The sequence below is a fragment of the Hyphomicrobiaceae bacterium genome, from assembly GCA_041397645.1.
GTDB lineage: Bacteria > Pseudomonadota > Alphaproteobacteria > Rhizobiales > Hyphomicrobiaceae > Hyphomicrobium_B.
On record JAWKWE010000004.1, the window covers coordinates 864227 to 919942 of the forward strand.

The following is a 55716-nucleotide window of genomic DNA, read 5'->3' on the forward strand; positions in this document are numbered from 1 at the left end:
CCAAACCTGCTGCCGCAGCCGCTGGCCAAAGTGCTCCCGTAAACTTCAAACGTAGGCCTCTTTCCTCGATCCCGCGCCACTGGCGCGAACTTATCCCCGTGCTGCAGGGCCAGCCTTATCATAACGCGCATTCATGTCTGTTGGCCGTCGAGGATCATGCCTCTTTCCGAATACGCTCGCCACCTGCTGGCCATCGCTCAGACCTTTTATCGCTGGGCCGGACAGATATCCGCGCTCGACACCGCGCGGCGAGACAAAGTCGCCCTCTATGCCGAAGAAATCGCAGCTACCCTTGCCAGGGCTGCTCAGGCATTTATTGATATCGACCATCAACCAACTGAAAAGAAACACTTATTGTCGGCCCATCGCGAGCTGGGCCGCATTTCGGGCTACCTCGATACCATCGTCGCGGCACTCGCCCACCATCTTGACGGGCGAAAGCTGGCTGGCGTTAAAAGGCGGCTCGAATATCTGGAGCCTTTCGAGCCGCAAGCGATGATCGCGCAGCGCGGTGCCTTCGCCACAGCCAGCCGGTTGATGTCGGCGGAAGGTTTCTTCCGGGCATTGGCAGATGCGTTGCGAACTTGAGCGGGTGCGCGCGCGAATTTAAGTGGGCCCTAACGGCTCATCACACAAGGACGAGATAAATGGAAAAGTTTACGGTCTTGAACGGTGTCGCAGCGCCCCTGCCCTTGCGCAACATCGATACCGACATGATCATTCCCAAGCAGTTCTTGAAGACCATCAAGCGCACCGGCCTCGGCAAGTCGCTGTTCTTCGAAATGCGGTATGATCCGGCGAGTGGCAAGGAGGTCTCAGACTTCGTCCTCAACAAGCCCCAATATCGCAAGGCCCAGATCCTTGTGACCGGCGACAACTTCGGTTGTGGCTCCTCACGAGAGCACGCGCCGTGGGCGCTTCTCGACTTCGGCATTCGCTGTGTGATCGCACCCGACTTCGCCGACATCTTCTACAACAACTGCTTCCAGAACGGCATTCTGCCCATCAAGCTTCCGCAGTCCGATGTCGACAAGCTGATGGACGACGCCGAACGCGGCGCCAACGCAACGCTGACCGTCGATCTGGAAAAGCAGGAGATCCGCGGTCCCGACGGCGGCGTGATCAAGTTCGATATCGATCCGTTCCGCAAGCACTGCCTGCTTAATGGCCTCGACAACATCGGCCTGACGCTGGAGAAGGTTGCAGCCATCAAGGCATATGAAGAGAAGGCGGCAGCCACCCACCCCTGGCTCTGAAGCGCAGCGCATCCTCCTATCCCGACCAACAATACCTTACCCCGCTACTACCTTGATGACGCCGCGAGCGGTTATCCAGGCCTGTAGCTTTTAAAAAATTGCGCGCGAGCAACCCCAGCGCTCTGCGTCGCTTCAACGAACACAGGGAGTTTTGGCACGATGGCAAAGATGGTCCACTCGATGATCCGCGTGATGGATGAAGCCCGCTCGGTGGCATTTTATGAGAAATCGTTTGGCCTCAAGGTCGCTGACCGCTTGGACTTCCCCGACTTCACTCTGGTCTATCTGAGCAACCCGGAGACGGGCTTCGAACTCGAACTCACGGTCAACAAGGGCCGTGCGGACGCTTACGATCTCGGCAACGGCTACGGCCATCTCGCCGTAGTCGTCGATGATCTTCCCACCGAGCACAAACGGATCGCATCCGCCGGATACACGCCGGGCGACATCAAGCACATGTCCTTTGAGGGCAAGCCGCTCGCCAGCTTTTTCTTCATCCAGGATCCGGACGGCTACAAGATCGAGGTTCTGCAGAAGGGTGGCCGCTTCCACTAATCGGGTTTCCCATAGTCGGAAAGATCGAAACAACACAGGGCCGTGCATCCGCGCGGCCCTTCTTTCATGTCAGCTGCCGGCGCGATAAAGCCTCAGTCCTTGACCTGGGCCAGGATCGCCTTGAGCAACCCCGGGAAGCGTTTTTCAAATCCTGGGTGTATCTCGTTGAACTTGGTTCGGCCTTCCTGTCGTGTGCGGATCAATCCTGCTTCACGCAGTGCCTTGAAGTGGAATGACATCGTCGATTTAGGCAGCACCGCCCCTGTCGCATCAGCGCAGCTCAGTTCCTCACCTGCCGCCTTCAAACGGCGGACAATTTCCAGCCGTATCGGATCGCTCAGCGCATAGAGCACATACGGCAAGGTAATTTCACTCAGCGAAGGGTGGGCGATTGGGCGCATCGGCTACAGCGTCTCAAGGGGATCTGATGAGACGATCTAAACTGATAATCCGCCCTGTGTGTCAACAACCCGTTTGGTCAGATTTGCGAACCGCGCACGGATACAATCGCTGCATTGAGCGCGGGCGCCAGTTCCAGACGCTCATCATCGGTGAGAAATTTCGCAAAGGTCACTTCGCGGCCATGCAACGAAAGGCGTAGGGAATTGCGCCCATCTGCGGCATCCTGCGTGAGGCGCACGCGAACCCAAGATGCGTTGAAGTCGAACCTCTGGCGTCGACCGGCTGGATCAACACGGGTCAACGTCAAGGTTTGAGGCGTGATGTCGATAGTCTCGTACATTCGCCCAGAGCGGAAATTCAGCTTGAACGCGAAATAGACCAACGCAACGTCAAGCCCGAAGAACCCGGTGACCGGCCACGCCCCAATCATCACGAACATCACACCGGCCACGAAGCTGATGAGACCGATCCCGGCCATGAGGATAAGAAAGCCACGCGGGGTCAGCGACCTGTGAGGATGTAATACGAATTGTTGTTGGTTCGATTGCACTGCTGGTGTGTTTTCGTCCATCAGTCGTTTCCGATTGCGTACGTTGTGATCGCTCCAGCTGCTTGTCAGCATCGATTGAGGCCCCAAGAGCATGTCGCGCAAACTCTCAGAAAAGCTATCCGTCCGAAGCAGACAACACCCGTCCTCCAAAAACAAGGCTAAAGCCTCGCAGCCTAAACGCGGCCGCAGCGGTGCCCTGACGGCCAAGGACGTAGAAGCGATCTTTGCCGCGTTCGCCCGCAAAAACCCGGAGCCGAAGGGCGAATTGGAGCACTCGAACCCCTACACACTCTTGGTTGCCGTCGTCCTTTCCGCGCAGGCCACGGATGCTGGAGTCAACAAAGCCACCCGCGAATTGTTCCGTCTGGCCGACACACCGGCCAAGATGATCGCACTCGGCGAAGCCAAGGTACGTGACCTCATCAAGACCATAGGGCTTTATCGGAACAAGGCAAAAAACGTTATCGCACTGTCTGAGAAATTAAATCTGGAGCACGGCGGCAAAGTGCCCGCCGATCGCGACCTTCTGGAAACCCTTCCCGGCGTGGGGCGCAAGACCGCGAATGTGGTGATGAACGTTGCATTCGGCGAGCCGACAATGGCCGTCGATACGCACGTCTTTCGCGTGGCCAACCGCATCGGCCTGTCGAATGGCAAAACGCCGCTCGCCGTCGAGGAGGATCTTCTGCGGATCATTCCAGCCAAGTACGCGCTTCACGCACACCACTGGCTGATCCTGCACGGTCGCTATCTCTGCAAAGCACGCGCCCCAGAATGCTGGCGTTGCCCGATCATTTCGTACTGTCGTTTCGAGCCGAAATCAGAGTTCAGGGCCAAGCCGCGGCCTGCTGAGAAAGGCTAGCAATCCGCCTCATTATCGAGGCGCATGGGCAGCCCCGCTTCAGCCATGTGCGCCTTGGCTTCGCCGATCGAATAGGTTCCGAAGTGAAAGATTGAGGCGGCCAGCACCGCACTGGCATGGCCGTCGCGCACACCTTCGACGAGGTGCTCCAGAGTGCCGACGCCGCCCGATGCAATCACCGGAACCGCAACGGCGTCCGATATCGCACGGGTCAGACCGATATCGAATCCCGCCTTGGTGCCATCGCGATCCATCGACGTCAGTAAGATCTCGCCCGCGCCAAGCGCAACAACTTCCTTCGCATAGGCAACTGCGTCGATACCCGTTGGCTTGCGCCCGCCATGGGTAAAGATCTCCCAGCGCGGTGGATCACCTTCAGCGGAAACCCTCTTGGCATCGATGGCGACCACGATGCATTGCGCGCCGAACTTTTCCGACGCCTCCTTGACAAACTGCCGGTTGAACACGGCGGCGGTGTTGATCGAGACCTTATCCGCGCCCGCTTCCAGCAATTTGCGGATGTCGTCCACCGTACGCACGCCGCCGCCGACGGTGAGAGGCATGAAGCAGCGTTCCGCCGTTCGCTCCACGATATCGAAAATGTTGTCCCGGTCCTCGTGGCTGGCGGTGATATCGAGGAAGCACAGCTCGTCAGCCCCTGCCGCGTCGTAGGCGGCGGCCGCCTCTACCGGATCGCCCGCATCGATGAGATCAACGAAGTTGATGCCCTTGACGACACGGCCATCTTTCACGTCCAGGCAGGGGATGATGCGCACTTTCAGGGTCATGAATTTGGTCCGTCTCTCAAACTTCTGCGCCGTCCGACATCGCGGCGCGGAACCGGCCGTGCCAGCGCGGATAGCCGCAATTGCCTGCAAGGGCAAGGTGCGCATAACCGGCAAAGCAAAGCCGCCCCACACTTGAATGTGCGGGGCGGCCTATCAGACCTCAACAGCGCAGTGCTGCGGGACTTCGCCTCAGGTGTTTACCGGCGTCTGGAAGAAGCGGTAGGTATCGGGTCCGGTCTTGGCGAGATTGCCGAGTCCCGGCCAGGGGAAGTGGAAGGCGATGAACGGAATGCGGTCCGTCGCCAGCATATCCCACATCTTCAGACGGCTCTGAACGGCCTGCTTGCTATCCATGTCGTAAACGAACTCGATCTTGGGCGTTTCCACGAACAGCACATGGTGGTGGCCGGTATCGCAGGTCACAGCCAACGGCTTGTTAGCCGAATTCAGCATGAACGCAGTGTGCCCAATGGTGTGTCCAGGTGCGGGCAACGCGGTGACGCCGGTGATGATCTCTTCGCCACCCTTGATAAAGGTAATCTTGTCCTTGTGCGGCAGCAGGTTCGTGCGCGCCAGTTCGACGAAGGCCTTCAGGCCGTCGTTGGACAGATGCTTTTCATCCGTCCAGAAGTTGTAGTCGGCTTCGTTGACGTAGATCTGCGCGTTGGGGAACACCGAATTACCCGCCGCATCGACGAGACCGCCTGCGTGGTCGGGATGGCAGTGGCTCAGAATGACAGCGTCGACGTTTGCCGGATCGATGCCCGCCGCTTTCAAGTTGGCAGGAAGGCGGCCGGTATTGTCGCCGAACATCTTGGAAGCGCCCATGCCTGTGTCGAATACGGCAATCTTGGACCCGTTGTTGACGACAGTGATGTTCTCTTGAAGGACCATGTTGTCGACGGGTAGGAAATTGGCTTCCAGATGCTTTGCCATCTCCTCCATCGACATTTCCTTCATGGTCTTGCGGCCATCGCCGAAGGGAAGGAAACCGTCCGAAACCACGGAGACCTGCATATCGCCGTGCATGAAGTTGTAGAATCCGCCCGGCTTGGTTTGTGTGAAGGGCGCTTTCGCTTGCGCAGGCGTCGGACCGAGCACGCGTGTGGCAAACGCAGCCGACAACCCGACACCCGCGAGGGTGAGAGCGTCTCGGCGCGAAAATTCTTTCGTGATCATGATGGATGCACTCCCTGGTTTTCACGTCCCGCCATTGAAGTGAGGCGGGGTTATTCTCGTCGATCGCAGGCGGACTTAACGCGCCCGCGTCCAGGGCTCGATTGATCGTCTCAAGCCTGGACTTCCGCAAGCGCAGTCATGGTGAAATTCTATAGGCAAGCGCGCACGATTTTGTGAAATTGTGCTCCGATTAGACCAACGTCTTAGACGAAAGTTGCGCTCATTTCGAAAGCACAAAGGTGCGTGCCAAACGCGCCGCAGCACCAGCGCGCACGCGTCAGGCGCGCACACGCTTCAGGTAGTCCTGCGGCAGCCAGATCTTGTGCTTCTGCTTGGCGTCGCCAAAGGCCTCACCGACATGAAGCTCGACCAGATCACCGTCGAAGGCCGCAATCTGAAACTGCTTGCCAAGGCAGCCGTTGAAGAGCCGCAGCAGCGATTTGTTGTCCTCGGGTAGATCCTCGGGGATCTTAACCACCGTGACTGTATCACCGACTTGCATTTGTCCTCCGCGGCGCAAAAAGGGAGAGCTCGTTATGGCTCTCCCTAAACTCAATATGCCAAATTTTCCAATTCTTTTGAGCGGCAACTACCAAGATGTGGAGAGGCAGCGTTCAGCGTGTGAGGCGCACGACATTGTCGGAATCGCGCCGGTACCGTCGCCCGAAAGTATGATCGGCCCCGGTGGTGACATTGGCGATCTGTTCAAGCGGCACGCCCTTGATATCGCCCGGTCCACGCGAAAGCAGGAACTCAGCGTGGAGGAGCCCCTCATCCTCCTTATCCTCGGTTAGCACCCCCGCCTGGGCCAGCGCGCTCAGCACGGAACGACATTCGTCCATGGAGTGAAACCGGCGCTGTACGAACGTGACGCCCTGAAGTTTCTCCGTGATCAACCCGCGGTGGCGCAGAACGTCGTCAATGGAATCGAAGGGATACATGCGCAACACGAACGACGCCACCCACGGCGGCGTTTCGATAGCATCCAAGAGCTTGGCAAACGTAGTCGGTCCAACGTAACCGATGCAGCCGGTAGAAACGATCAGATCGACATCCTTGAGCATTGCTTTGTGCTCGGCAGTGAGATCGTCGGTCTCCAGATTGACGGCCAAACCGTCATCAATGGCCCCGATCCCCTTCGCGTACGCGATCGCCTCGCTGGCAGAATCGAGACCGATTACCCGCACGTCGCTTGTTGGCCAGCCCTTAAGGTAGTCGCGGTCAAGATCCATGAGTTTGGCAGGCGATAGATCGAAATGACTCAGATCCGAATAGCGTTGCGCCAGCCGGTGAAAATCGAGCGGCATGCGCAGCAAGATGCCGTTGTTGCCATAGCTGCAGCCTAGATCGAGCACCTTGACGGGCCGCCCCCGCGCCTGCTCGAGCGCACGTACCGTGTTTCGAAAAATTGCCTTCGCTAAGTCTGGAATGATGTAATCGAGCCCATAAAGTACTCTGTAGTATTCCCTAGGATCATCCCGAGTATAGATCCCGTCAAAGCACGCCTTCCCATCAGAATTACTCTGATTAGGCTCTCGCGCCGACCCAATTTTTAAAGTCGTAGACTGATCTATATTCATTGATATTCCTCAGGTTTTACTGAGGCGCACCATAAAAGTCGATGGGTTTGAGGTCAACCCGCACGGGATCATCTATTCGCTTCTTAGCGCTTGGCGAAAATAGTCTGTTCCAAGATCTCAACACGGCTTGCCGGTCAGGGTGACGGGCTTTAGCCCTTCAGAAGCGCCAGTGCCTCAGCCGGATCGATACGGCCATCATAGAGCGCGCGGCCGGTGATGGCGCCTTCGAGCATGGCGTACTGTGGTTCCAGAAGCGCCTTCACATCGGCAATGGAGGCGAGCCCGCCCGACGCAATGACGGGAATCGAGGTCGCACGGGCCAGCTCAGCGGTTGCCGGCAGGTTCAAGCCCTTCAAGACGCCGTCGCGCTCAATGTCCGTGTAGATGATGGCCGATACGCCCGCGTCTTCGAATTGCCTGGCCAGATCGATGGCCGTCAGCTCCGACGTCTCTGCCCAGCCTTCCACCGCCACCTTGCCACCCTTGGCATCGATGCCGACCGCAACACGCCCCGGAAATGCCTTGCAGGCCGCTTTCACCAGGGCAGGGTCGCGGACAGCGACGGTGCCGAGGATCACCCGCGCAATGCCCTTCGCCAGCCAGGCTTCGATGGTGGCCAGATCGCGGATACCGCCGCCCAGCTGGGCCGGCATACTGATGGCCTTTAGGATTGCCTCGACGGCAGCGCCATTTACCGGCTTGCCCGCGAAGGCGCCATTCAAGTCAACGATATGAAGGTACTGGAAGCCCTGCCGTTCAAAAGTTGCCGCCTGCGCCGCGGGATCGTCATTGAAGACTGTCGCCTGATCCATTTCGCCCAGTTTGAGGCGAACGCACTTGCCGTCCTTTAGGTCGATCGCGGGAAAGAGGATCACGAGACTGGAATTCCTTCTTGCCGAACAAGGTCGGTCTTGAGATTGCTTTGTTCCGGTGCGATCAATCGTTTCCCGTGCGTTCCGTCAAGTCCTCAGCGTCCGAGTCGCAAGCGTTCCCATGGCTACAGCGTTTCTAGAGTCCCTGCCCCCCGCGACGGCCCTCCGCCGTCCGCTCACCGAGGAAGACGCGGTGAACATCTGGATCGCGCGCTGGTTACGGGTCCGCCAGAAGGACCTGGTGAAGCGCTACGGGTGCGACCCGCGCAGACTCTACGAGATCTGGGAGGAGCTGCGGTTTGCGGGCTCGCGGAACAAGGCTCTTGCTCTGTTTCGTAAGCGTTATCCTGGACTTGAAGACCGCATAGATGCCGGTGCCCACCGCCGCGTTTCCAAGGCGGTCCACCCTGATCAACTCACGTTGTTCGGCTGATCCGGCAGGCAATCCGCCCGCCAAATTCCCTTAAGGCGCCCGCCTCTCCGCCCAAAAAACCGGGGAGAACAAGGACGAGACCTTAACGAGAACATTTTTCGAACAAGCGCTGGACAGCCCCGATGATTCGTGGCATGTTCTTCCTATGTTCACTGCTGTGAGAACAGCAAGCAAACGGGTCTCAGTCAGGCGTATTCGACCCTCCCCCCAAGACCGACTATGGAGCCCCCCAATGCGCACCTATCTGATCTCCTACGACCTCGCCAAGCCTGCCCGTAACCAGCATGTCCTGGCTCAGGCCATCATGAGCATGGGCGAGAAGTGGGCCCGTCCGCTTTCCACTACTTGGTACGTCAACTCCGACCGCGAAGAGATCGATCTGGAAGGTGATCTGAGGGGCCTGCTGGGCGAAGACGACGGACTGCTCATTCAGGCTGTGAAGCGCGAAGCGATCCTCACCAACACGTCTCTGCGCTGGTTCCGCCAGCGCCGCGCTGCCTTCGACATCGCGCCCGATAGCAACATCGTCGCATTCCCGGCACCTGCCGCCCCCGAGACGGCCGAACCGGAACTCCCCTTCGCGGAGGCCTGCTGATCTGGCCTCCTGAACCCGGTCCTGCGTTGGCCCTCGGCGGCCGGGCTTGCTTCCAGATCTGCTTCCACGAATGAAGCCGGGGTCCCAGACCCCGCGGACCCCGGCTTCCTTTTATTCTCCGCGTTTCGTCACCATCTGCTGCCTAGCCGTGTAAGCGTTGCGTTGCGTCGTCTCTCTTTGTCGTTCTGCATCCCCTTCGGACCGCCTCTCCCCGGCGGATCCGAAGGTGCCAACCTCAAAGCCCCGCAATCCCCGCGATGTCCCCCTCGCGATGCACGTCAGGATCCCCCCAATGAAGACCTATCTCATCCATCACAAGCCCCATGATCCCCAGCAAGACACCTGGGCCGTCTCATTCACGCTGCCCTACATCGCGGCGCGCTATGCGCGTGCCGGTGACGGTCTTTGGTACATCGAGACCTGGCTGACAGCTGAACAGATCAAGCGTCGTCTTGCGGTACTGTTTGCAGAACACGACGAACTCATCATCCATGACGTCGGCCGTGACGTCGCCACCATCAACGGGAAGATCCATTGGCTCGACGGACGGCTGGAAGATGAAGAGCCGATCGAGCTGGCGCCGGTCGTAGGACCGCGCGACGCGTGGGCTGCCTTTCAGGCGCTGGTGGAGGATCTGGCGCGGCCGATTACGAGTTCGCTCGCGGGCAGCTTCAAGGCTTCCAACTCAGGAAATTTGCGAGCAGCTTGAGCCCGAGCGTCTGGCTTTTCTCGGGGTGAAACTGCGTGCCGGCAATATTTCTGTCCGCAACCATCGCCGTGACGGGCCCACCGTAGTTCGTCTCAGCGACAACCACGCGCCGCTCCGCGGCCACCAAGTGGAACGAGTGGACGAAGTAGGCGTGCAGGCCCGCCGGGCCTGTGGGAATTCCTGAAAGCAGCGCATGGGGTGTGACCACGTCGAGCGTGTTCCAACCCATGTGCGGGATCTTGAGGGCGGGGTCTGCGGGCTCGATTGGACGCACCTCGCCCTTGATCCAACCCAACCCCTCACAAACTTCGAATTCGAGTCCGCGCTCGCTCAAGAGCTGCATTCCCACGCAGATACCAAGAAACGGCCGGCCTTTCGCGCGCACCACATTCTCAAGCGTCGCGCGCATTCCCGGCACCTGGTCGAGACCGCGCTTGCAGTCGGCAAAAGCGCCGACGCCAGGCAATACCACGCGGTCGGCTGTTGCAACGTCCTCAGCGCGCGTGCTGACGATAATCTCGCTTGCAACCTCTCCCTCGCGCGCGGCGCGCTCGAAAGCCTTTGCGGCCGAGTGGAGATTGCCCGACCCGTAGTCGATGATAACGACGCGCTGCATTGGATGTGCCCGGCGAGGTAAAGTGTCAGGCCTTGGCGCCGAACGGCAGTGAGCCGTCCGAGGCATCGGGATGATTGCGGGTAACCCTGATGACCGGCTGGTCCGGCAACCAAGTCTCGAAGAACCGGCGCTCGCACTCCCCGATGTTGCGGCCGGTAACGGAGCCGAGCATCCGCCACCCGGCGCGGTCGAGCATGAAACGCTCCAGCGAGGAAACCTCAAACCCCAGATACAGGCTTATCGCCATGATCGCGAGGGAGATCCATTGCGGCGCCGTTCCGATCGCGTGCAGCAGCAAACCGAGCAGCGTCATAGCGATGATGTATGCAAGAAGCGGAAGCCAAAGCCCCTTGGCGGCAAGGCCGAGCGGAGGAATGAATGCCGTCAGCCAGGAGAACCCGTCTTTTACGAACCGCAGCTCGTCTGCTCGATCGACGCGATCGGCGGACGGATTGGGAGCTTCGTGAACCGTATACGTTACCACGTCGACACTTCCTCGATTCTGAGAACCGCCAGCTTGCGCGCACGATCCAGGCACACACCCGATCCGTGCACGAGCTAAAGCGGCACTACCCTTGCAGCGTTCCCTTGGTTGAGGGAATACGACCGGCCTGACGCGGGTCGAGCGCAATCGCAGCCTTCAAGGCCCGAGCCAGACCTTTATAGCAAGTTTCGGCAATATGATGGTTGTTCTCGCCGTAAAGGTTCTCGACGTGCAAAGTTATCCCAGCATTCTGTGCAAAAGCCTGGAACCACTCCCGGAAAAGCTCGGTGTCCATCTCCCCGACCTTTGGCCGTGAGAACTCCGCTTTCCAGATCAGGAATGGCCGGCCGGACACGTCAACCGCCACCCGCGTCAGCGTTTCGTCCATCGGAAGATGGACGTCGGCGTAACGTACGATCCCAGCCTTGTCGCCAAGCGCCTTGGCAACGGCCTGGCCCAGCACGATGCCGGTATCCTCGGCCGTGTGGTGGAAATCAATGTGCAGATCCCCCTTGGCAACCAGCGTAATATCGATCAGAGCATGGCGCGCCAATTGCTCGAGCATGTGATCCAGAAAGCCGATGCCCGTTTTGATGTCATAGGCACCAGTGCCATCGAGATCGACCGTAGCAGAGATCTCGGTTTCCTTGGTCTTGCGCGTTATTGTGGCTTTTCGCTTCAAGATCGTCTCCGAATGCGTGCGCCCGTCTTCTGGCCTTAGCCAGCGGCTTGCCTCGATGCTATCCAGCGTCTATCGCTGGCGGGTCAATGGAAAAAACCAGGTTGCACAACCTACGAAAGGTCGCCGGGGCCTTGTCCAACGGCCCAGGCTTCTTATCTCACGCGCCAAGCACATGACAACACAACCGCAAAATGCCGCTGATTCGTCCTGGCACGCCACGACCATCTTGACCGTACGCAAGAACGGCAAGGTGGTTATCGCTGGCGACGGCCAAGTCAGCCTCGGACAGACCATCATCAAAGGCAATGCCCGCAAGGTGCGCCGTCTAGGCAAAGGCGATGTTATCGGCGGGTTCGCCGGCGCCACCGCCGACGCCTTCACATTGTTTGAGCGGCTCGAAGCCAAGCTCGAACAATACCCTGGCCAGCTGACCCGCGCCTGCGTGGAACTCGCCAAGGACTGGCGCACCGACCGCTACCTGCGCCGCCTGGAAGCAATGATGCTGGTCGCCGACAAAGACGCCTCCCTCGTTTTGACCGGCAACGGCGATGTGCTTGAGCCCGAAGCCCACGTCATGGGCATCGGCTCGGGCGGCAACTATGCGCTTGCGGCCGCCCGCGCGCTTCTCGACCAGCCGCTCGACGCCGAGGAGATCGCACGCAAGGCAATGGAGATCGCCGCGCAGATCTGCGTCTATACGAATTCCAACCTCGTTGTCGAAACGCTTCCCTCAAGCGTTTAGCAAGACGCAAAGCGCACCCGCCATCTCAACCGCGCCCTGAGTAACGCATATGACCAACTTCTCTCCCCGTGAAATCGTGTCCGAGCTTGATCGCTACATCGTCGGACAAGCCGATGCCAAGCGCGCGGTCGCCATTGCCTTGCGCAACCGCTGGCGGCGACAGCAGTTGACGGGTGAGCTGCGCGAAGAGGTGCTGCCCAAGAACATTCTGATGATCGGTCCGACGGGCGTCGGCAAAACGGAAATTTCGCGCCGCCTTGCAAAGCTGGCGGGTGCTCCGTTCCTCAAAGTCGAAGCGACGAAATTCACCGAGGTCGGTTACGTCGGCCGCGATGTGGAAAGCATTGTGCGCGATCTCGTCGAGGTCGGCATTGCGCTGGTGCGCGACGTCAAACGCAAAGAAGTACGCGCAAAAGCTGAGAAAAGCGCGGAGGAACGCGTCCTCGATGCGCTTGTCGGCGCAACGTCTTCGCCCGCCACGCGCGAGAGCTTTCGCAAGAAGCTGCGGGCGAATGAGCTCAACGACAAAGAGATAGAGATCGTCGTCGCTGACACCGCGCCCGCCTTCCCGATGTTCGAAGTGCCCGGCGCGAACGTGAGCACCATCAACATCTCCGACATTCTCGGCAAGGCCCTTGGCCAGCGACAGAAGTCGCGGCGCGTGACGGTGAAGGACAGCTACGAGATGCTGATCAGCGAAGAGAGCGACAAGCTCATCGACTCAGATCAGATCAACGCCGAGGCCGTCAAAGCCGTGGAGAACAACGGTATCGTCTTCCTCGACGAGATCGACAAAATCTGCTCGCGCTCCGATGGTACACGCGCAAGCGTCGATGTCTCTCGTGAAGGTGTGCAGCGTGATCTTCTCCCACTGATCGAAGGCACCACAGTTGCCACCAAGTACGGCCCGGTAAAGACCGACCACATTCTCTTCATCGCATCGGGCGCGTTCCACGTCTCCAAGCCGTCCGATCTGCTGCCGGAGCTGCAAGGCCGACTGCCGATCCGCGTCGAACTGCAGGCATTAACGCGCGAGGACTTCCGCCGCATCCTCACCGAGCCGCACGCCAGCCTCATCAAGCAGTACGTTGCATTGATGGAAACCGAAGGGCTGACCCTTTCATTCACCGAGGACGCCATTGATAGTCTGGCGGACACGGCAGTGGCTGTGAATGCGAGCGTTGAGAATATCGGTGCCCGCCGCTTGCAGACGGTGCTCGAGCGCGTCCTCGACGAGGTGTCGTTCGAAGCTTCCGACCGGGCCGGGCAAGTCGTCAGCATCGACGCTGCCTACGTGAACGAGCGCGTCGGCGCCCTCGCCAAGAACGCCGACCTGTCGCGGTTCATTCTCTGAGCGGGATGAGTTAGCCTCAAGGCCTTCCTGCCAGTGAGCGGCTTGGACGGACGGAAGGACCAGGTTAATCGTCGTTAACCATTGATTTAGTTAAAATGAGCTCACCGGCCTCTGTCGGTAGGATGCTTTGGTTAATACCGCGGCACGAAGCGCGAGCCCTCATCGCCGCACGGCGCTGTTCACGGCGGCCAAACAACGCTAAATGTCCTTGAAAATCCGGCTCACGAGCGAGACTTCACGGCTATGACCGACGTTAACCAAACAGCCCCTCCAACAGGGGCCCTTTCTACAGAGAACGCAAAGCGTTCGCTTGCCGGTCTGAGCCGTGAGGCTTTAAAGACGGCGCTGGCCGAAATCGGCGTTCCCGAAAAGCAGCTCAAAATGCGCGTCAATCAGCTTTGGAGCTGGATCTACGTGCGCGGCCTTACCTCGTTTGAGGCCATGAGCGACGTCTCCAAAGAGCTGCGCCAAACGCTCCAAAACGCCTATACGCTGGACCGCCCCGAGATCGTGGCCGAGCAAGTGTCCATCGACGGCACCCGCAAGTGGCTGATGCGCCTGCCCAAACGCGGACATGAAGCGCGCGCGCCGGAAATCGAGACAGTCTACATCCCAGAAAGCGATCGCGGGACGCTGTGCATTTCAAGTCAGGTCGGCTGCACGCTCAATTGCTCGTTCTGCCATACCGGCACCCAGCGCCTGGTGCGCAATCTGGAAGCCTCCGAGATCGTCGCTCAAATCCTGCTTGCGCGTGACCGCATCGGCGACTGGCCGGGAGCAACTGCGCCAGGCGATGGCCGTCTGCTGCCTTCCACCGAACGCAAGATTTCCAACGTCGTGCTGATGGGCATGGGCGAGCCGCTCTACAATTTCGACAATGTCAAAGAAGCCATTGAGGTCGCTGCCGATGGCGATGGCTTGTCGCTCTCCAAGCGCCGCATCACCTTATCGACGTCGGGCATCGTCCCCGAGATACCCCGCTGGGGCGAAGAAGCGGGCACCATGCTCGCGATCTCCTTGCACGCGACCAACGACGCGCTGCGCGACGAGCTGGTCCCGATCAACAAGAAGTACCCGATAGCGGAATTGCTGGAGGCCTGCCGCAATTACCCAGGGCTATCCAACGCCCGCCGGATCACCTTCGAGTACGTGATGCTCAAGGGCGTGAACGATAGCCTGGCAGAAGCTCGCGCCCTGGTTCGTCTACTGTCCGGCATCCCTGCCAAGATCAATCTGATCCCGTTCAACCCCTGGCCGGGCACGCGCTATGAATGCTCAGATTGGGAGACAATCGAGCGTTTTGCGGAGGTCGTGAACAGGGCAGGCTACGCCAGCCCTGTGCGCACGCCGCGCGGCCGGGACATTTTGGCGGCCTGCGGTCAACTCAAGTCCGAAACCATCAAGACCCGCGCTAAGGAGCGTGCGATGCAGACTTCGGGCTGAGCGTTTTGACCACGGCAGGTCTGGCCTCCGAGGAGCTGCGGCCACAGAAAAAGTGAAAAGCCCCAGCCGCTCTTGAGGCGCCGCTTCTACAACCTATAGTGCTCCGGCTAAAGAACATGCGGGGATGGGTCGATGGGCATCTTGCGTACGCTTTTCAAAGTCTTGATCGGCTTTGTCTTGGCCTGCCTCACGGCGGCGCTGGTCCAAGTGCTCTATGTGTCGCCCCCCACCCAGCTTGCTGCCGCCCCCTCAGATGAAATGGCTAGCCTGGCAGAGCACACGCTCACCCTTGTTCTCAGCGTGGCAACCCATTTTGCTCTCTTCTCACTGGCGTTCGCGCTCATCGCTGCTGGCATCGCTGAATGGCTCGGCGTGCGGTCCCTTGGCTATTGGCTCACCATCGGTGTCGGCATAGCCCTGCTCGGGTTTTTCGCCCAGTACTCCAGCGAAGTCGCTGGACAACCGACGATCTTGAACAATTACGCGCTGCAATCGTTCATGACCGCAGGCTTTTTTGGCGGGTTCGTCTACTGGCTGATCGCCGGCAAGCGTGCAGGTGCGCGCTATCCTCAGGATCACATCCCCACGACGCGCCCTCGCATCCTGGTGGAACAAGAAAAAGGACCCCAAGACTACAAGAAGGGTTCGCTGGCCGAGCGTATCGCGCTGAAACGCGAGCAAGACGCCAAGGCGAAATCAGATGCCAAGGCTGCCACAGCGCCGCCGCCCGAGCCGCGCGCGGGAGCCACCACGTCGGTCCCTGTCACAAAGCCGGCCGTCCCAACAAAACCGCAGCCGCCTTCCGCCGCGGAGACTTCCAAGTCGCGGACCGATGCCGCCTCACTCACCGGCAAGACCGCAGACGACGGTCCACAGACGGGCCTCAGCGAAGGCCCCACCGGCTCGGATCACACCGGCTCTGGTGAAACGCTTCCGGCCAAAGCCTGAAGCGCGCTTGCCCCGCTAGCACTCGAACGAACACGATATTGTTAGCGGACTCGACCAACGGCTCCTTGCTGCGCCGCAGCATAAGTGCTAACTTTTAGGCTCTTGGGCTTGGGAGCGGGCATTTTGTACGATTTTGACTTGCACATGCGCTTCATCAAGAGCGCAACTGAGGCTTGGTTCAACTACGCCACTGCTGGCTGGGCCGCGCTCGAAGTCTGGCAGAACCATGCTGTCAACACTTTGGCCAGCCAACCCGAACCCGCCAAGCCGCCGGTCCAGACTTATCCCGACAATCCCTTCACTTGGTGGATGAGCGTTTTGACGCCCGCGAGCCAGCCTCAAGCTACAACGCCTGCGCCGCAACCTCTGGCGGCTAATCCGTTCACTTGGTGGATGAATGCGCTCGCCCCAGCGAGCCAACCCGCAGCATCCACGAAGTCGGACTTCGGCGCTCCGTTTTTCCAATTTTCTCCCGCAGCCGCGGCCTTCAATCCCAATGCCTTCTTTGGCGGGGGAACGTCGAGCGGAGCCAATCCTTGGGCCATGATGCCGTGGATGTCTGCCTCCAGCAGCACGCCTTGGGGTAGCAACCCCTGGGCATCGGGGCTGCCGGAGATGATGCAGCAAGCCTGCTGCTGGACTTGGCCTCAGGCGTCTTTCAGCATGTTCCAGATGCCGATGACCGCTTGGCTGATGGCAGTCGGCATCCCCTATTCGGTTGCAGCGCCGACAGCGCGAGCCAATACCGCCAGCATGGATGCTGCCCAGGCGGCGCGTGAAGGCTTTGAGAAGGCGATGACAAGCTTCAAGACCGACGGCGGTCATGCGATGAGTCTGGCCTTCCAAAACCTTCCCAAGCTCACACCGCTGATTTTCTCTTTCTGGCTGCTACCGCACTTATTGCCTTCCGCCGCCTAACGAGGCCGGGCGCGCGGGCAAACGCGCAGGGGCTTGGACACTCAAGCCCGCCCCCCTACTCATTCCTGCCTGATGGCAAAGAAAAGGCCCTAGCCCCGCTTCTTACTGGCCCGGGATAAGACGGCCAGAAATCGGGATCTCAGCGGGAAGCACGACGAATAGCCCGGGCGCAGCTTGAACTGCATTCGTGTGGCCAGGCCTCACAGGTGCAGCTTCGGCCGTCTGCTTGGGCGCTTCAGATGGCGCTGAAGCTTCAGCCTTTGCCTCTGCCTGAGGCGCATTCTGAACCGCCGGATCAGCCATCGCTGCGGCGGGCGCGGCCGGTGCAGCGGCTTGCTGTTGCGCCGGTTCTGTCACCGAATCAGGAGCTTTCGCTGCCGGAGCCTCGGTGTTGATCGACGCGGTTGTTGCGGGCGGTCCTTTGCCATCATCTTTTGCCTGCGGCGCTTCGATCGCAGCAGCGGCAGCAGCGGCCGTCGCAGCCTCCGGCGCTCCCTTGACGGCCGCATCAGCGGCTTCAGCTGCTGCAGCAGGCGCTTGCTTTGCCGCAACGGGCGCCGGCTCTTTTACCGGTGCCGACTTGGCAGTAGTCATCGTTGACTTTGCTTTTGAAGTCTTTGTCTTGGTTTTTGTCTCCGCCGTCTTTGTCTTTGCCTCATTGGAGGGCTCGGACTTGCTCGCCGCCGTCGTTGACGGCGCGGCCTTCACCTCGTCTGGCTTAGCCTGTGCAGCTTTCGGGGAGGCCTTTTCCGGCGGCGCCGACTTGCTCGCTTCAACCTTCGGAGCGGCAGTGGCCTTGGTCTTCGCGGTGTTCTTCGCTGGAATTTCTTTCACTTCCCAGCTGTCGGCTGGCGCTACCGACTTGGCGGCGGGTGCCGCAGGAGCAGCAGGCGCGGGTTTTGGTTTGGGTTCGGAAGTTACCCAGCTTCCATTGTACTGGGCCAAAGCGCTATCGGCGCCACCGATGGCGCATAGCGATAGAATCGCGGCCGTCAGCGCTGAAAATTTAGTTGCGTTCGCGTATGAAGACATAGTCCCATCCCCCGGGCAAAATGTAATTTTCTCCGCCCGTCTGCGGAGCACCCCTGCTGTCGATTTCCCCCATTGCACGCGCATTGAACAAAACATCTGCCGAAAATTCCACCACTGAGGACAAAATCCCCAGGTTTCGACGGGAATATGCGACGTATTTGCCGCGCAACTCGGCAATTCCCCTGCCCTTGCGCTGCTCGCGTGGCCTGCTAAGAGTTCCGCGCCCTCCGCGAAACTCCCGCTACAGGATACCCCAATGACAAATAAGGGAAAAATCAAGAAGGTCGTGCTCGCCTACTCCGGCGGACTAGATACCTCGATCATTCTCAAGTGGCTTCAGGAGGAATATGGCGCGGAGGTTGTGACCTTCACCGCCGATCTTGGCCAAGGCGAAGAACTGGAGCCAGCGCGCCAAAAGGCGCTGATGCTCGGCATCAAAGAGCAGAACATCTTCATCGAGGATCTGCGCGAAGAGTTCGTGCGCGACTACGTCTTTCCGATGTTTCGCGCCAATGCCGTCTACGAGGGCGTCTACCTGCTCGGCACGTCGATCGCGCGGCCGCTGATCGCCAAGAAGCAGATCGAAATCGCGCGCCAAGTTGGTGCGGACGCGGTCTGTCATGGCGCCACCGGCAAGGGCAACGATCAGGTTCGCTTTGAGCTGGGCTATTACGCGCTGGAACCCGGGATCAAGATCATCGCTCCGTGGCGCGAATGGACCTTCAAAGGCCGCGAGGAACTCCTGAAGTTTGCGCGAGACCATCAGATTCCAGTCGCGAAGGACAAAGAAGGCGAAAGCCCATTCTCGGTCGATGCCAACCTGTTGCACTCTTCATCCGAAGGCAAAGTGCTGGAAAATCCGGCGATCAAGGCGCCCGAGATGGTCTATCAACGCACCATCTCGCCGATGGACGCGCCTGATAAGGCAACACCCATCACGATTGGCTTCGAAAAGGGTGACGCCGTCTCGATCAACGGCAAGAAAATGTCGCCTGCGACGCTGTTAAAGGCGTTGAATGACTTGGGCCGCGACAACGGCATCGGCCGTGTCGATCTGGTCGAAAACCGCTTCGTCGGCATGAAGTCGCGCGGCGTGTACGAGACGCCAGGCGGCACCATCCTTCTGGGCGCGCACCGCGCAATCGAAAGCATCACGCTCGATCGCGGCGCCGCGCATCTCAAGGACGAGCTGATGCCGCGTTACGCCGAGCTGGTCTATAATGGACTGTGGTTTGCGCCTGAACGCGAGATGCTGCAGGCAGCCATCGATAAGAGCCAGGAGCACGTCGAAGGTGAGGTTTCACTTGAACTGTACAAGGGCAACACGATCGTCACCGGACGCTCATCGCCCAAGTCGCTGTACTCACCGACGCTGGTGACCTTCGAGGACGATAAGGGCGCGTACGATCAAAAAGACGCGCAAGGCTTCATCAAGCTCAACGCACTGAGGCTGCGAACATTGGAAATGCGCAATCGCCAGAGCTAACGCGCAGCAAATTATCCTTCAGCTCTTAATCAAAAAAAACAGACGATCACCGATGGTGACCGCCTGTTCTTTTTCAGATGCTCTCGTTGAAGAGCAACCGCTTTTTGCTCTGGCAGCTTACTTCTGCTCTTCTGCCGGGGCGGCTGGTGTTTCGGCAGGCGCAGCCGGCTCTGTCGACGGTGCTGCCTCAGGCGTTGCCGGCGCCGGAGTTTCGGGCGTCGTCGTCGCTGCGGGAGCCTCCGGCGTTGCCGCCGGCGCTTCCGGAGCCTTCGTTTCAGCAGGCTCTTCCTTGGCAGGTGCCGCTGCTTCTGGGGCCGGTGCCGGCGCCGTCTCCTCCTGCGTTGCCGCGGGCGCGGCCTTTTCCTCGCTCTTTTCGTCCTTCTTTTCCGAGCAACCGCTCACCAGCACTGCTAATGCCGAAAATGCCAGGACGGTCGCCTTTTTCGCTATATTTTTCATAATTCTACTCCGCGTTGCTCCCATTATTCATGGCCGCCTTGGACGCGCCCACGCAGGCCTCTTTGGCCTGTCTGACCCTACAGGCTTGGAAAATCGGCAGCGTTTCGTCAATCCGGTCTGCGAAAAATTGCTTACGTCCAGGCAGAAGCGCCCCACCCCCCACCGCAAAGACGGCGTTCAATAAATCACGCCACCCGGCCGGTCCGCCCGCGTGCGGGCCAGCAACACATCACTTTTCTTTGTGGAGCCGCAAATGGCTGCCCACCTTGGATCGAAATTCAGGATAAGCATTTGTGTTCAGGGAATTGGCCCTGACAATGGAGAGCATCATCGATGCTTCTGGTGAAGACGCTTGTGCACACGAGCCCAATCGCGGGTCTCGGACTTTTCGCTTCTGAGCCAATACGAGCCGGACAAGTCTGGTGGCGATATGATGCTCGGATCGATCGAATCTTCTCGCAGATCGAATTCGAGCAGCTGCCTGATCAAACGAAGGATTGGCTGACCACTTATGCCTATCTCCACGACGGGACTTGGATCCTGTGTGGTGATCACGCGATGTTCGTCAATCACAGCGAACATCCAAACAGCGTGACCATCGGCGACGAGAGCATCGCATTGCGCGACATCGCCGTTGGGGAAGAGATCGTCGAAAACTATCGAGAGTTCTGCGATGACTGGCCGATGATGCCATTCGCGCTCGGAGCTTTGGAAGCTGGCGACGAAAACAGAGAGCGCCCCCTGGTCTGACGCATCCGCGTTTGCCCAGCGGCATAGAGCGAAGGTACCGTTCGTTCCTCATCTGGAGGACGCGATAGCGTATTATGCGCGTCGCGTCCTGCTTGATTTCTCTCAAACTCGACCTGGATGGCTTTCGCACCGCGAACGATGCCAAAAGGCAATACGCGGCGGCGCTATTTCCGCCCGTGCAACCCGCCGGTCTTTACAGAATGCTAGTAAGCTGATTAATCCGAACTAAGCAGGAAGCGTACTGCCAAAAGGGTGGGGGATGCGAACAGCAACAGCAAGAGTGTGGATCGCGAAGATCCTCATAATTGCGTTCGCGTGCCGGGCGCTTATTCCCGTCGGCTATATGCCCGACTTCGATGCGCTATCGAAAGGCGTCGTCAAGGTCGTTATTTGTACGAGTAGCGGCGACCAAGTAATTGCGCTCGATGCTAACGGCAAGCCGCATCCGGCCCAAAACGGCGCACATGTTCATCATCCGTGCGCCTTCTCCGGCCTTGCCAGTGTCGACCTTCCCGACCTTGGCTTGAATTCACCGAAACCTGCATTCGTTGAAGACAATCTGCCGAATGCATCCCAAGCGGCTATGTTGCCGCCAGCCCGTGCCGGACCCGGCCTGGGTTCAAGAGGCCCACCTGATTTCTCCTGACAACTGCACTCGGTGCGAGCGCGTGTCGTCGCGCTTGCTGTCTCTACAAAGTTCAGGGGAATTAGCTCATCATGTCATCGCAAGCACTGCGCTTCGTACAGGCGCGTGCGCGCACGATTGCCAATTGCACATCGTTTGCCGCACTTTTTCTATCCGCTCCAGGCGCTATCGCTCAAACCACGTCCGACTCGCAGGATCTGGCACCCGTCGTCATCGAGCAAACAAAGTCAGCTCCCAAGCCGAAACCCAAGCCCCAAAAGACGGTCAAATCGACGCCATCGAGCGCGAAATCCAGCGCATCGACAAGCACCCAGTCCAAGCCAACGAACCAGTCAACACAATCGTACCCGCAGTCGGCAGCCTCAGAACCGGCCCTTGCCCAGCAGGACCAGGAGACTGTCCCGCAAAGCGTGGGCAGCACGGGGCTTGCCGTTCCAGCCAATACCGCGACTGTAACACGGCAATCGATTGCACCCGATATTCCCGCAACCAGCGACACCGTGAAGATCCTGACCAGAGTACCGGGTGTCAGCGCCTATCAAGCCGGTGGGCTTTCGTCTTTGCCTGTCCTCAACGGACTTGCCGACGATCGCGTTAAGGTGGTCGTTGGCGGGGTCGAGGTCACATCGGCGTGCGCCAATCACATGAACCCGCCACTGTCTTACGTGCCTCCGAGCTCGATCGGCTCCGTCGAAGTGACAAGCGGCGTGACGTCGGTGTCCAAAGGCGGCGACAGCCTGGGTGGGACCGTGCTGGTTGAACGTCCCGACGCAACATTTGCCGATATCGGCGAGGGTGTACAAGCGTGGGGCAGCGTTTCGAGCTTCTATCGCTCAAACGGCGACGGCTTCGGCGGCAGCGTGATCGCAGCGGCGGCGACCAGCAATTTTAGCCTTCGCTACGACGGATCGTTTGTGCAGTCGGGAGACTATGACCGCGGCGACGGCGGCGATATCGTGCGATCGACGGACTACAAGGCTTGGAACCATGGGGTGACGCTCACCGCACGCTCCGAAGACGACGTTCTCACTATACATGGTGGGCTGCAGCGCATCCCGTATCAAGGGTTTCCCAATCAACGCATGGATATGGGCGATCCGACCGGCGACATTCTCGGCAACGAGGCTTACGAGATCGACGCGCGCTACAAGCGGCGGTTGGACTTTGGCCTTTTGGAAGCCAACGCCTTCTACAATCACGTCAAGCACTACATGAACTTCCTCGACGACAAGGGCGGCAGCACCCCCACGACCGGAATGCCGATGTTCACCAACAGCGTCGAATATGGCTACGGCATCAAACTCGAGATGCCGGTTTCGCCCACCGGCGTGGTCCGTGTCGGCAACGAGCTTCACATGCAGGACTACGATGAATGGTGGAACGCCACCTGCACCGACAGCATGGGCGGTATGGGTATGGGCGGTATGGGTATGGGCGGCATGGGTGGAATGGGCGGTATGGGCTGCATGATGGGCCCGCAGACGTTCTGGAACATCAATGGTGGCTCACGCGATCGTCTTGGCACATTTGTCGAGTGGGAGAACCGCTGGTCGCGGGCTTGGTCTACGCTGATCGGCGCGCGCAACGACGTCGTGTGGATGGATACTGGTGACGTGCAGCCCTACAATCCGATGCCGAGCATGATGAACCCGGATGCCCAGGCGGCACTCGACTTCAACGCCCAGGATCATAGCAAGACCGACGTGAACTTCGACGCGACGGCCATGGCGCGCTACCAACCCGATGCCGCCTCCACGTTCGAGCTGGCCTATGGCCGCAAGACGCGCTCACCCAATCTGTATGAGCGTTATGCTTGGGCCCGCGGCAACATGGCGATGAACATGGTCGGCTGGTTCGGCGACGTAAACGGATACACGGGCAATCTCGATCTCAAGCCCGAGATCGCCAACACGGTGTCGTTCACGGCCGGCTGGCAAGATCCGGTGAGGCGCGCTTGGGCGTTCAAAGTCACGCCGTACTACACCTACGTTCAAGACTTCATCGACGTCGATACGATTGGCACGGTGGTCAGCGGCACCAGCTTGTTCGCCAAGCTTCAGTTTGCCAACCACGATGCACAGCTCGCAGGTGTGAACGTTTCCGGCGAAATGCAGCTCTGGAACGACCACGACTTCGGCGCGTTCGCGCTCGCCGGAACGCTTGGGTACGTCTATGGCGAGCGAACCGACGGCGGCGCGCTCTATCACATGATGCCGATCAACGCCCGCTTGACGCTTATGCATCAGCTCGGAAGCTGGTCGAATGCGGTTGAATTCCAGCTTGTCGGCGACAAGGATCGCGTCGATGAACGCCGCTATGAACCGACCACGCCGAGCTACGCGCTCGTCAACATGCGAACCAGCTATGAATGGGAAAACGTGCGCTTAGATCTCGGCGTCGTGAACCTGTTCGACAAGCTCTACTACGATCCACTCGGCGGACGTGACTTTGCCGATTGGAAAGTGGAAGGCGGCACCATAGGTCCCGTGCCGGGCATGGGCCGCTCGTTCAACGCAGGGCTGACGGTCAAATTCTGATCACCCGCAGACCTGAAATCGAAAGGGCCGGTGCGACATCAATCGCATCGGCCCTGTTTCGTTTGTTCCAGCTTGCGATCCGCGCTTGCCTAAGCTACCGCAACTGGCCTCGACGTCCGCTCCGGCGAACGTTCGCGTTGCGGGCCGCGCTCGATGTAAGCCAGATCGCACAACCCGCCACCGAAATTGATGTGATGCCAAAGCTGGGTAGAAAGCACGCCACCCAGCCCCATGCTCATAAAGACGCGCCATGACGGCACCTTACCCGCGACATAACGCTGATAATCGCGGCGCACGGCATTGACGTCGAAATAGCCGGCTCGCGCCAAAGATTCCGCGCTCATGAGTTGCTCGACGTACTCTGGCGGACTTTCAAAGAAGCTCTCCGCAAACGGTGCGCGGAACATGCCCTTCGGGCGCCATGCCACCTCTTGCGGCAGCAAACGCTCCGCTGCTTTGCGCAACAGGAATTTGTCCTGCTTGCGACCTCTCAGCTTCAGATCGGGGTGGATGCGCGCGGCGGCATCGATAACGCCGTTGTCGAGGAAGGGATAGCGCGTCTCCACACTGTTCGCCATCGCAATACGGTCGCCCTTGTGATTGAGCAGAAGCCCGGGCAGATGCACCTTGTATCCAAGATACAAAGAGCGGTTCAGCGGATGCCAGCGGCGCATACGCTCCAAATCGAGCGGGATATCTTCGTAGGCCGAATAGCCCTCAAGCGCGACCTTGGTCTCCCGGCTGTAGTACATATGACGCGAGCGTGCGACGAGACTGTAGAGCAACGTCTGCGCATGCGGACCGCCCGACAGCTGATCCTCGCGCACGATATCACTCCAGCGCGAAGCAGGTGACGTCAACTTGCGCAGCACACGACTGCCAAGGTGGCTGGGTCGAAACCGACCGACATCAAACATCCGCTCGAATTCGTTGGTCTTGAACCATACGTATCCGGCGAACGCTTCGTCAGCGCCTTCTCCAGTAAGTGCTACCTTGAAATTCTGGTGATGAACTTCCGCGGCAAGCGAATAGAGCGCGGCACACGAAGTGTCGATGACAGGACTATCGGTGGCGCGGATCAACGACGGATAGACGTCGCGAATCTCTTGCGGCCCGCATGTCACTATGGTCGGCGTGCTGCCAATGTGACGCGCCGAAACCATGGCATCGGACACTTCATCCAGTTTGCCGGACGGAACACGGATGGTGAAGCTGGGCGGTGGCGTGCCGCGGATCTTCGCGGCTGTCGCCAACACATAGGCAGAGTCGACGCCGCCGCTGAGATAACCGACGACCGGCACGTCCGCCCGCAAGCGTAGATCGACCGCATTATGGAATGCGGCTTCGAACTGATCGACCAGAGGCGTAATATCTTCCGGGTTTTCTTCCTCCCCAGCATCGGGGAAGTCGAAGTCCCAATAGCGCCGTTCGACGATCTCGGCAGGACGGCGATCAGGCCGGAATGCAATCTTGAGGTAATGTCCCGGCAGGACGGCATTGATGCCGGCGAACATGCTACGCCGACCACCGATCGCGAAGAAATTGAAAATCTGGTCAAGACCGCGACGGTCGCAAATCGGCGTCACGTCACCTGATGCAAGAATGCTCTTGGGCTCGGAAGCGACGTACAGCCAATCGCCCTCGCGCGCCCAGAACAGGGGACATACTCCGGCCCGGTCGCGTGCCAGGAAAATAAGCCGCTGCTTAAAGTCCACGATAATGGCAGCGAACTGACCATTGAGCTTCAGGAAGACGTCCTCGCCGTGATCTTCGTAGAGATGCACCAGGACTTCCGTATCAGTCGTCGTCTTGAAGACGTGGCCCTTGGCCTTTAGCGCCTGCCGCATTGCCTCATGATCGAACAGCTCGCCGTTAAACATAACCGCGACGGTACGATCTTCATTGAAGATCGGCTGGCGACCGTACTCAATGCCAACGATGCTCAGTCGACGATGCCCCAGGCCCATACCAGGCGCGAATAGATAGCCATCTTCGTCGGGTCCGCGATGGACCAAGGCCTCCGTCATAGCCTCAACGGTCTCGCGATGGGGCTCACGTCGGCCGCACAGATCGATAATACCGGCAACACCACACATTGGTATGAGGGACTTTCTTGTTGTTTTGGCCAACTAGGCTGTTTGGCTACATGCGCGCCTCAGGCGTAAGCATCCACTTTTGCGCGCGACTTGGGAACATCTGCGCGCCGCGCGCTGTAAGGCAGATGTGGGCAACCCCTGCCCGGCAAAATGCCCTTGCGACAAAAGGCATGGATTTCCTGTGCTTGAATAGTCAAATTGCAGCTGAATTTCGACCTCTAAATGACGGCTAAGTCATACTGAAACACTCCAGTTGTGGCAAATTTTGCTTAATGCAGGGGCCGCAGGTTTGCCGGCAGCGAGACGTGGCCGCCCTTTTTGGGACATGATGCGGTCGGCGAAATGATGTAGCACGCTTTTCCGGGGGCCGTTGCGGACCTCTTCTTTCAGCCCGCCAATACACCAGATCACATGACCAGAACTTCTGTAAACAGAACACTTACCCGAGTGTATTGGATCCTAGGTATCGTGCTGCTGCTCCTTCTAGGAGCCAAGTTTGCCGATGACGTTCCAGGCGTGCCGGCTGAAGTGATATCCATCGCCAGTCAACTGTATGAGTTCATGCGGGACATGTCGTTGCTGATTGCCACCGGCGGCGTCGCCTACATCTCCAACATTTTCCAGAAGCGCTCCAAATTCGTCGAAAGTCTCGAAGAAGAATGGCGCAACATCGTGCGCACGAAATCCGTGCTGCTTACCTATTGCGAAAAGCCCTATCACGCGACGGACGATTATCTTGCCGCCTTCAGCCGCATAAGTGAAACCATCGATACGATGCGCATCGTCTACAAGAACTCCGGCGAAACGGACGCGCTCGTGGGCCTCTATCCTTATGCACCGCTTCATGACATGCGCCGCGTGCTACAGACGCTTGATCCGCGCAATCCCACGCCACCTTCAGATGAACAAAAGAAGTTGGTCCGTGACGCCATCCTGCAAGCGTTCTACGCGCTGCGTGAGAGCTTTCTGGAAGAGCTGGACCTGGAACAACCGACGAATCCGCTGCTGATCTCCGGCGGACGGCGCCTCAAGACGTCAGGAGCTGATACGGCTGCGCGCATATTGCAGGACCGCCAGCGCCGACGTCAGGACCTTTCGGCTGCACCAAGGCCAGATATCGAAGCTCTATTGGCCGAGCTGCGGGCTAAAGAGAAGGACCCAAACGGTTCCTCTCTGCCAGCTCGATGACTTCGAGACACAACTGTGGCGTCTAAATTCTCTGACCAGACGTAAACACCGGCTGCGCTTTCGCCATGCTCGCGCGGCGAGCAGCCTGAATGGGCGCTTCAAGTGCTGCGTATGCTGCATTGACCCTGCGTGCCATGGCCGACAGGTAGTCGCGCACTTCGACAGGCAGAGCGACGTTGGCGAAACGGTCGGGATGGTAGACCTTCGACAGGTTGACGTAGGCAGCCCGGATCTCGTCCCATGCAGTGCCCTGGGCGACGCCGAGGATGGCATAGGGATCGAATGTCTCGTTTTCACGCACCCGCCCCTTGAGGTGATTGGCGTTGGCCACCGAAACAATCCGCACCGTCTTGATCGTGTTGCGGCTTATAAGCGACCGCTCGCCCTCGTAGGTCTCGAAGTCCAGGAAATGCGTAGGCCCGTTGAGGACTTCATAGATATTTCGGCTGGCGGAGATCACGAACCGGCCCTTCAGGATCTGGCCATCATCAAGCGTCAACTCGGCCGGGACCGTCACTTGCTGGACGGCGGTGTCAACTCGGTTGCGTTCGAACATGTCGCAGATCTCCAAGGGCGGTCCGAGGGCTGGTGTGCCGGATTGACACGAGGTGCATGCCGCCCGGCGATGTTGAGCCAGCTCTTTCAAGATGCGTGCTAACCACGTTAATTTTCGCAGCCCTTAGCCTCCGGGCGCCTCGGATCGGCGATCGCGGGTCGGTTGCAATCAGGCAAAGACGGCCGCATTTGGCGCGGGCGCGCGTCCAAACCGCTCTAGCTTGCAGGCGTCCACTGTGCTACGCGGAGGGCTGATTTTGCGCCGCACAAAGCGGGCGCCCCAACTTCAGGCACATTCATGAATCTCCGCAATATCGCGATCATCGCGCACGTCGACCATGGCAAGACGACCCTCGTTGACGAGCTGCTCAAACAGTCGGGTGCATTCCGCGAGAACCAGAAGGTCGCGGAACGCGCGATGGACAGCAACGACCTGGAGCGCGAACGCGGGATTACGATCCTCGCCAAGTGCACCTCGGTTGTCTGGAGGGACACCCGCATCAACATCGTCGACACGCCGGGCCACGCTGACTTTGGCGGAGAGGTCGAGCGCATCCTCAACATGGTCGACGGTGTGATCGTGTTGGTGGACGCTTCCGAGGGTCCCCTGCCGCAAACCAAGTTCGTCGTCTCCAAGGCGCTGCGCCGTGGGCTACGACCCATCGTAGCCATCAACAAAATCGACCGTCCCGACGAGCGTCACTTGGACGTTCTGAATGAGATCTTCGATCTGTTCGCCAATCTCGATGCGACCGACGAGCAGCTCGACTTCCCCGTGCTCTACGGATCAGGACGCAACGGCTGGATGGCGCGCGACCCGTCCGGTCCGCAGGAGAGCATGGCGCCGCTGTTTGATCTTGTACTTGAGCATGTTCCGCCGCCGACGGTGATGGAGGGTGGTTTTCGCCTGCTGGCGACCACGCTTGAAGCCGATCCCTTCCTTGGGCGCATTCTGACGGGCCGCATATCCTCTGGCACTGTGAAACCCAATCAGCAGGTGAAGGCACTGCGCCACGACGGCACTCAAGTTGAGAGTTTCCGCGTGCAAAAAGTTTTGGCGTTTCGAGGACTGGAGCGCACCAGCGTCGAGGTCGGCGAAGCAGGAGACATCGTTGCGCTTGCCGGCATGACGGATGCAACCGTCGCCGACACGCTGTGCGACCCCTCGATTGAAGAGCCGTTGGCCACACAGCCCGTCGATCCGCCGACGCTCTCGATGACGTTTCGCATCAACGACGGTCCGTTCGCAGGCCAAGAAGGCGACAAAGTGCAAAGCCGCGTTATCCGCGACCGCCTGCTGAAAGAGGCGGAGCGCAACATCGCGATCCGCATCGTCGAACACGACGACAAGGATAGTTTTTCGGTGTCTGGACGCGGCGAACTGCAGCTTGCCATTCTGATCGAAAACATGCGGCGCGAGGGCTTCGAACTTACCGTTTCGCGTCCGAAGGTCGTTATCAAGGTCGATGAGGAAACAGGGCAGAAGCTGGAGCCGATTGAGGAAGTCATCATCGACGTCGATGACAACTACACCGGCGCCGTCGTTTCCAAGTTGTCGGAACGCAAAGGCGAGCTGCTCGAAATGCGCCCCTCCGGCGGTGGGCGCACGCGCATGGTGCTGCACGTTCCAACCCGCGGATTGCTCGGTTATCAATCCGAACTCTTGTCCGACACGCGGGGCACCGCCGTGATGAACAAGCTGTTCCACTCCTATGCGCCGTTCAAGGGCGAGATCCCTAGTCGCCGCACCGGTGTGCTCATTTCGAACAGCCCCGGCGAAGCGGTGGCCTATGCCATCTTCAATCTTCAAGACCGCGGACCGTTCATGATCAATCCGCAGGATCGCGTCTATGAAGGCATGATCGTGGGCGAGCACACGCGCGACAACGATCTGGAAGTGAACGTCATCAAGGGCAAGAAGCTCACTAACGTGCGCGCATCTGGCAAGGATGACGCCGTGCTGCTGACCCCGCCGATGAAACTCACGCTGGAAAAAGCGATGAGCTACATCACGGATGAAGAGCTTGTCGAAGTGACGCCCAAATCGATCCGTCTGCGCAAGCGCTGGCTTGATCCCAACGAGCGTAAACGCCAGGAGCGCAAGCGCGAGGCGGAGCGCGAAGCAGGTGCGGCATAGCGTACCCTGAGCATATTTTGGGAAAACTTCCGGGATTGCATCGCAGCTGAATCGTCCTCAAGTCGTAGGTAGGCAGTGTTTTGCGCACCGCAGGCACGTGTTTGCGCGTCGCACATTTCGCAAGATTCCCGCCTCGACCTGGACAAGGAGACCACCATGAAAAGACTCGCAGCTGTTGCTTTTTCGATCTTCGCAATCTCGGCCCCGGTTCTTGCCGATTCCAAGCCCTCCGAGGAGGAGGCCAAGAAGATCACGGAGGCCCTGACAGCAGCGGGGTATTCCGGTGGCGAGATGGAAAAGGAGTCTGAGGGCTCAGGCGTCTATGAAGTCGATGACGTCAAGGACAAGTCGGGTGCCCAGTTCGACATCAAGCTCGATAAGGACTTCAAAATTATCAGCGTCACGCGCGATTGATATTTACGAGCGATGTGCGCGGGCAGCTCAATCGGGCTGCCCCTTTTTGCGCCGTGGCGCCTATCGAGCGCTGAAATCTCTCGGCAGACCGCTGCACCTCCTGTGCAACAGCGCTATTTGGGGCTGGCAAACGTCCCGTTGGGCGCTAGTCTTAACGCGCCCTGAGAGTGTACCGGGACAGGGCATAGGGACAGAGCACATTCGCGTCGATGCGACTTTGCGCAATTCCCAAGCGCCTTGAAGGGACCTCACTTGACGACTGACGCCGACAATATCTCCGCTGGCGCCTTGGCTGCCGGCCGGGCGTCGGCGTGGCCCTCTGACGTCTCGCCGACGCAGGAATTCTCAGCGGCTCTGGATTATTTGCGCGAAGGCGACGGACACCTTTTCGTCACCGGCCGAGCTGGCACCGGCAAATCCACGCTGCTCAAAGCCCTGCGCGACCAGATCGCCGGCGAAATCGTTGTACTGGCACCCACCGGACTTGCCGCCATCAATGTCGGCGGACAGACCATCCATTCCTTTTTTGGTTTTCCGCCGCGCCTTATCCAGTCGAGCGACATCCGCCGCAGCCGCAATGGCCGCATCATGCGCAAGCTCGACTTTCTCGTAATCGATGAGGTTTCGATGGTGCGCTCCGACCTGATGAGCGCGATCGACCACGCCTTGCGCGTCAATCGGGGGCGCGCGCGAGAAGCCTTTGGCGGAGTACGGCTGATCATGTTCGGCGATCTGCATCAATTGCCGCCGGTGGTACAGGAAGCGGAAGTTGCCGCCCACCTAGCTGAAACTCATGGAGGACCATTTTTCTTTTCGGTCGGCGCATTGCAGGAAGGCGTTGGCACTGTTCGCCTGGAGCTAACCCAGGTCTTTCGGCAAAAGGACGAGGCGCTGGTTCGGGTCTTGAACCGGGTGCGCGATGGCGAAGCAACCCAAGAAGAACTCGATATTCTCAACGAGCGGGTTCACCCCATCCGCACACTCGGTGAGGGCGAGCCTTATGTGATCTTGACCCCAACGAACGCGGTCGCCCGGCGCATCAACAATGCCTACCTCGACGCGCTTCCCGGTAACGCGCGCAGATTTGCAGCCGGCATTACGGGAGATTTCAACGAGAGCGCCCAGCCCGCCGATGCCGCGCTCGAACTGAAGCCCGGCGCCAAGGTGATGTTGTTGAAGAATGATCCTGACCGGCGATGGGTCAACGGCTCCATTGCACGGGTGTCCCGACTGACCGACAAACAAATCTGGATCGAAATCGACGGCCGGGAGTTCGAGGTCGAGCAGACTTCATGGGAGCATCGCCGTTACGCCTTCGACCAGGCTCAAGAAAAAATCGTCGAAACCGTTGCCGGTACATTCAAACAATTTCCGCTACGGCTCGCGTGGGCGCTGACCATCCACAAAGCCCAAGGGCTTACGCTCGACAAGGTCTACGTTGACCTCGCACGGGGTTCATTTGCCCATGGGCAGACATATGTCGCTTTGTCGCGATGCCGGTCACTGGAGGGGCTCGCAATGGCCCGCCCTCTTTCCCCATCCGACATCCTTTTCGATCCTGCCGCGACGGGATATCGTGATGCATTTCCGACACTTGTCTAGAACAAGTTGGCTAACCATCTATATTGCGACTGCGAATTTCCTGCCGCAGCATTTTCGCTTAGAAGCCTTATAAAGTGCACGAATAGTCAAATTGAACGTCGTTTTTAAAATCGCGCATCTTATTTTATGTTGCGCCGCACAACAAAGTGCCTTACATACACATTGCCTAATGAACAGCCGAGCCCCGGCATCCGGTTACCCAAGTTTCATCACACCGCTTTCGTTGGAGAAAAAAAATGAGCGACGCCTTCACCCGTCAAGTTCAGGATTTCACCCGCCAGGCTCAGGAGATGTTCTCCGCTGGCAAGGACGCCAAGATCCCCGAGAATATGTCGGCTTTCGCCGAGGACGCAGTTGCCAAGTCGCGTGAGGTCTACAACAAGATGACCGCCGCCACGAAGGATAACGCCAAGGTTGTCGAGGATGTTCTCCTCACCGCCCAGGCCGGCGCCAAGTCTATCGGCGAGAAGCTGATCGCCAACACGATCGCTAACACCGACGCCGCTTTCGATGCCGCCCAGGCCATGGCGAAGGCAAAGACCTTCCCCGAGATCGCCCGCCTGCAGGCCAACTTCTGGCAGCAGCAGTTCGCGACCGTCGGCAGCCAGTCCAAGGAGCTGCTTGAGCTCTCCTCGAAGGTTGCCAAGCAGACGTTCGAAACCGTCGGCTCGGCTGCTACGAAGTCGTTCGAGCAGTTCAAGACAGTCAACTAATACTCTTAACGGTATCTTCCGCCATTGCGGAGGAACGTTTGGGTCTCGCTTCAAGGGTGTCGCCTCATTTGTGAGGCGGCACCCTTAATTTTTGCCATGGCGCCAAGAAGATCTCCATTGTCCGAAACGGCTTGATATAGTCCCAGCTATGATCGGAGCGGAAACCACCCGGATTGTGCGTAGAGCAAGAACGTCTGATGGACGTCGCTTGGCGGATATCTTTGCGGAGACTTGGCGTCTCACCTATCAGGGCATCATTCCGCATGCACACCTGGAGTGCCTTGTGCGCCAACGCGGAAAGGCGTGGTGGACCAAGGCAATCCGAAACGAAGCCCATCTGCTTATTATCGAGGTCGGAGGCGAGGTTGCCGGTTATGCGACGTGCGGCGCAGCGCGTAGCAATGGCGTCTACAAGGGCGAAATCTATGAGCTCTATATCGCGCCGTACTTCCAGGGTCTGGGACTTGGAGAACACCTGTTTGAGGCGTGCCGAAGTGAACTCGATGCGCGTAGCCTCGATGGTCTGATCGTGTGGGCGCTTGAAGACAACCCCGACGCAGGAGATTTTTACCAGCGTCGCGGCGGACGCCCTTCGGCACGCTCGATCCAGCGTTTTGGGCCAACAAGGCTCGGCAAGATCGCCTATACTTGGCGTTGACAGCACACGGCACTAACGCCCGATGTCGCGTCAGCCCGGCCTTTCCACAAGTTGCGTCTAGGTCTACTTCTAGGCCTAAATGGCCATTGCCGATAATAAGGCAATGACGGCAACTGGTGCCCCAAGCTATCGCGCCCAAGAAGAAGGAACAGCTCCTCATGCGCCTTGATGCAATCAAGCCAGGCAATAATCCCCCAGAAGACATCAATGTCGTGATCGAGGTGCCGGTCGGCGGCGAGCCGATCAAGTACGAAATGGATAAAGCGTCTGGCGCTTTGGTAGTCGATCGGTTCCTCTATACGCCGATGCGATATCCGGGAAACTATGGCTTCGTTCCCCACACGCTGTCTCCTGATGGCGACCCGATCGACGTACTGGTTTGCAACACGCGCGCGATCGTGCCGGGAGGGGTGATCAGCTGCCGACCGGTCGGCGTTCTCGTGATGGAGGACGATGGCGGTGGTGATGAGAAGATTATCGCGGTTCCCTCCACGAGGCTCACCAAGCGCTACGATAAGGTCAAGACCTATAGCGACCTTCCGGAGATCTCCATTCAACAGATTGAGCATTTTTTTGCCCACTATAAGGATCTGGAACCCGGCAAATGGGTCAAGATCGACCACTGGGGACACGCTGATGAAGCCAAGAAACTGATCTCCGAAGCGATTGAGCGCGCCAAGCAAAAGGCTTAACTGCAAAGCGGAAAACACCCCTCCGGCACTTTCACTTCCAGGTTCGCGTTGCTATACCCGCCGCCAAGCAGGCGCCGTCGGGCGCGAATAACGTTTTCCGGGAGAGAAAATGAAGATTGCCGTCATGGGTGCTGCCGGCCGTATGGGGCTGGAACTTGTGCGTGCCGTCTCAGCCGTGCCCGGATGCACGCTATCGGGCGCGACCGAGCAATCCGGCTCGAAGGCTATCGGAAAGGATATCGGCGAGCTGGCCGGGCTTGGCCCCATTGGCGTTAAGGTCACCGATGACACGCCCGGCGTTATCGCTGATGCCGAGGCCATTCTCGATTTCACCAGCCCCAAAGCGACGGTCGGCTTCGCTCGCGAGGCGGCCAAGCACGGGACTGCGCACGTAATCGGCACCACCGGATTTGACGCCGAAGGTGAGGCGGCCATCAAGGAGGCCGCGTCCAAAACCGTGATCGTCAAAGCCGGCAACATGAGTCTCGGTGTCAATCTCCTGGCTGCGCTGACGCGCAAAGTCGCCGCCGCATTGGGCGAAGATTTCGACATCGAGATCGTCGAAATGCACCATCGCCACAAGGTCGACGCGCCTTCCGGAACCGCCCTCATGCTGGGAGAAGCCGCCGCCAAGGGTCGCGGCGTCACGCTCGGTCAACGCTCCGTGCGGGTGCGCGACGGACATACCGGACCGCGCAACGCCGGCGACATTGGTTTTGCAACGCTACGCGGCGGAAGCGTAGTTGGCGACCACACCGTGATCTTCGCCGGAGATGGCGAACGCATCGAACTGACCCACCTCGCTGCTGACCGCGGCATTTTTGCTCGCGGCGCGGTCAAGGCGGCGTTATGGGGAAAAGGCCGCGCACCCGGGCTCTATGCGATGACCGACGTGTTGGGTATCTGAAGGCACGGCGCTCACGAGAGATGGCAAACTTTTTGAGATGACTGACGCTCTGACTGACAACGTGCTGGTTCTTGTTCGCCACGGCGAGAGCGAGTGGAACCGCCTCAATCTCTTCACAGGCTGGCGCAATCCGGATCTCACGGAGAAAGGTCTCATCGAGGCTCGCGTGGCAGGCCGCGCAATCAAGTACGAAGGCATCCGCTTTGATATCGCCTTCACCAGCGGCCTCAAACGCGCACAGCACACGCTCGACATCATTCTGTCGGAACTCAATCAGACAGAAGTGCCGATCGAGCGCTCCGATAAACTCAATGAGCGCGACTATGGCGAGCTGTCCGGTCTCAACAAGGACGAAGCGCGCAAGAAGTGGGGCGAGGAACAGGTCATGATCTGGCGCCGGTCCTACGACATCGCGCCACCCGGAGGTGAAAGTCTAAAGGATACGCTCGCGCGCGTCCGTCCCTACTACGAGAGCGATATCTGGCCTCACATCGTCATGGGAAAGAATGTTCTGGTCGCCGCGCACGGCAATTCGCTTCGTGCGCTCATCATGGTGCTGGAGAACTTGTCGGGTGAGGAGATCCTCAAACGCGAACTTCAGACCGGCGCACCGATCATCTACCGTCTGGGGGCAGACGGCCGTTCTATCGACCGCAAGGATTTAATCGCGCCGCGCTCGGCCGCGGCACCTCCTGTCGACCGAATTATCTGATAGTGAACGTCACGAACTCAGACTTCGACGCTGCCTTGCCGCGAGGGGTGCACCATGGCGATCGACGAATTAGCTGACAGTAAAAGCCTTTCCAACCGCGAGAAATATATTGGCGTCTATATCGGCATTCTGGCCGTCATGCTCGCAATTTGCAGCATGGGCGGCGACAATGCCGCCAAGGACGCCACGATAAAGAACATTGAAGCGGCAAATACCTGGGCTTTCTTTCAGGCCAAGAATGCCCGCCGTCAGGCGCTGCGCCTTCAAGCCGACGATCTTGAACTCAGACTCGCCATGGAGACGAGCATGAGCGAGGACCTCCGCAAGAAGGTGACCGAGCGCATCGCCGACTACAAAGCCCAGGATGCCAAGCTGACCAGCGATAAGGAGCGCATGGAGGGTCTCGATGAACTTTGGCAAAAAGGCAAAGCTCTGGAGAAAGAGCGCGACGATGCTCTAAAGCGCGATCCCTATTTCGACTACGGTCAGGCTCTTCTACAAATCGCGATCGTGCTGGCATCGGTCGCTATCATTTCGGGCGGTAACTTCCTTCTGTTCGTCAGCATGACCATCGGCGCGCTCGGATTGCTCTCGACGATCGGGGGCTTCACCTTACTCTTTCCAATGCCATTCTAGGCGCGCCTATCGCATAACGCGCACGGCTGGGGCCGGTCCTGCACGGACAAATCACGGCGCCGCCGCGCCGGCAGCCCCCAAGTCGATGATCTCAACGGTCGCCCCCGCGACCGCATCATCGCGCACGATTTCAGCTCGTCCTTCATAGCGACCCGGCTGCCAGGGTGCCTCACGCCGGCGCTTGCCCGCGTACGAAAAATACGTCGCCTTGTTGTGGTCCAAGGGCGCCGACAATTGTTCGACAAGAGGCCCGCCGGGTCCGTTGATCACGAGCCGAACCCGATCGCCAGCGAGCAAGTTGATAAAGCGGGCGTAGAACAACAATGCGGGACTGTCGGTCCGTAACGGCACGATCGCCGTGTCGTCCATTTCGAGCTTATTGAGTTCAGGCGGACTTTCGGTGAACCCCGCGCCGATAATCTCGCCGTTGCGATAACTGAAATGGGCAATGGCCGCAGGCTGCCAAAGGCCGGGATCCTTCGTGTTCAGGCCGCAACTGCCCTCCGGCGCATTGGGCGAAAACGGATCGACGATCTTGCCGTTGTGGCGCACCGTGAGGTGGACATGGGCGAAGTCAGCCATTCCCGAATAGCCCACAAGGCCTAATCTCTCGCCGCGTTTGACCTGCTGTCGTCGGCTCACCGAAATCGAACCATTCCGCAGGTGGCAATACTGCGTCTCCCAACCGTCGGCATGCGAGAGCACAACTCCGTTTCCACACTCTCGCCCCTTCACCACGTCTGGCTTGTTATCCCGCAGAAAGATGTCGGCGACGCCATCGCGGAGAGCTTTCACCTCGCCGTCCGCGGCCGCTAGAACCGCAAAGCCCTTCTCAGTGGCTTTGGCTGACAAGACGCGGAAATCAACGCCGTTGTGCCGGTCGTAGGTGGCGCCGCCGCAGGCGTAGTCCTTGGCGGCGGAGCTAGGATCGACGTCCATATAGCTTTGAATGAAGCAGGTGCGATGGGGTTCGCAATTGATGGGCAGCGACAACTCGAGGCCCTCTCCAGCCCGCGCGCGCATCGCTCCGGCGCAAAATACTATTAATAACAATGCCGTCCGGATTGATGCTGTCACCATCATCGCCCCTCTGCGCCAAAGTGCCGTCTGAATACGGCCTCGCTTGCAGCCCTCACGTTGAGAGGCTAGCACTAGCCGGCTCGAAATTCCCAATTCTATTGAAGATCGCGAAGGACTCCCATGGCAACCCACTCTCTGCTTCTTCTGCCCGGTGATGGTATCGGCGTTGAGACAATCGCTGAAGTCGAGCGGCTGATCACGTTCCTCAATGCCAAGGGCAAGGGCGGCAGCTTCACCGTAGAGCGGGATCTGGTCGGCGGCGCGGCTTACGACAAGCACGGCGTCGCGATCACCGATGCAGCAATGGCCAAGGCAAAGGCGTCCGATGCCGTCATCTTCGGCGCGGTCGGTGGGCCCAAGTGGGACAAGGTTCCTTATGAGCATCGCCCCGAGGCGGGCCTGCTGCGTCTGCGCAAAGACCTCGATCTGTTTGCCAATCTGCGTCCCGCCATTTGCTACCCGGCGCTCGCCGATGCTTCGAGCCTGAAGCGCGAACTGGTCGAAGGCCTCGATATCATGATCGTGCGCGAATTGACCGGAGGCGTATACTTCGGTGAACCCAAGGAGATCGTCACACTGGAGAACGGCGATAAGCGCGCCGTCGATACCCAGCTCTACACGTCGCCTGAGATCGAGCGCATTGCCAAAGTCGCGTTCGACCTTGCTCGCAAGCGCTCCAACAAGGTCCACTCCGCCGAGAAGCGTAACGTCATGAAAACCGGCGTTCTGTGGAACGAAATCGTCACGAAGACCCATAAGGCCTACGCACCCGACGTCCACCTTGAGCATATCCTAGCGGACAACTGCGCCATGCAGCTTATCCGCAACCCGAAGCAGTTCGATGTTATCGTCACCGACAACCTGTTTGGCGACGTGCTATCGGACGAGGCCGCGATGATGACCGGCTCGCTCGGTATGCTGCCGTCCGCATCGCTTGGCAGCCCCGATCCCAAAACCGGCAAGCGCAAGGCGCTTTACGAGCCGGTGCATGGCTCCGCACCTGATATCGCAGGCAAAGGTCTTGCGAATCCCATTGCAACGATTGCTTCTTTCGCCATGGCGCTGCGCTATTCCTGCGACATGAGCAAGGAAGCCGATCTGATCGACAAGGCAATCGCCAACGTTCTGGACAAGGGCCTGCGCACACCCGACATCATGCAATCGGGCATGACGAAGGTCGGAACGTCCGAGATGGGCGCTGCCATCGAGAAAGAACTACAGGCGCTGGTGGCCTGAGGACGCAGCAGCCGTGCCCGCCGACAATCCGCGCCACGGCGGCAGTTGCCGGTTTTGAAAGTGGGCTCGCGAGGGGCGCAGCAAAGCTCGCCCCTTGCACCTGAGCCCGCTATAAGTGCCCCCTCGGACGCCGGATGAGGGAGGGTACATGGCGAGCAATCTTTCAACGATCGGCTTCTTGTTCGATGGCGAGGACAAGTTCCGCGAGACCATGCTCGCATGCGCGGCCGAGGCACAAGATCAGGTGTCATGCCCTGCCGGAGACTACGGCATCTGGCGCTCACGCTCGGGCGCAGAAATCTGGTTCCACCTTGGACAGACGCCTGAGGGCCAGGTCGAGATACTGGGGCTAACGCCGTTTTTCGAAGGCAAAAGCGAAGTGCCGTTGACGCTCACCCAGGTCGTCGGCCGCGAGGGCGACAACCCCTTCGAAGGCGCCCTTTACGGGATGGTCAAACCAGAAGAAGAGAGCCGCGACGAAGGCGGATTCCCGATCATGTTCGAGGCGGTGGATTTTGCGCTGTCGTCTGCAGCTACGCTTCCGGGAAGCTATGTGGCGCGGCTCTCCGCTTTTGCGCGCGAGATCACAGCTTACGCCAGTGAAGAAACCTACTATGCGGCACACGAGGGGCTGGAACAGCCGGTGTTCGCCGCCCAAGCGTTCATCCCTATCGGGCTGTTCGCAGCCGAGCAAAGCCAGGAAGGCGCAGCGGCCGCCAGCGAAATACCGGCTTCCACCGTCCTCTTCACCGGCAAGATTATCGAACACAACGTCTTCACGAATGAGGCCTCGGGTCGCGAGTTCGTGTGGATGCTGGTCGAAACTTTGCAGGCAACCATCGACGTTCTGGCCGATCCGTCCATCATCGCTGGCACAATTGAGGATGGCGCGGTCGTGAAAGTATCGGCGTTGCTCTTTGGAAGGCTGATCGGCTAGCGCGACAGCAAGCACAGACGACCCTACACGTCGCTTAAACGTCGGCGCTTTCCGCGCAGGCTTCGGCCTTGCCTTCGACAGCCCCTCGCGCCGTCCAATCGGGCTTGGTGTCGGGCGATCCTGGCGCAGCCGCCTCGGTCCGCGTCACAAAATAGAATTCCAAACAATTGCGGGAAGAGGCCGTAACTCGGAAGCAACCGCCGGTGGGATCGGTGTCGTAGATCGTGCACAGGGTTCCTGAACGCACCGACCAGCGGCCGGTTAGGGTCAAACCATCCTCTGAGTATTGCAGCACGCCTCCTTCCAGGTAGCTTTCGGTGAAGTGGCGGCCCGAGGCGTACATTCCGTCCAGCGTGCGACCCTTGAGATGGCTCTCGATTTCGGCATTGCTGAGCCATGTATCGTCTTGCGCACGTACAGCTCGGGGCACAGCGGCCATAGCGGCGCTCAAGAAGGCAACAGCCATAATTGCCCCTGATCTTCCGATCCCGCCTTTGACCATGGACACGCCTCGCTCCTTGCAATCCGCTGTTGCGACACAAACATCAGATTGGCGCAAAACAAGGGCTGATGCGGCTCTAGGTCAACCCCACAGCCCTTGATCCGCTCTGCCGTGACGGGTAAGTGAAGCGCCACGTTGCAACCGCCTGGGATGAGTCCCAGGCCAGCACTCACAGGACATTAACGGATGGGCTACAAGGTCGCTATCGTTGGCGCTACGGGTAATGTCGGCCGCGAAATGCTTAATGTGCTTGCCGATCGCAGATTCCCGGTCAGCGAGCTCGTTCCGCTCGCCTCGCGCCGCTCCATCGGCACGGAAGTCTCCTTCGGCGACAAAACGCTGAAATGCCGCGACCTGGAAAGCTTCGACTTCAAGGGCACCGACTTCTGCTTGATGTCGGCGGGCTCTGCCGTCTCCAAGGAGTGGTCGCCCAAGATCGGCGCACAGGGCGCGGTCGTGATCGATAACTCTTCGTGCTGGCGCTACGATCAGGACGTACCGTTGATCGTGCCGGAGGTGAACGCCGACGCCATCGCCGGCTACACCAAGAAGAACATCATCGCCAATCCGAACTGCTCCACCGCGCAGATGGTGGTCGCGCTGAAGCCTCTCCATGACGCAGCCACGATTACCCGCGTCGTCGTCTCGACCTATCAGTCGGTTTCAGGTGCTGGCAAGGACGCGATGGATGAGCTGTGGCATCAGACCAAGGGCAAATACGTTCCGGGCCAAGAGGTCGATGCCAAGAAGTTTCCCAAGCAGATTGCCTTCAACTGCATTCCTCATATCGACGTCTTCATGGAGGATGGCTACACGAAGGAAGAGTGGAAGATGTTGGCGGAAACCAAGAAGATCCTGGACCCCAAGATCAAGCTCTCGGCGACGTGCGTGCGCGTGCCGGTATTCGTGAGCCACTCTGAATCGCTCAATATCGAATTTGTAAAGCCGATCTCAGCGGATGAGGCGCGCGAGATCCTGCGGGCGGCCCCTGGCATTCAGGTCATCGATAAGCGGGAACCTGGCGGCTACATCACGCCTGTCGAAGCTGCTGGCGAATACGATACCTTTGTCTCGCGCATTCGCGAGGACGCGACCGTCGAAAACGGTCTTGCGATGTGGATCGTCTCCGACAATCTGCTCAAGGGCGCCGCGCTCAATGCGGTTCAGATCGCCGAAGCGATGATCGAGCGCAGGCTGCTGCCCAAGGCGGCAGCCTGATCCCAGGCTCTCTCAACAAGCGGGATTGACGTGCATCCACGTCGATCTTCGCTTCAAAGACGAGTCCCGTCTCAAGCTTCCTTCTGGCTCTGTTCGCTCCCCAGGATTTCTATGATCGCGTAGAGATCGGAAAGCAGCTTTTCGCGCTGTGAAGCAGGCAGAGCGGACAAGATCTGTTCATCGACCTTGCGCGCCAGTGGCTCGGCCGACTTGAGAACCCGCCAACCTTCGTCGGTGAGCTTCACCGCGTAGGCGCGGGCATCTTCCTTGGTCCGGCGGCGCTGCAAGAGCCCCTTCTTCAGCATGCGCCGAACGATGTCGGCCAGCGTCGAACGGTCAATTCCCGTGCGCTCAACCAGATGGGTTTGGCTTAGGCCCTCGTTTGTGGACACCGTAAGCAGAACAGCATATTGGCGCGGCGTCAGATCGCCCTGACCCAGTTCAGCCTGGAATACCTCGGCTGCACATTGCCCAACCCGATGCAAGAGATGAAGCGGCGATCGATCCAACCGATTCGTCGAAATTTCTCTGGGCATTGCTCCCTCGAAGAAAGTGCTATTCCATAACGGCGAATGTACGAAAGGTTTTGAGTCGCTGTCTTGGAAATATTTCAGATCTACACAGATAAAGGGTCGTCATCGGACGACGACTGCCGAAAAGTGGCAGATCTGTACAAAAATTATCAGCTTTGATTAGAACGTCTACACAGATGTAACTTCATTCGTAAGATTTTTCCTACCCGCGAAGCAATTCGGGACAGCAGTTCGAAGACCACATTATTAAGCTATTCTGCCCACAGATAGATTTAATACAAATTAATGACTTGGGTTTTCTTCATACTTCTTCAGCAGGCCGATCTGGGACATAGCAAAAACCATAGTGAGCGGCATAATACCGAACACTTTGAACGTGACCCAAGTATCGGTTGAATAAAAGCGCCAAACGATCTCGTTGAGAAGCGCCAGAAAAGCAAAGAACAGGGCCCACCGAATCGTCAGCTTGCGCCATCCTGGCTCGGTGAGCCGCATAACGTCGCCAAACACCATTTTGAGAAAGATCCGGTCCATCAGGAGACCGCTAAACAGCAACGCCGAAAAAATAGCGTTCACGATGGTGGGCTTCATCTTGATGAATTGCTCATCCTGAAGATAAAGCGTCAGCCCACCAAAGACCATCACGAACACGCCCGTCACCAGGGGCATGACCGCGACCTTGCCGAAGAGATACTTGGAGGCGAGCAGAGACACGACCGTCGCGGCCATGAAGCATCCAGTGGCCCAAAAGATAGCCTGCTTGGGATCGCTCAGATGCTTACCCGCTTGCCAGTTGACCAGAAAAAACAGGACCAGCGGACCGAGCTCCACGAGCAGCTTAAGGCCCTGGGCTTTGTCGAACTGCGGCTCGTTGGAAACTACGGACTTGTCGTCGGATTCACGCATTCTGAAAAAACCTCAACCTCAATGAGCGCCCGAATGCGGCGGGGGATCGGGTAAGCGATATTTCTGCAAAGACCGTGTCAGCAACCAAGCATACAGCACCGACAACGGCAGAATGATCGCAATCTTGAACAGGATCCAGACATTCACGCCGTTCATGGTATAGCCCAGGATCTTGTAGAGGTGGTCGTCAAGATAAGTCTGGCGCACGTATTCGTTGGCCACCGCCGTAAAAATGAAGAACAGCGCAAAACTCCAAGTGAATTTGTTCCATCCCTCATCGGTGTAGTGGAATGTCTCGTGGAATACGAACTTGAAGAAGTTGCGCTTGATGATGAGGCCGCCGATCAGGAAAATCGCAAACAGCGCGTTGAAGATCGTCACCTTGATCTGAACCCACATCGGATCGCCCGTGACGATCGTCATGAGCCCGAAGACGACCGTTACCGTCGAAGCGATGAGCGGGAAGAACGGCGGGCGGTGAAACATGTAGAACATCACGCCGATCGCTATCACGGTCGTGATCAGCAGAGCCCACGTTCCAGCTTCGATACCCGCAACGGCATTGACGACGAACATCGTAATGAGCGGCCCGAACTCGCTCAGGATGTTGATCGTCTGCTCTGCATTGAAGGGAAAGAACTTCTTCAATCTGCTCATGTGAATTCCAGTCTCTCCTCTTTTGAGCGTCGGCCCTGCCCGGCCGTTGGCGCGGATATCAACCCGCAATCGCTCTGGCAAAATCCGCCGCCGCGAACGGCTGCAGATCGTCCACCCCCTCACCCACGCCGATGGCATGCACCGGCAGCTTAAACTTTTCTCCAATTGCGACCAAAATGCCGCCGCGCGCCGTGCCATCCAGCTTTGTCATGACAAGGCCGGTAACGCCTGCGCGCTTTCCAAACACTTCCACTTGCTGCAACGCGTTTTGTCCGGTCGTCGCGTCAAGAACAAGCACAACGTCGTGGGGCGCCGATGGATCGATTTTCTTGAGAACACGTGTGACTTTCTCGAGCTCTTCCATCAGGGCCTGCTTGTTCTGAAGCCGACCGGCAGTGTCGAGCAGCAAAACGTCGGTGCCTGCGTCTTGAGCCTTTTTCAAGGCGTCGTAAGCAAGCCCGGCAGAATCTGCTCCAACCGCGCTTGCAACCACAGGTGTTCCGGTTCGCTCGCCCCAAACTTTCAACTGATCGATGGCCGCGGCGCGAAACGTATCGCCTGCAGCCATCATCACCGACTTGCCTTCCGATTTTAACTTCGAGGCAAGCTTACCGATGGTGGTTGTTTTGCCGGTGCCGTTGACGCCAACCATCATGATGACATGGGGCCTATTCTTGACGTCGACGGTGAGCGGCTTTGCAATTGGTGCAAGCACCTTTTCCACTTCGTTAGCAAGAATGGCGCGCACCTCATCGGGCGAGATGCCCTTTTCGAAGCGGCCCTTACCAATGGCTCCCGAAATGCGCGCAGCCATGGCCACGCCGAGGTCGGATTGAATGAGCAGATCTTCAAGGTCTTCAAGCGTATCGGCATCGAGCTTGCGCTTGGTGAAGAGCCCGGTGATGCCTTCGCTAAGCTTGCCTGACGTCTTGCCGAGACCGGCTTTGAGACGCTGGAACCATGTAAGTTTAGGAGCTGGCTGTTCAACAGGAGTAGGAGCGGCAGTGCTGGCCGCGGCCTCGGCAGGCGGCGGCGCGGGCGATGGTGCTTCTTGCTCTGGCGAAGCAAGTTGCGAAGCCTGCGCATCTTCCTGCTCCACCGCATCAACGGCGGCGCGGTTGGTCACAGACTCATGCCCCACAGTGTCTGGCGCGGGTGGGACTTGCACAGGAGCGTCTGGTTCGGTCGCCTCTTGCGTCTTACCGCCAAACAGGCGGCCAAAGAGACCTTTGCGTTTCGCTTCAGGTTCGCTCACGCCAAGACCTCACCAATCAATTTATCCCCATTACGCCCCGTGATGCGGGCCTTGACGATCTCGCCCGCAAGGAACGCCTCACGGCCTGAAACATCCACTTCAGCGAATTGCGGTGTGCGTCCGACGCAATCGCGCTCCATCAAGATCTCACAACGCTGCCCGGCTTGGGTGCTCAAATAGGTTTCCAGCACATCCGAGCCCTTGGCGCGCAATCGCGCGGCACGTTCCTTCACCGTCGTGCGCGCAACCTGCGGCATGCGCGCCGCCGGCGTACCTTTGCGAGGCGAAAACGGAAAAACGTGCAGGAAGGTCAAACCACACGCATCCACGATGTCGAGAGAGCGCGCGAACATCTCCTCCGTTTCGGTGGGGAAGCCCGCAATCAAATCCGCGCCGAACACGACGCCAGGACGCATACGGCGCACGTTCTCGCAGAAGCGGATCGCATCGTCGCGACCGTGGCGGCGTTTCATGCGCTTCAAGATCAGGTCGTCGCCCGCCTGCATCGACAGATGCAGATGCGGCATGAGGCGCTCTTCATCGGCGAAAGCAGCCAACAAATGCGGATCGGCTTCCACCTGATCGATGGAGGACAATCTAAGCCGCTTCAAGTCTGGCACGTGCCTGAGGATCTGACGCACGAGCTTGCCGAGCGTCATGTCGCCGGGCAGATCGGGGCCGTAGGATGTGATGTCCACGCCGGTCAGAACCACCTCTGGAAAGCCCTTTTCGACCAGGCGGCGGATCTCGCCCACCACCTCACCCGCAGGCACGGAGCGGGACGGACCGCGGCCATAGGGAATGATGCAGAACGTGCAACGATGATCGCAGCCGTTCTGAACCTGCACATAGGCGCGTGCGCGCGCGCCGAAACCGTCAATCATGTGCGAGGCTGTTTCGCGAACACTCATGATGTCGTCGACTTGGACGCGCTCGGTATCGGGCAGCATCAGCCCCGCAAACGTTTCCGCCTTCATCTTCTCGGCGTTGCCGATGACGTGATCGACCTCGTCCATCTCGGCGAAGCGTTCTGGTTCCACCTGCGCGGCGCATCCCGTAACGATGATGCGCGCATTGGGCTGCTCGCGGCGGATCCGGCGAATTGTCTGCGAGGCATTGCGGACGGCCTCGCTCGTCACCGCGCACGTATTGACGATCACTGCCTGCTCCAGCCCCGCCTCGCGCGCATGGCGACGCATCACTTCCGATTCGTAGGCATTGAGCCTGCAACCGAGCGTAATGACGGTAGGGTCTGAATTTTCAGATCTGGCAGTCACGTTTGGTCTGCTGGTTGGTGTTTCTTTCAGGGCTTTGCATTTCGACGCGAGGCCGCTCAGGCTGGTGCACGGGCCGACCGGCCCTGGCCCACAAATCCTTCGTACTCGAACTCGGTCGGGCCGGTCATCAATATACGGTTGTTGGCCGTCCACTCGATCTGAAGCGGTCCGCCGGGCAGCGTCACGGTGACCTTGCGGCCTGTAAGCTTCTTGCGGGCCGCCGAGACCGCCGCTGCACATGCGGCCGAGCCACATGCGCGCGTCAGCCCAGCGCCGCGCTCCCATGTCCGTAACGTAATGGCATCGTCCGCCGTCACGTGCGCAAGCGAGATGTTGGCGCGCTCGGGGAAGATCGGGTGGTTTTCCAGCATTGGACCCAGACGCCCCAGATCATGCGCCATCACATCGTCCACCCAGAAGATCGCGTGCGGATTGCCGACGTTGACGACCGAGGGCGAGTGGAGCACGGGGTTGTCGATCGGGCCAATCTGCAACTCGATGCCGCGGGTGTCGCGAAACTCCTCAGCCAGCGGGATGTCCTGCCAGTTGAACCGTGGTTCGCCCATGTCGACGGTTATGGTCGTGCCATCGCGCGCATCGATGTCGAGAAGTCCGGCGGACGTCTCGACCTTGAACTGTTTGTTGGCGCGGCCCTGCGCCATCCACCAGCCAACGCAGCGCATTCCGTTGCCGCAAGCTCCAGCCTCAGACCCATCAGCGTTGTAGATCCGCACGAAGGCATCGCTACTGTCCTTGCGGGGGCTATGGAGCACCATCATCTGATCGAAATGGGCGTCATTGTCGGCTGCGATGGCGCGGACTTCGTCCTCGGTAAAAACCTTTGAGGTTCCACGCAAATCCACGACGACGATCTCGTTCCCAAGACCATTCATCTTCACATATCTGAGAGGGGGCGCGCCGATCATGGGCTCTTATATGGCCGGGCATAGGCAAAAAACAATTGAAAGACGGCATGTGGCGTCGGGGCCGCCCCGCCTCAATGAGATCCGCCATTCGGCACAAGTCTGATGTAGCACAAAAGATTCATTGAACGTTCCGCCACTTGAGCGTTGCAATGCGATGCGGCATGTTGTCGTGATCCGGCCGGTCAATGTCTGACAATGTTTGAATTTGCGCCGCACCCTGCGCGGGGGGCGACGGAAAGATTAAAGAGAGAGGTCGCATGGTTATGGCTACTCAAGCCACGCAGCGGGCCGAGAGGGCCAGTTGGCCCGAGGTCAATCGGTTGACGCCGACTGACATCTTGGATGCGCTCGACCAGGGCATCCGCGATTTTCGCGCCGCTCCGAAATATGGATTGTTTTTCGGCGCATTCTACGCGCTCGCCGGCTGGCTGCTGATTAGCCTCGTCTACTATTTCGACCATCCCTATCTGGCCTATCCGATGGCCACGGGGTTTGCCCTGTTTGCACCGTTCGCGGTTACAGGCCTTTATGACGTCAGCCGCCGCCTTGAACGCGGCGAACCGCTATCGTGGCAGGCCGTTCTGGGCTCGGTCAAAGCGGTTTCAGGCCGGGAGCTGGGCTGGATGGCGGTTGTCACCGTCTTCACCCTCATCATCTGGCTCGACATCGCCGCGTTCTTGTTCTTCGCCTTCATGGGCTTTGGCGGAGGAACGTCGGATAACCTGATCAACGAGATCCTGACGACGTCGCGGGGCTGGGTCTTCCTGACCATCGGCAACCTCGTTGGCGCGGTCCTGGCGGGCATCGTATTTTCGTACTCGGCCGTTTCTTTCCCGATGCTTTTCGACCGCAACGTCGACTTCGTGACCGCGATGGTGACGAGCGTGAAAACTGTGCTGAAGAACCCGTGGGCGATGGCGATCTGGGCCATCATCATCGGAGTGCACTTGGCGTTGTCGCTGGTTTCCCTGTTCGCCGGCCTTATTGTCGTACTGCCGATCCTGGGCCACACGACCTGGCACATCTACCGCAAAGCGGTGGCCCCCGCGGAGGAAACGCGTGCCACCACGGCATCTTAGCCCGTTCCGACGGCGGGCGCGGCAGTTCGTCGGCCGCCCCGTCTATTACGTTCGGCAGCCGTCTGCCGCTGAACCGGCCGCTGGTTATTCTCCGGCAGCCGCAGGCCCTCCGCGTTCTATGCTGGGGTTGGCCTATACTGGGATCCGCCGTCCCTGCATCTGCGTCGGTTGCATTTTGCTTACGCCGCCAGAACGCTACCGCCAGCGCCGTGTCTTTGCCCTCGCACGCGCCTTTGAGCGTATGAAGGAAAAGCACCAAGGCGAGCACAACTGATGTTGCCGCGCATCGGTCGCAGACAATGTCCGTCGCTGTCTTGCTGAGCCTCGCAAAGCGGAGCAGGTTGCGAAAATTGCAGTTGCGCAACTCATGCGGCCCTAGATGAAAAAGTTTGTTCCAGCGTGCGCCCTGGCGCTTGGCGTGTCCTTGTGGAGCGCCTTCGTTGCCCCAGCGCAGGCCGATGATTTTCTCTACGCCTTCAAATTCGGTTTTCTGGCGCATGACGTCCCCGACCTGTGGAGCGGGTTCTCGGTCGAAGACCGTTGGGTCGACGTCAATTTCGAGGCCCAATTCAAGCCGGCGCTAATGGTGTTTGGCGGAGCCATCCGCCCTGTCGTCGGCGCCTCCATCAATACCAACGGCGACACCAGCCACGTTTATGCAGACGCCCGCTGGCAGATCGACTGTGACCGGCTGTTTTTCGGCATTGGCCTTGGCGCCGCCATCCACGACGGCGAAACCGGCCCACCCGATCCAAATGCTAAGTGGCTGGGATCTCGTGTTCTTTTTCACATTCCGGCTGAAGTCGGCATCCATCTGGACGAACACAACGACCTCTCCGTCTATTTCGAGCACACCTCCAACGCCTACACGATGGAGTATAACGAGGGCCTGGACCGTATCGGCGTTCGCTACGGCTATCGGTTCTGATGCCGCCGCGGCCGCCTGCGCATTGACTTCCTGGCCGCTTTCCCCCATACCACGGCCATTCCGACGGCCCTGACATCCAGAGCCGCCGCCTTGCACATGGGACTTCCCAAACGGAAGCGCCCGGGAGGCAAGGGGGTCAACATCCGGCAGCGCGAAGCGCTCCCGGGTGCGTTTTTGTTTTGCGCGTTGGGTTCAACCAGCGCGAGTGGAGCGACAAGAGTGCTGAAAGTTTGGGGCCGCACGACATCGGTAAACGTCCAGAAGGTCATGTGGACGATCGCGGAACTCGCAATTCCGCATGAGCGGATAGACGCTGGCGGCGCTTATGGCGTCGTCGATAAGCCCGAGTATGCGACCCTCAATCCCAACCGCCTCGTGCCGACGATGCAAGACGGCGACCTCACCCTTTGGGAAAGCGCTGCCATCGTGCGCTATCTGGCGCACAAGTACGGCGCTGGCGGCTTTCTGCCCGGCAGCGAAGCCGATATCGCGCGCGCCGACCAGTGGATGACCTGGGCCGACACGACGCTCTATCCGGATCTCATCGGGACGATCTTTCTCGGACTGGTCCGCACTCCGGCCGCCACCCGCAACAACGACGCCATCGCGGCAGCCGCGACGCGAGCGGGAGAAAGACTGGCCATCCTCGATGGCGTGCTGGCGGACCGCCCCTATATCCTGGGTGACGCGCTGACCATGGCGGACATCACCTCAGGCGCCTTGATGTATCGCTACTACGAGCTGCCGATTGCGCGGCCCAAGCTCCCCAATGTCGAAGCCTGGGCCGCACGCCTTGCAAAGAGGCCCGCATACGAGGCCCACGTCATGGTCGACTACAACGTTCTGCGCGTCGCAGGAGCGTAAGAGGGTTCATGTTCCAGACGTTGCAAGATCGCCTTTCGGGCGTCCTCGACAAGCTGACCGGGCGCGGCGCGCTCTCGGAGTCGGACGTCAACGATGCCATGCGTGAAGTTCGCCGCGCGCTGCTGGAAGCAGACGTGGCGCTCGACGTCGTCAAGGACTTCGTCGAGAAGGTGAAGGCCAAGGCTGTCGGCGCGGAGGTGCTTCGCTCGATCAAGCCCGGTCAGATGGTCGTCAAGATCGTCTATGACGAGCTGGCCGCAATGCTGGGATCAAATGCAGATCCCATTAGCCTCGCAGCTCAGCCTCCGGTCGGCATTCTCATGGTCGGCCTGCAGGGCTCAGGCAAGACGACGACGACTGCGAAAATCGCCTATCGGCTGACCAATCGCGACAAGAAGAAGGTGCTGATGGCGTCGCTAGATACGCGCCGCCCGGCCGCTCAAGAACAACTGCGCGTCCTTGGCGAGCAAACCAACGTTGCGACGCTCCCCATCATCGCTGGGCAGACACCGATCCAGATTGCGCGCCGGGCGGAAGAAGCTGCACGCAACGGCGGATATGACGTCGTGATCTTCGACACTGCCGGCCGCGTGACCGTCGATGAAGAGCTGATGGACGAGGTCGCGGACATCAAGACGGCGATGAAACCGCATGAAATCCTTCTCGTTGCCGACGCGCTTACCGGCCAGGATGCCGTCAACACCGCAAAGGCTTTCGACGGACGCATTGGCGTGACCGGCATCGTTCTCACCCGCGCGGACGGCGACGGCCGCGGCGGCGCCGCGCTTTCCATGCGCGCCGTCACCGGCAAGCCGATCAAGCTGCTCGGCGTCGGCGAAAAGTGGGATGCGCTGGAAGATTTTGATCCCAAGCGCATTGCCGGCCGCATCCTTGGTCAAGGCGACGTCGTCTCGCTCGTCGAGAAGGCCATGGAGACCATCGACGTCGAGAAGGCGACCAAGATCGCCGAGAAGATGAAGAAGGGCGCGTTCGACCTGGAAGACATGGCCGAACAGCTTCGCCAGATGGAAAAGCTCGGCGGCATGGGCGGCGTGCTGGGCATGTTGCCCGGCGTTGGAAAGCTCAAGGGCCAGATCAACGAGGCTGGCCTGGACAAGGCCCTCAAGCATCAGCGCGCCATCATTTCTTCGATGACGCCGAAGGAGCGGCGCAATCCCAAGGTGCTCGACGGCAAGCGCAAGCGGCGCATCGCAGCCGGCTCGGGCACCACGCCTGCGGACATCAACAAGCTGCTGAAAATGCACATGCAGATGGCCGACATGATGAAGCAGATGGGCCGCAACAAAGGCATGATGGGCAAGATGGCCTCTATGATGGGTCTACCCGGCGGCGGCATGGGCGGCGCACCCAGTGCCGACGAACTGGCCGCGATGCAAGCCGAACTATCGCGTCTCGATCCCAAGGCGCTTGAACAGCTGCCCGAGGACGCACGCCAGGAGCTTGAGCGGCTCAAGAGCGGCTCGGGCACACCTGCAAAGGGGCTGCCCGGCCTGGGTCTGCCAAAGGGAATACCCGGAATGGGCGGTGGCCTTCCGGGCTTAGGGGGGGGATTTCCGAAATTCCCCGCTCTTCCGAAAAAGAAAAAGTGACGACAGCACTGACGACTTGAAAATCTGAACTCGAACAACTCTGAACAAAGACAACCAGGAGAAGACAAATGGCAGTTAAGATCCGCCTTTCGCGCGGCGGTTCCAAGAAGCGCCCGTACTACTATGTCGTCGTGGCCCACGCCACGAGCCCGCGCGACGGCCGCTATATCGAGCAGATCGGCACCTTCAATCCGATGCTCAAAAAGGACGATCCCGAGCGCGCGAAGTTTCTGGAAGAGCGCGTGAAGCATTGGCTGTCAGTCGGCGCCCAGCCCACCGATCGCGTTCTGCGCCTGCTCGACGGCAAGGGCCTCGCCAAGCGCACCGCGACCAATAACCCGGAGAAGGCGAAGCCGAAGAAGAAGGCGCAAGAGCGCGCCGCGGCCGAAGCCGAGAAGGCAGCCAAGGCAGCCGAAGCAGCGTCTGCCGGTGGCGAAGCCGCGTAAGGCGACCACGGCGAACCCCCTGCTTTCGCATTAGAAAATTGAAGTGCCCCGGACACTTGTTCGAGGCACTTTTTGCATGCATTGTGCCTCGTATTTCTTATAGATTCGACCCCATGCCTGCGAAGGCGCTGTGGACGTCGCCTTGCATGAACCGAAACAATTTAAAGCCGACACTGAGTAAACTTGGCTTGAGTCAATCTGAGCTGGCTCAGTTACTTGACGTGTCCGCGCGCACAGTCAACCAATGGGCCAGAGGCGACAAGGTACTGCCTGGTGCTGTTGCCGGTTACCTCCGTCTGCTTCTCGCCACCGACGACAAAGTACGCGAGGCCGAACTGGAGAGGTTGCAAAACACTGAAAAGCGATTGGACGACGGCCTTTATCGCATCGGCTATCGCGCGCTGAATGATGAAGAGTACGATCATGCGCTGGCGGTTCTACGCAGCGGCAAGATCCTTGGCTCAGACCGCCACGGCACCGTATTCAACGGCCACTACCGCTTCGATCGCAGACGGGGGTTGAACATCATGACGATGACGCTCGATGTGCCTCCTGATGGAATACTGATTAACGGCCTTGAGGCCGGCCCCGAGGGAGCGCAATTCGACGTTACCTGCAATGTCGCCAAAGCCAATCCCGTTTCACGCTCCACCATCGACATCGCCGGGCAGCCCATCGTGGTCGAGTTGAGCTTCCTCGGCCCCTTGCCGAATTGATCTGCGCGGTGCATGACCGGCAACCATGACCAGCCAAGATGACAAGCCACCCACCCGCGTCCTGTTGGGCACCATCGCTACCGCGCACGGCATCCGGGGCGAGGTGATGTTGCGCACCTACACAAGCGATCCGGACGCCATTGCGGACTACGGCGCGCTCACCGACAAGTCCGGCAAGCGAACCTTCAAAATAAAATCCCTGCGGGTAACCCCCAAAGGCGTAATCGCGCGGATCGACGGCGTGGACGACCGCAATCAGGCTGAAGGCTTGCGTGGCACCGATCTTTATGTCTCGCGCGCCCAGCTTCCCGCCACCGAAGAGCAAGAATTCTATCACGCCGATCTCATCGGGCTCGAAGCGCGAAACGCCGGTGGCGCGGTCGTCGGCGAGATCGTGGCGGTGGCAAATTTCGGTGCCGGTGATCTGCTCGAAGTGCGAAAAGCAGGAACCAAGCAGACCGACTACGTTGCGTTTACCGACGCCAATGTTCCCCACATCGACGTCGCCGCCGGATATGTCGTGCTGGTCGAGCCCGAAATGATAGGGGAGGCCGAACCTGCCTCTGGAGAAGCCGCCGAGGACGGCGGCCACGGCGAAGAGGACAGTGGAGAAGACGTCTCCACATCATAGTCCGCAGCAGTCGTGGAAAGACGAAAGCCGCCCCGGAACGATCCGGAGCGGCTTCTTTGTCTTTAACGGTTAGCAGCCGACGATCAGCTCGCGAGCTGGCTTCCGATCGGCAACGAACGCAACCGCTTGCCCGTCGCGGCAAAGATCGCATTCGCGATGGCCGGTGAGATCGGCGGCACGCCGGGTTCACCCACGCCACCCAGCGGTGCGTCATAGCCTGTCGACTCGACGAGGTGGATCTTCACCTCACGCGGGGCGATGTCCATGCGCGCAAGCTCGTAGCTATCGAAGTTGGTCTGCTGAACAACGCCATTCTTGAACGTGATGTTCGAGTACATCGCCACCGAGATGCCCTGGATAATCGCGCCTTCCAACTGCGAGCGGATCCGCTCTGGATTGATATGCGCGCCGCAATCGATAGCCAGATCGACACGGGGGATCTTGATGCGACCGCCATCGCCGATCACAACCTCGACGACCGCGGCCGTGTACGACACGAACGAGCGGTGCGCCGCCAAGCCAAGTCCGCTGCCAGCCGGCATCTTGCGGCCCCAGCCTGCTTCCTTGGTCACGACGTCGATGACCTTCTTCAGCCGCGCCGTATCGATGGCGTAGACTTCCGGGTTTTCACCGTAGTTCCACCAAGGCTCGGTGGTCTTTGGGATCAGCTTGCGATCCGGTCCGATCACTTCAAGCAGGTAGTCCTTGTGATCGCGACCGGCAGCAGCGGCCAGTTCGGCCACAAACGACTGCAGCGCGAACGCATGCGGCACGTTCGTCACCGAACGGAACCAGCCAATGCGCGTGTGGGCCGCGGCTTCGCCGGTTTCAATACGCAAGTTGGGAATGTCGAATGGCGTATCGACCAGACCCAGTCCAAGCTCAAGCGCCGCCTGATGCTTCGGATCGGGCATGAACAGTGCGAAAATCGACGGCGCAGTGGAGCGGTGCAACCACGCCACCGGCTTTCCGTTCTCGTCGAGACCAGCCTCGATATGCTCCACCGAGGTGGTGTTGAGGTAGCCGTTGACCAAATCGTCTTCGCGCGTCCACTGCAACAGAACGGGCTTGCCGTCCATTGCCTTCGAGCACAGCGCCGCCTCGATGCAGAAGTCAGGTTTGGACTTGCGTCCGAATCCGCCACCGAGCAACGTGACATGCACCGTGACATCGTCGATCTTCATGCCGAGACGCTTGGAAACGCGATCCTTCGCAGCCTGCGGGCTCTGTACCGCGGTCCAGATCTCGCACTTGCCGTCTTTGATCTCGGCCACCGCGACGGGCGGCTCCATCGAGACGTGCGAATGATGCGGAATGTAGTATTCCGCCTCAACCTTGGACTTGGCGGTTTTCATCGCCGCATCGACGTCGCCGATCGAAAGCTCAACCTTGCCAGGCTTGCGACCCGCTTCTTCCATCGCTGCACGGTAGCTCGTGGTGGTGTAGACCGCGTTGGGGCCGTCATCCCACGTGATCTTAAGCGCCTCGCGGCCCTTCATCGCCGCCCAGGTGCTGGTCGCAATCACAGCCACGCCGCCGAGGTTCTGGAACTCAGTAGGGAACTTGGGCGGATCGAGCGAAATCACCTTCAGCACGCCTGGCACTTTGAGAGCTGCGCTGTCGTCCAGCGAAGCCACCTTGCCGCCGTAGACAGGCGGCCGTGCGATGACGGCATAGGACATGCCTTCGCGTCGAACGTCGGTGCCGTAGACGGCTGAGCCCGTGGTGATGCCCATGTTGTCGACGAGGTTGGTCTTGCCCTTGCCAATGTACCGGAACTTGGAAGGATCCTTCAGCTTCAAGGCGTCGTGCGCCGGTACCGGCTGCGCCGCCGCTTCCTTGGCCAACTCGCCAAAGCCAGCCTTCTTGTCGCTTCCTTTGTGGACGACCTCGTGATTGACGACCTCAACCTCTGCGACGGGAACGCCCCACTTCGCGGCAGCGGCCGCTTCGAGCATCTGACGTGCAGCGGCACCGATGCGACGCAGCGGCATGAAGTGGTGACGCAGAGAGCGCGAACCGTCGGTATCCTGGTTGCCGTACTTGACCTCGTCGCCATCTGCCTGGACGACCTTCACGCGGGCCCAGTCAGCATCCATTTCGTCGGCAATGACCATCGGCACGCTGGTGCGAACGCCTTGGCCCATTTCCGAACGGATGCATAGGATGGAAACGACCCCATCCTCTCCGATCGAGACGAACAGCGTGGGATCGTCGCGCAGACCGTGAGGCATGCCATCGCCACCCCACTTGGGCTCTTCTGGCTTGGCCTCTTCGGCAAACACGGGAAGACCGGTTGCGAGAACAAGAACGCCGGCGCCAAATCCTAGCGACACGGCGCGGCGGGAGACGTTCAGAACGTCCGTCGTTGCTTTGCGATCAATGATCATGGAACCCCTCCTCACGCTTTCTCAGATGCGAGCTTGATAGCCGCACGAATGCGCGGGTACGTGCCGCAGCGACAGACATTGCCGCTCATCAGAGCTTCTATGTCTTCATCGGTGGGTTTGGGCTTCTCATTCAACAGCGCGGCAGCCTGCATGATCTGACCGCACTGGCAATAGCCGCACTGGGCGACGTTCAGCTCGCGCCATGCAGCCTGAACCGGATGGTTGCCGTCAGGCGAAAGTCCTTCGATCGTCGTGACCTTCTTGCCGGACGCATCGGCGAGCGTCATCTGGCAGGAACGGACGGCTTCACCGTCCACGTGGACAGTGCAAGCGCCGC

61 protein-coding genes (2 of these 61 only partly in view) are annotated in these 55716 nt (G+C 59.3%); 36 read left to right on the forward strand and 25 right to left on the reverse strand.

Annotated elements, in window-relative coordinates:
• Positions 1–49, reverse strand: partial view of an ATP-binding protein gene (locus tag R3D51_03920; protein MEZ5898621.1) — the start only. The gene continues 1211 nt to the left of window position 1, outside the view; 49 of the gene's 1260 nt are visible here — the first part of the coding sequence; the start codon lies at positions 47–49; its stop codon lies beyond the left edge, outside the window.
• Positions 50–156: 107 nt separating this feature from the next.
• Between R3D51_03920 and R3D51_03925 the strand changes: the two genes are divergently transcribed.
• The 3 genes from R3D51_03925 (at position 157) to R3D51_03935 (ending at position 1811) form a co-directional block, all read left to right on the forward strand.
• The gene (locus R3D51_03925; protein ID MEZ5898622.1) at positions 157–588 is read left to right on the forward strand and encodes a hypothetical protein; all 432 of its coding nucleotides are present in this window, start codon (positions 157–159) and stop codon (positions 586–588) included.
• A 59-nt stretch (positions 589–647) separates the two neighbouring features.
• Complete coding sequence (gene leuD / locus R3D51_03930; GenBank protein MEZ5898623.1) at positions 648–1256, forward strand: 3-isopropylmalate dehydratase small subunit; 609 nt, start codon at positions 648–650, stop codon at positions 1254–1256.
• A 159-nt stretch (positions 1257–1415) separates the two neighbouring features.
• Positions 1416–1811, forward strand: coding sequence for a VOC family protein (locus tag R3D51_03935; GenBank protein ID MEZ5898624.1), 396 nt, complete (start codon positions 1416–1418; stop codon positions 1809–1811).
• A gap of 92 nt (positions 1812–1903) precedes the next feature.
• Here R3D51_03935 and R3D51_03940 read toward each other — a convergent pair whose 3' ends face one another.
• Together R3D51_03940 and R3D51_03945 are read right to left on the reverse strand one after the other, a co-directional pair.
• The gene (locus R3D51_03940) at positions 1904–2212 is read right to left on the reverse strand and encodes a helix-turn-helix domain-containing protein (protein MEZ5898625.1); all 309 of its coding nucleotides are present in this window, start codon (positions 2210–2212) and stop codon (positions 1904–1906) included.
• Positions 2213–2289: 77 nt separating this feature from the next.
• The gene (locus R3D51_03945; GenBank protein ID MEZ5898626.1) at positions 2290–2784 is read right to left on the reverse strand and encodes a DUF2244 domain-containing protein; all 495 of its coding nucleotides are present in this window, start codon (positions 2782–2784) and stop codon (positions 2290–2292) included.
• Positions 2785–2854: 70 nt separating this feature from the next.
• On the opposite strand from R3D51_03945, the gene nth reads away from it, so the two are divergent.
• Positions 2855–3625, forward strand: a complete 771-nt coding sequence (nth, locus tag R3D51_03950) for an endonuclease III (protein ID MEZ5898627.1) — start codon at positions 2855–2857, stop codon at positions 3623–3625.
• Here the strand turns inward: nth and hisF are convergent.
• From hisF to hisA, 5 genes are all read right to left on the reverse strand, one after another.
• Positions 3622–4413 (reverse strand): imidazole glycerol phosphate synthase subunit HisF, encoded by a 792-nt coding sequence (hisF, locus tag R3D51_03955; GenBank protein ID MEZ5898628.1) that lies wholly within the window; start codon positions 4411–4413, stop codon positions 3622–3624. The genes nth and hisF overlap by 4 nt on opposite strands.
• Positions 4414–4602: 189 nt before the next feature.
• Complete coding sequence (locus R3D51_03960) at positions 4603–5592, reverse strand: MBL fold metallo-hydrolase (GenBank protein ID MEZ5898629.1); 990 nt, start codon at positions 5590–5592, stop codon at positions 4603–4605.
• 277 nt (positions 5593–5869) lie between these two features.
• The gene (locus R3D51_03965; protein MEZ5898630.1) at positions 5870–6094 is read right to left on the reverse strand and encodes a hypothetical protein; all 225 of its coding nucleotides are present in this window, start codon (positions 6092–6094) and stop codon (positions 5870–5872) included.
• A gap of 112 nt (positions 6095–6206) precedes the next feature.
• On the reverse strand, positions 6207–7172 hold the full coding sequence (locus tag R3D51_03970) for a class I SAM-dependent methyltransferase (protein ID MEZ5898631.1): 966 nt from the start codon (positions 7170–7172) through the stop codon (positions 6207–6209).
• A gap of 149 nt (positions 7173–7321) precedes the next feature.
• Positions 7322–8047: a 1-(5-phosphoribosyl)-5-[(5-phosphoribosylamino)methylideneamino]imidazole-4-carboxamide isomerase gene (gene hisA / locus R3D51_03975; GenBank protein MEZ5898632.1), complete on the reverse strand. Its 726-nt coding sequence runs from the start codon at positions 8045–8047 to the stop codon at positions 7322–7324.
• A gap of 118 nt (positions 8048–8165) precedes the next feature.
• Here hisA and R3D51_03980 point away from each other — a divergent pair, with 118 nt between their 5' ends.
• The 3 genes from R3D51_03980 to R3D51_03990 all read left to right on the forward strand — a co-directional run bounded on the left by R3D51_03980 (position 8166) and on the right by R3D51_03990 (position 9781).
• Positions 8166–8477, forward strand: a complete 312-nt coding sequence (locus R3D51_03980) for a hypothetical protein (protein ID MEZ5898633.1) — start codon at positions 8166–8168, stop codon at positions 8475–8477.
• A 232-nt stretch (positions 8478–8709) separates the two neighbouring features.
• Positions 8710–9072, forward strand: coding sequence for a hypothetical protein (locus R3D51_03985; GenBank protein MEZ5898634.1), 363 nt, complete (start codon positions 8710–8712; stop codon positions 9070–9072).
• Between the two features lie 292 nt (positions 9073–9364).
• Positions 9365–9781, forward strand: coding sequence for a hypothetical protein (locus tag R3D51_03990; GenBank protein MEZ5898635.1), 417 nt, complete (start codon positions 9365–9367; stop codon positions 9779–9781).
• Here R3D51_03990 and hisH read toward each other — a convergent pair.
• The 3 genes from hisH to hisB form a co-directional block, all read right to left on the reverse strand.
• On the reverse strand, positions 9744–10397 hold the full coding sequence (hisH, locus tag R3D51_03995; protein ID MEZ5898636.1) for an imidazole glycerol phosphate synthase subunit HisH: 654 nt from the start codon (positions 10395–10397) through the stop codon (positions 9744–9746). The genes R3D51_03990 and hisH overlap by 38 nt on opposite strands.
• Before the next feature lie 25 nt (positions 10398–10422).
• Positions 10423–10881 carry a DUF2628 domain-containing protein gene (locus R3D51_04000; GenBank protein ID MEZ5898637.1) on the reverse strand — a complete coding sequence of 153 codons (459 nt, stop codon included), beginning with the start codon at positions 10879–10881 and terminating at the stop codon, positions 10423–10425.
• An 85-nt stretch (positions 10882–10966) separates the two neighbouring features.
• Positions 10967–11563, reverse strand: a complete 597-nt coding sequence (gene hisB, locus R3D51_04005) for an imidazoleglycerol-phosphate dehydratase HisB (protein MEZ5898638.1) — start codon at positions 11561–11563, stop codon at positions 10967–10969.
• A gap of 172 nt (positions 11564–11735) precedes the next feature.
• Here hisB and hslV point away from each other — a divergent pair, with 172 nt between their 5' ends.
• The 5 genes from hslV to R3D51_04030 all read left to right on the forward strand — a co-directional run bounded on the left by hslV (position 11736) and on the right by R3D51_04030 (position 16968).
• The gene (gene hslV, locus R3D51_04010; GenBank protein MEZ5898639.1) at positions 11736–12305 is read left to right on the forward strand and encodes an ATP-dependent protease subunit HslV; all 570 of its coding nucleotides are present in this window, start codon (positions 11736–11738) and stop codon (positions 12303–12305) included.
• Positions 12306–12354: 49 nt separating this feature from the next.
• Complete coding sequence (gene hslU, locus R3D51_04015) at positions 12355–13659, forward strand: ATP-dependent protease ATPase subunit HslU (protein MEZ5898640.1); 1305 nt, start codon at positions 12355–12357, stop codon at positions 13657–13659.
• A gap of 243 nt (positions 13660–13902) precedes the next feature.
• Entirely contained in the window at positions 13903–15102 is a 1200-nt protein-coding gene (gene rlmN / locus R3D51_04020) for a 23S rRNA (adenine(2503)-C(2))-methyltransferase RlmN (GenBank protein ID MEZ5898641.1), read from the forward strand.
• A 132-nt stretch (positions 15103–15234) separates the two neighbouring features.
• The gene (locus R3D51_04025; protein MEZ5898642.1) at positions 15235–16050 is read left to right on the forward strand and encodes a hypothetical protein; all 816 of its coding nucleotides are present in this window, start codon (positions 15235–15237) and stop codon (positions 16048–16050) included.
• Positions 16051–16173: 123 nt separating this feature from the next.
• Positions 16174–16968, forward strand: a complete 795-nt coding sequence (locus tag R3D51_04030) for a hypothetical protein (protein MEZ5898643.1) — start codon at positions 16174–16176, stop codon at positions 16966–16968.
• Between the two features lie 102 nt (positions 16969–17070).
• Here the strand turns inward: R3D51_04030 and R3D51_04035 are convergent, their stop codons facing one another.
• On the reverse strand, positions 17071–18000 hold the full coding sequence (locus R3D51_04035; protein MEZ5898644.1) for a hypothetical protein: 930 nt from the start codon (positions 17998–18000) through the stop codon (positions 17071–17073).
• Between the two features lie 256 nt (positions 18001–18256).
• Between R3D51_04035 and R3D51_04040 the strand changes: the two genes are divergently transcribed.
• On the forward strand, positions 18257–19486 hold the full coding sequence (locus tag R3D51_04040) for an argininosuccinate synthase (protein MEZ5898645.1): 1230 nt from the start codon (positions 18257–18259) through the stop codon (positions 19484–19486).
• A gap of 117 nt (positions 19487–19603) precedes the next feature.
• On the opposite strand, the gene R3D51_04045 is transcribed toward R3D51_04040, so the two are convergent.
• Positions 19604–19945, reverse strand: coding sequence for a hypothetical protein (locus R3D51_04045; protein MEZ5898646.1), 342 nt, complete (start codon positions 19943–19945; stop codon positions 19604–19606).
• 333 nt (positions 19946–20278) lie between these two features.
• Here R3D51_04045 and R3D51_04050 point away from each other — a divergent pair, with 333 nt between their 5' ends.
• The 3 genes from R3D51_04050 (at position 20279) to R3D51_04060 (ending at position 23878) form a co-directional block, all read left to right on the forward strand.
• Positions 20279–20695 (forward strand): SET domain-containing protein-lysine N-methyltransferase, encoded by a 417-nt coding sequence (locus tag R3D51_04050; GenBank protein ID MEZ5898647.1) that lies wholly within the window; start codon positions 20279–20281, stop codon positions 20693–20695.
• A 259-nt stretch (positions 20696–20954) separates the two neighbouring features.
• Positions 20955–21341: a hypothetical protein gene (locus R3D51_04055; protein ID MEZ5898648.1), complete on the forward strand. Its 387-nt coding sequence runs from the start codon at positions 20955–20957 to the stop codon at positions 21339–21341.
• Between the two features lie 71 nt (positions 21342–21412).
• Positions 21413–23878, forward strand: coding sequence for a TonB-dependent receptor plug domain-containing protein (locus R3D51_04060; GenBank protein MEZ5898649.1), 2466 nt, complete (start codon positions 21413–21415; stop codon positions 23876–23878).
• An 89-nt stretch (positions 23879–23967) separates the two neighbouring features.
• On the opposite strand, the gene asnB is transcribed toward R3D51_04060, so the two are convergent.
• Positions 23968–25974 carry an asparagine synthase (glutamine-hydrolyzing) gene (gene asnB, locus R3D51_04065; protein ID MEZ5898650.1) on the reverse strand — a complete coding sequence of 669 codons (2007 nt, stop codon included), beginning with the start codon at positions 25972–25974 and terminating at the stop codon, positions 23968–23970.
• Between the two features lie 447 nt (positions 25975–26421).
• On the opposite strand from asnB, the gene R3D51_04070 reads away from it, so the two are divergent.
• Positions 26422–27162 (forward strand): hypothetical protein, encoded by a 741-nt coding sequence (locus R3D51_04070; GenBank protein ID MEZ5898651.1) that lies wholly within the window; start codon positions 26422–26424, stop codon positions 27160–27162.
• A gap of 22 nt (positions 27163–27184) precedes the next feature.
• Here the strand turns inward: R3D51_04070 and R3D51_04075 are convergent, their stop codons facing one another.
• On the reverse strand, positions 27185–27718 hold the full coding sequence (locus R3D51_04075) for a J domain-containing protein (GenBank protein MEZ5898652.1): 534 nt from the start codon (positions 27716–27718) through the stop codon (positions 27185–27187).
• Between the two features lie 297 nt (positions 27719–28015).
• Here R3D51_04075 and typA point away from each other — a divergent pair, with 297 nt between their 5' ends.
• The 9 genes from typA to R3D51_04120 all read left to right on the forward strand — a co-directional run bounded on the left by typA (position 28016) and on the right by R3D51_04120 (position 36188).
• A complete protein-coding gene (gene typA, locus R3D51_04080) occupies positions 28016–29854 on the forward strand; it encodes a translational GTPase TypA (GenBank protein ID MEZ5898653.1) in 1839 nt (612 codons plus the stop codon).
• A gap of 156 nt (positions 29855–30010) precedes the next feature.
• Positions 30011–30268 carry a PepSY domain-containing protein gene (locus tag R3D51_04085; GenBank protein ID MEZ5898654.1) on the forward strand — a complete coding sequence of 86 codons (258 nt, stop codon included), beginning with the start codon at positions 30011–30013 and terminating at the stop codon, positions 30266–30268.
• 252 nt (positions 30269–30520) lie between these two features.
• The gene (locus tag R3D51_04090) at positions 30521–31870 is read left to right on the forward strand and encodes an AAA family ATPase (protein ID MEZ5898655.1); all 1350 of its coding nucleotides are present in this window, start codon (positions 30521–30523) and stop codon (positions 31868–31870) included.
• Between the two features lie 236 nt (positions 31871–32106).
• On the forward strand, positions 32107–32583 hold the full coding sequence (locus R3D51_04095; protein MEZ5898656.1) for a phasin family protein: 477 nt from the start codon (positions 32107–32109) through the stop codon (positions 32581–32583).
• Between the two features lie 208 nt (positions 32584–32791).
• A complete protein-coding gene (locus R3D51_04100; GenBank protein MEZ5898657.1) occupies positions 32792–33241 on the forward strand; it encodes a GNAT family N-acetyltransferase in 450 nt (149 codons plus the stop codon).
• A gap of 158 nt (positions 33242–33399) precedes the next feature.
• Positions 33400–33933 (forward strand): inorganic diphosphatase, encoded by a 534-nt coding sequence (gene ppa, locus R3D51_04105; GenBank protein MEZ5898658.1) that lies wholly within the window; start codon positions 33400–33402, stop codon positions 33931–33933.
• Positions 33934–34042: 109 nt separating this feature from the next.
• Positions 34043–34840, forward strand: a complete 798-nt coding sequence (gene dapB, locus R3D51_04110) for a 4-hydroxy-tetrahydrodipicolinate reductase (GenBank protein MEZ5898659.1) — start codon at positions 34043–34045, stop codon at positions 34838–34840.
• A 49-nt stretch (positions 34841–34889) separates the two neighbouring features.
• A complete protein-coding gene (locus R3D51_04115; protein ID MEZ5898660.1) occupies positions 34890–35552 on the forward strand; it encodes a 2,3-bisphosphoglycerate-dependent phosphoglycerate mutase in 663 nt (220 codons plus the stop codon).
• Positions 35553–35606: 54 nt separating this feature from the next.
• Complete coding sequence (locus R3D51_04120) at positions 35607–36188, forward strand: DUF4337 domain-containing protein (GenBank protein ID MEZ5898661.1); 582 nt, start codon at positions 35607–35609, stop codon at positions 36186–36188.
• A 51-nt stretch (positions 36189–36239) separates the two neighbouring features.
• Here the strand turns inward: R3D51_04120 and R3D51_04125 are convergent, their stop codons facing one another.
• Positions 36240–37181 carry a M23 family metallopeptidase gene (locus R3D51_04125; GenBank protein MEZ5898662.1) on the reverse strand — a complete coding sequence of 314 codons (942 nt, stop codon included), beginning with the start codon at positions 37179–37181 and terminating at the stop codon, positions 36240–36242.
• Positions 37182–37388: 207 nt separating this feature from the next.
• On the opposite strand from R3D51_04125, the gene leuB reads away from it, so the two are divergent.
• Positions 37389–38504 (forward strand): 3-isopropylmalate dehydrogenase, encoded by a 1116-nt coding sequence (gene leuB, locus R3D51_04130; GenBank protein MEZ5898663.1) that lies wholly within the window; start codon positions 37389–37391, stop codon positions 38502–38504.
• Between the two features lie 148 nt (positions 38505–38652).
• On the forward strand, positions 38653–39441 hold the full coding sequence (locus tag R3D51_04135; protein MEZ5898664.1) for a hypothetical protein: 789 nt from the start codon (positions 38653–38655) through the stop codon (positions 39439–39441).
• Between the two features lie 34 nt (positions 39442–39475).
• On the opposite strand, the gene R3D51_04140 is transcribed toward R3D51_04135, so the two are convergent.
• A complete protein-coding gene (locus R3D51_04140; GenBank protein MEZ5898665.1) occupies positions 39476–39943 on the reverse strand; it encodes a hypothetical protein in 468 nt (155 codons plus the stop codon).
• A gap of 186 nt (positions 39944–40129) precedes the next feature.
• Here R3D51_04140 and R3D51_04145 point away from each other — a divergent pair, with 186 nt between their 5' ends.
• Positions 40130–41161, forward strand: coding sequence for an aspartate-semialdehyde dehydrogenase (locus R3D51_04145; protein ID MEZ5898666.1), 1032 nt, complete (start codon positions 40130–40132; stop codon positions 41159–41161).
• Positions 41162–41232: 71 nt separating this feature from the next.
• Here the strand turns inward: R3D51_04145 and R3D51_04150 are convergent, their stop codons facing one another.
• The 6 genes from R3D51_04150 to dapF form a co-directional block, all read right to left on the reverse strand.
• Positions 41233–41697 (reverse strand): MarR family transcriptional regulator, encoded by a 465-nt coding sequence (locus tag R3D51_04150; protein ID MEZ5898667.1) that lies wholly within the window; start codon positions 41695–41697, stop codon positions 41233–41235.
• A gap of 279 nt (positions 41698–41976) precedes the next feature.
• Entirely contained in the window at positions 41977–42600 is a 624-nt protein-coding gene (locus R3D51_04155; protein ID MEZ5898668.1) for a septation protein A, read from the reverse strand.
• A gap of 18 nt (positions 42601–42618) precedes the next feature.
• Positions 42619–43257: a septation protein IspZ gene (locus tag R3D51_04160; protein ID MEZ5898669.1), complete on the reverse strand. Its 639-nt coding sequence runs from the start codon at positions 43255–43257 to the stop codon at positions 42619–42621.
• A 58-nt stretch (positions 43258–43315) separates the two neighbouring features.
• Positions 43316–44512, reverse strand: coding sequence for a signal recognition particle-docking protein FtsY (ftsY, locus tag R3D51_04165; protein MEZ5898670.1), 1197 nt, complete (start codon positions 44510–44512; stop codon positions 43316–43318).
• Positions 44509–45789: a tRNA (N(6)-L-threonylcarbamoyladenosine(37)-C(2))-methylthiotransferase MtaB gene (mtaB, locus tag R3D51_04170; GenBank protein MEZ5898671.1), complete on the reverse strand. Its 1281-nt coding sequence runs from the start codon at positions 45787–45789 to the stop codon at positions 44509–44511. Before mtaB ends, ftsY begins: the two co-directional genes overlap by 4 nt.
• Before the next feature lie 56 nt (positions 45790–45845).
• Entirely contained in the window at positions 45846–46682 is an 837-nt protein-coding gene (gene dapF, locus R3D51_04175; GenBank protein MEZ5898672.1) for a diaminopimelate epimerase, read from the reverse strand.
• A gap of 296 nt (positions 46683–46978) precedes the next feature.
• Between dapF and R3D51_04180 the strand changes: the two genes are divergently transcribed.
• From R3D51_04180 to rimM, 7 genes are all read left to right on the forward strand, one after another.
• On the forward strand, positions 46979–47794 hold the full coding sequence (locus tag R3D51_04180) for a DUF2189 domain-containing protein (protein MEZ5898673.1): 816 nt from the start codon (positions 46979–46981) through the stop codon (positions 47792–47794).
• Positions 47795–48173: 379 nt separating this feature from the next.
• Positions 48174–48722 carry an acyloxyacyl hydrolase gene (locus R3D51_04185; GenBank protein MEZ5898674.1) on the forward strand — a complete coding sequence of 183 codons (549 nt, stop codon included), beginning with the start codon at positions 48174–48176 and terminating at the stop codon, positions 48720–48722.
• Between the two features lie 219 nt (positions 48723–48941).
• Positions 48942–49586, forward strand: a complete 645-nt coding sequence (locus tag R3D51_04190; protein MEZ5898675.1) for a glutathione S-transferase N-terminal domain-containing protein — start codon at positions 48942–48944, stop codon at positions 49584–49586.
• Positions 49587–49594: 8 nt separating this feature from the next.
• Complete coding sequence (gene ffh / locus R3D51_04195) at positions 49595–51196, forward strand: signal recognition particle protein (protein MEZ5898676.1); 1602 nt, start codon at positions 49595–49597, stop codon at positions 51194–51196.
• A 68-nt stretch (positions 51197–51264) separates the two neighbouring features.
• The gene (rpsP, locus tag R3D51_04200) at positions 51265–51642 is read left to right on the forward strand and encodes a 30S ribosomal protein S16 (GenBank protein MEZ5898677.1); all 378 of its coding nucleotides are present in this window, start codon (positions 51265–51267) and stop codon (positions 51640–51642) included.
• A 146-nt stretch (positions 51643–51788) separates the two neighbouring features.
• Entirely contained in the window at positions 51789–52358 is a 570-nt protein-coding gene (locus R3D51_04205; GenBank protein MEZ5898678.1) for a helix-turn-helix domain-containing protein, read from the forward strand.
• 25 nt (positions 52359–52383) lie between these two features.
• Positions 52384–52989 (forward strand): ribosome maturation factor RimM, encoded by a 606-nt coding sequence (gene rimM, locus R3D51_04210; protein ID MEZ5898679.1) that lies wholly within the window; start codon positions 52384–52386, stop codon positions 52987–52989.
• Between the two features lie 83 nt (positions 52990–53072).
• Here rimM and R3D51_04215 read toward each other — a convergent pair whose 3' ends face one another.
• Both R3D51_04215 and R3D51_04220 read right to left on the reverse strand, forming a co-directional pair.
• Entirely contained in the window at positions 53073–55379 is a 2307-nt protein-coding gene (locus R3D51_04215) for a molybdopterin cofactor-binding domain-containing protein (GenBank protein ID MEZ5898680.1), read from the reverse strand.
• 11 nt (positions 55380–55390) lie between these two features.
• Positions 55391–55716: the 3' portion of a (2Fe-2S)-binding protein gene (locus tag R3D51_04220; GenBank protein ID MEZ5898681.1), read on the reverse strand. 127 nt of this gene lie beyond the right edge of the window; 326 of the gene's 453 nt are visible here — the last part of the coding sequence; its start codon lies beyond the right edge, outside the window; its stop codon occupies positions 55391–55393.

Bases quoted from the DNA above. Each gene is read 5' to 3' on its own strand.
- R3D51_04155 (MEZ5898668.1), bottom strand. From the start codon at position 42,600: ATGCGTGAATCCGACGACAAGTCCGTAGTTTCCAACGAGCCGCAGTTC.
- R3D51_04025 (MEZ5898642.1), top strand. From the start codon at position 15,235: ATGGGCATCTTGCGTACGCTTTTCAAAGTCTTGATCGGCTTTGTCTTG.
- R3D51_03960 (MEZ5898629.1), bottom strand. From the start codon at position 5,592: ATGATCACGAAAGAATTTTCGCGCCGAGACGCTCTCACCCTCGCGGGT.
- typA (MEZ5898653.1), top strand. From the start codon at position 28,016: ATGAATCTCCGCAATATCGCGATCATCGCGCACGTCGACCATGGCAAG.
- asnB (MEZ5898650.1), bottom strand. From the start codon at position 25,974: ATGTGTGGTGTTGCCGGTATTATCGATCTGTGCGGCCGACGTGAGCCC.
- nth (MEZ5898627.1), top strand. From the start codon at position 2,855: ATGTCGCGCAAACTCTCAGAAAAGCTATCCGTCCGAAGCAGACAACAC.
- R3D51_04040 (MEZ5898645.1), top strand. From the start codon at position 18,257: ATGACAAATAAGGGAAAAATCAAGAAGGTCGTGCTCGCCTACTCCGGC.
- R3D51_03985 (MEZ5898634.1), top strand. From the start codon at position 8,710: ATGCGCACCTATCTGATCTCCTACGACCTCGCCAAGCCTGCCCGTAAC.
- R3D51_03940 (MEZ5898625.1), bottom strand. From the start codon at position 2,212: ATGCGCCCAATCGCCCACCCTTCGCTGAGTGAAATTACCTTGCCGTAT.
- leuB (MEZ5898663.1), top strand. From the start codon at position 37,389: ATGGCAACCCACTCTCTGCTTCTTCTGCCCGGTGATGGTATCGGCGTT.
- rimM (MEZ5898679.1), top strand. From the start codon at position 52,384: ATGACCAGCCAAGATGACAAGCCACCCACCCGCGTCCTGTTGGGCACC.
- R3D51_04135 (MEZ5898664.1), top strand. From the start codon at position 38,653: ATGGCGAGCAATCTTTCAACGATCGGCTTCTTGTTCGATGGCGAGGAC.
- R3D51_04085 (MEZ5898654.1), top strand. From the start codon at position 30,011: ATGAAAAGACTCGCAGCTGTTGCTTTTTCGATCTTCGCAATCTCGGCC.
- R3D51_04045 (MEZ5898646.1), bottom strand. From the start codon at position 19,945: ATGAAAAATATAGCGAAAAAGGCGACCGTCCTGGCATTTTCGGCATTA.
- hslU (MEZ5898640.1), top strand. From the start codon at position 12,355: ATGACCAACTTCTCTCCCCGTGAAATCGTGTCCGAGCTTGATCGCTAC.
- R3D51_03990 (MEZ5898635.1), top strand. From the start codon at position 9,365: ATGAAGACCTATCTCATCCATCACAAGCCCCATGATCCCCAGCAAGAC.
- R3D51_03945 (MEZ5898626.1), bottom strand. From the start codon at position 2,784: ATGGACGAAAACACACCAGCAGTGCAATCGAACCAACAACAATTCGTA.
- R3D51_04145 (MEZ5898666.1), top strand. From the start codon at position 40,130: ATGGGCTACAAGGTCGCTATCGTTGGCGCTACGGGTAATGTCGGCCGC.
- R3D51_04035 (MEZ5898644.1), bottom strand. From the start codon at position 18,000: ATGTCTTCATACGCGAACGCAACTAAATTTTCAGCGCTGACGGCCGCG.
- hisF (MEZ5898628.1), bottom strand. From the start codon at position 4,413: ATGACCCTGAAAGTGCGCATCATCCCCTGCCTGGACGTGAAAGATGGC.
- R3D51_04120 (MEZ5898661.1), top strand. From the start codon at position 35,607: ATGGCGATCGACGAATTAGCTGACAGTAAAAGCCTTTCCAACCGCGAG.
- R3D51_04095 (MEZ5898656.1), top strand. From the start codon at position 32,107: ATGAGCGACGCCTTCACCCGTCAAGTTCAGGATTTCACCCGCCAGGCT.
- dapF (MEZ5898672.1), bottom strand. From the start codon at position 46,682: ATGAATGGTCTTGGGAACGAGATCGTCGTCGTGGATTTGCGTGGAACC.
- R3D51_03925 (MEZ5898622.1), top strand. From the start codon at position 157: ATGCCTCTTTCCGAATACGCTCGCCACCTGCTGGCCATCGCTCAGACC.
- R3D51_04215 (MEZ5898680.1), bottom strand. From the start codon at position 55,379: ATGATCATTGATCGCAAAGCAACGACGGACGTTCTGAACGTCTCCCGC.
- ffh (MEZ5898676.1), top strand. From the start codon at position 49,595: ATGTTCCAGACGTTGCAAGATCGCCTTTCGGGCGTCCTCGACAAGCTG.
- rlmN (MEZ5898641.1), top strand. From the start codon at position 13,903: ATGACCGACGTTAACCAAACAGCCCCTCCAACAGGGGCCCTTTCTACA.
- R3D51_04160 (MEZ5898669.1), bottom strand. From the start codon at position 43,257: ATGAGCAGATTGAAGAAGTTCTTTCCCTTCAATGCAGAGCAGACGATC.
- hisH (MEZ5898636.1), bottom strand. From the start codon at position 10,397: ATGCAGCGCGTCGTTATCATCGACTACGGGTCGGGCAATCTCCACTCG.
- hslV (MEZ5898639.1), top strand. From the start codon at position 11,736: ATGACAACACAACCGCAAAATGCCGCTGATTCGTCCTGGCACGCCACG.
- R3D51_04205 (MEZ5898678.1), top strand. From the start codon at position 51,789: ATGAACCGAAACAATTTAAAGCCGACACTGAGTAAACTTGGCTTGAGT.
- R3D51_03980 (MEZ5898633.1), top strand. From the start codon at position 8,166: ATGGCTACAGCGTTTCTAGAGTCCCTGCCCCCCGCGACGGCCCTCCGC.
- ppa (MEZ5898658.1), top strand. From the start codon at position 33,400: ATGCGCCTTGATGCAATCAAGCCAGGCAATAATCCCCCAGAAGACATC.
- R3D51_03965 (MEZ5898630.1), bottom strand. From the start codon at position 6,094: ATGCAAGTCGGTGATACAGTCACGGTGGTTAAGATCCCCGAGGATCTA.
- R3D51_03935 (MEZ5898624.1), top strand. From the start codon at position 1,416: ATGGCAAAGATGGTCCACTCGATGATCCGCGTGATGGATGAAGCCCGC.
- R3D51_04185 (MEZ5898674.1), top strand. From the start codon at position 48,174: ATGAAAAAGTTTGTTCCAGCGTGCGCCCTGGCGCTTGGCGTGTCCTTG.
- R3D51_04060 (MEZ5898649.1), top strand. From the start codon at position 21,413: ATGTCATCGCAAGCACTGCGCTTCGTACAGGCGCGTGCGCGCACGATT.
- R3D51_04050 (MEZ5898647.1), top strand. From the start codon at position 20,279: ATGCTTCTGGTGAAGACGCTTGTGCACACGAGCCCAATCGCGGGTCTC.
- R3D51_04075 (MEZ5898652.1), bottom strand. From the start codon at position 27,718: ATGTTCGAACGCAACCGAGTTGACACCGCCGTCCAGCAAGTGACGGTC.
- dapB (MEZ5898659.1), top strand. From the start codon at position 34,043: ATGAAGATTGCCGTCATGGGTGCTGCCGGCCGTATGGGGCTGGAACTT.
- leuD (MEZ5898623.1), top strand. From the start codon at position 648: ATGGAAAAGTTTACGGTCTTGAACGGTGTCGCAGCGCCCCTGCCCTTG.
- R3D51_04150 (MEZ5898667.1), bottom strand. From the start codon at position 41,697: ATGCCCAGAGAAATTTCGACGAATCGGTTGGATCGATCGCCGCTTCAT.
- R3D51_03970 (MEZ5898631.1), bottom strand. From the start codon at position 7,172: ATGAATATAGATCAGTCTACGACTTTAAAAATTGGGTCGGCGCGAGAG.
- R3D51_04180 (MEZ5898673.1), top strand. From the start codon at position 46,979: ATGGCTACTCAAGCCACGCAGCGGGCCGAGAGGGCCAGTTGGCCCGAG.
- rpsP (MEZ5898677.1), top strand. From the start codon at position 51,265: ATGGCAGTTAAGATCCGCCTTTCGCGCGGCGGTTCCAAGAAGCGCCCG.
- R3D51_04140 (MEZ5898665.1), bottom strand. From the start codon at position 39,943: ATGGTCAAAGGCGGGATCGGAAGATCAGGGGCAATTATGGCTGTTGCC.
- R3D51_04055 (MEZ5898648.1), top strand. From the start codon at position 20,955: ATGCGAACAGCAACAGCAAGAGTGTGGATCGCGAAGATCCTCATAATT.